Raw genomic sequence first — 56,562 nt, 5'->3', positions numbered from 1 at the left:
CCGCCGAGCCGCAGGTGCGCGACGAACCGTCGTTCAAGCGGCTGCTGCTGCTGTCGGCGATCTGTGTGCTCGTCGCCGGTGGACTGCTCTTCTGGCTGTCGCGGATGTGGGGCACGCCGGTGCTGTCGGCCGGATACATCGCCCTGATGTTCCTGGCTCCGGCCATCCGGATCCTGGATCTGCGCGGCATGCTGGCGGCGACCGGCTGGGCGATGGTCATTCTGGTGGCCGGCGTGCTCATCGGGCCGTACGGGCCGTGGGTGCAGCTCGGCGGCGTGGTGGTGACCGCGCTCGGGCAGGGGCTGTTCGTCGTCGCCGGGTCGGCGGGGCTCAACCGCTCACCCGCGAGCCTGGTCGGTTTCGCCAAGTTCGCCGAGACGGGATCGTTCGCCGAGGTGTGGCAGCCGTTGATCGGCCTGTCGATCGGTGCGGCCGCGATCATCGTGCTGGGGCTGATCGCCTTCGGCAGCGACAAGAAGAAGGTCAAGGCGGCGCCGCTGTCCGAGCGGCTCTTCTACGGCGGCGGCCTGGCGATCGGCTCGGCCGTGCTCACGGTGATCTGGACCGTCGCCGGGCTCGGCGGCCTCGGCTACGCGCTGCTGGTGTTCTGCCTGATCTACACCTACGACTCGGGCAAGGTGATCCACAATTCGACGATCCGGGTGTTCGGCGCGGTCCTCGGCGTGGTGACGTCGGTGCTGATCTCGTGGCTGTTGTCGTCGTGGCAGCCCGCGCTGATCGCGGTCTTCGTGATCTGCGGCATCCTGGCGCTGGCCAGCTTGCTGAACAAGCAGGAGTTCTGGTTCGTGGTCTTCCTCGTCGCCGCGGTGGTCCATCTCGCCGAGATCACCCCCGGCAAGTCGGCCTTCGACTCCGGCGTGGAGCACATCCTCGGCGTGGTCGGAGCCGCCGCGGTCGCCGTGCTTCTGCACTTCGCGGCCGTCCCGCTGCACGACAAGTTCCTGAAACCCGCTCTGGCCGTCGCTCGCTCCTGACCGGCAGAGCGGTGTGCTGACAGGGCTTCCGAGGATTTGACCCACGATATGGGCCGAATCCTCGAAAGCCTTCTCGGCCGCCCTGTGGAAAACCCGAGTTGTCCACAGGAAGCGCAGGTGGGGGATTGTTTTCGGACCCGTCGACGCAGCACGCTGAGCGGCATGGCGCTTTCCAAGGAATGGCCTGCGGAGGCACGGTCGCTCGACGAGGTCCTGGCCGCACAAGACGGGGTGATCTGCCGCAGACAGGCCCTCGCGGTGTGCGGACGCTCCGAACTACGTCGCCGCCTCCGGTCTGGGCTGTGGGTTGCGCAGTTTCCCGGCGTCTATCTCACGCACACCGGCGCGCCGACGTGGCGGCAACGCGCGTGGGCCGCGGTGCTCAGCGTGGAACCGGCTGCGCTCGGCGGCCGCTCGGCGATCTATGCCGCGGGCGGGCGGGTCGACGGGAAGCGCTTCGGCAGCGAGCCGATCCGCGTGGTGGTCAGCCATCGGCGGAGCATCGGCGAGCGGAAGGGTGTCGTTGTTCAATACTGCTCGCACTACGCTCGCCGGCTCGGTGGAGGAAGCCCGCCGCGGATCAAACTAGAGCACGCCGTCCTCGACCTGGCCGCGGCTGCGCCGACCACTCAGGACGCGGTGGCGCGGCTCGCCGAGGGTATCCAGAACAGACTGACGACGGCGACGCGCCTCACGGTCGCTCTCAAGACCAGGCCGAACACGGCGAAGTATCCGCTCCTCCTGGAAATCCTCGCCGACCTGGAGAAGGGCACCTGCTCGGTCTTAGAACGGGAATACCTGACCAAGGTCGAGCGATCGCATGGGCTACCGGCTCCGCAGCGGCAAGCTCCGACCACGGTGGGGCGCAAGGGATTCCGCGATGTCGACTACCCCGAGTGGGGCGTCGTCGTCGAACTGGATGGGCGGGCCGGTCACGACGACCCTGCCGCGCGCGACCGGGACATGGAACGCGACCTCGATGCCCTCGTTGGCGCTGCCCGGATCACCGCGCGTCTCGGCTGGGGCCAGGCATCGACGCGGCCGTGCCGGACCGCTGGCAAGATCGGCCGCCTCTTGAGACGGGGTGGCTGGCCGGGTGAGGTGACAGCATGCACTTCCCCCGACTGCACGGCGCTTGAGGACCTTCGAGAACTGTGACCACCAGATGGGCCAGAACCTCGAAAGCCCTCGCGGGCACTGAAGTCAGGGCGCGACGGATCCGAGGAAGCTCGAGACGGCGGCGACCATCTGGTCGAGGGCCGGCTGTTCCAGCGGGTAGTGGCCGCCGTTCTCCAGGTGCGTGACGGTCACCGGCACCGCGGTGATCCGGTCGAGGAACGGCGTCGAGAGCGCCAGCGGTGTCCACCGGTCGGCGTCGGGCTGGGTCAGCAGCACCGGGCACACGTCGAAGTCCTCGGGTGCCACGGCGGGGCGGTACTGGAGCCACGAATCGAGGAAGCCGACGGTCACGCTGTTCCCGGCCGAGGTGGTGTCCGCGTAGCACGCCTTCTTCGCCGCGCGATTGTTGACCAGGGCCCGCATCTTGCTGACGTAGCGCATCGGTACGCGCAGGTCGCGCAGCCGGGTCCGGGCGAGCCGGTGCATGAGCGGCTTGCCTACCAGCCCGCTGACCGGGTCGAACGCGGTGTCGCGGACGACGCGGGCCGAGGCGGTGTCGAGGAAGGTCATGCCCACGATCCCGGCGACCTTCCGGTTGAGCGCGGCGACGTGGTACGTCTCCATGCCGCCGGCGGAGAGGCCGTAGAGCACGACCGGGCGGTCGTCCTTCGCGAGCTCGGCGTCGACCAGATCGGAGCCGATCCGCACCCAGTCGTCGTAGGTGACCAGGGTGTTCGGCGCGACCGCGGTGATCCCGTAGGTCGGCATGTCGATGGCGATCGTCTCGTATCCGCGTGTGGCGAGCGGATGGCCGAGGATGGTGCTCATCTGCCGCCCGTTGGTGCCGACGCCGTGGAGCAGGATCACTTTCACCGGCGCATCGGGATTCCGGTAGGTGTCGAGATGGATCCGGTGACCCCGGTGCTCCCACCATTCCTCGGCCGGTTCGGAGTCGGGCGTGAGCCGGTAGTCGGCGGGCAGGAACTCCTGGATGGCGCGCCACTGCGGCTGCTGGCGGTAGGTGGTCATGTGCCCACTGTGCTCGCCTTTCCAGGCTAATGCAAGTATCGCTCGCATTAGGTCGCCTGGCAGACTCGAGGCCGTGACGTCCGAATCCGCGCCGACGACTCGCCCAGGAGGCCGCACCGAGCGCACGCGCCGCGCGGTCCTGGCCGCCGCCGCAACGCTGCTGGCCAAGTCGCCGCCGTCCGAGGTGACGGTCGCGCAGATCGCCGAGAAGGCCGGCGTGAACGAGGCCACCGTCTATCGCAAATGGGGCACCAAGGACGCGCTTTACGGCGACGTCCTGATGACCCTGTCGCGGGAACGGCTGGTGATGGACGACACCGGATCGCTGCGCGGCGATCTACTCGCCGTGATCGGCGGGGTGGCCGCCTTCCTGCGCACCCCGGCCGGTTTCTCGCTGGCGTATCTGGGCGCGACCGGTGACGACGCGACCACGGCCACCTTGCGGGACACCTTCTGGGCCGACCGCTTCGCCCGGGCCCGGGAGATCTTCGACCGCGCCGTCGCACGCGGTGAACTCCGCGACGCGGCACAGGCCGACCTCGCCTACGAGATGCTCATCGGCGTCATGCACTTCCGGATCCTGGCACTGCGCCGGCCCCTCGACGACGACATCGCCGACCGCATCGTCACCCTCGTCCTCGACGGCCTCCGCCCCCGCTGACCCGCCGCCCGCAGAACTCCCCTCCACCGAGAACAGTGGCTTCGACGCAGCTCAGCCGGCTAAGGGGTCGCCGAAGAACTTCCACGCCCAGTGAGCGCTCGCCCCATCCTGCGCGAGTCCGGGTCGGGCGGGTGTTTCCCGAGCCTGCCGACAGCTCTGAACTCCGTCAGTGCGAGGCCACGGAAGAACTTCCACGTCTAGTGAGCACTCGCCCCGTCACTCGAGAACTCGGCGCCGGTCGTTGTTTCTGAGCCCTCCGCAGTTCCGAATTCCGTCAGTGCGAGGCCGCGAAGAACTTCGACGTCTAGCGAGTACTCGCGCCATCCTGCGCGAGTCCGGGTCGGGCGGGTGTTTCCGAGCCCTCCGCAGCCCTGCCTAGAATTCCGTGCGGAATCTAGAAGGGAGCAGCGAGGACTGCCGACGAAACACCCGCCCGACCCGGGCGCTCAACAGAGTTGGACGAGCAGGCTAGGGAGCCCAGGTCCGCGCGCCCTCGGCCGCTTCCTCCGCCTCGTGCTCACCGGCGACGCGGTGCGCCCGGTTCACCGCCGAGACGACGGCCCGCAGGCTCGCGGTGGTGATCGACGACGCGACGCCGACTCCCCAGACGGTCTCGCCGTTGATCTCGGTCTCCACATAGCAGGCCGCGTTGGCGTCGCCGCCGGCGGTCAGCGCGTGCTCGGAGTAGTCGAGCACGCGGACGTCGAACCCGACGGTGCCCAGCGCGTCGACGAAGGCGGCCAGCGGGCCGTTGCCGCTGCCGGCGATCTCGCGCTCGACGCCGTCGACCTTGACGATCGCGGTGATCGAGTCCTCGCCGCCGTCTTCTTCGGCCGCGTCGACCTTCTGGCGCATCCGCTCCAGCGGGGTGATCGGCTCCAGGTACTCCTGCGCGAAGACGTCCCACATCTCCTTGGGGTTGACCTCGCCGCCCTCGCCGTCGGTGATCTTCTGGATCTCGCGGCTGAACTCGATCTGCAGGCGCCGCGGCAGGTCCATGCCGTGGTCGGCCTTCATGATGTACGCGACGCCGCCCTTGCCGGACTGGCTGTTGACGCGGATCACGGCCTCGTAGTTGCGGCCGACGTCCTTGGGGTCGATCGGCAGGTAGGGGACGGCCCAGATGATGTCCTCGACGTCCTTGTCCTGCGCGTCGGCGTCGTACTTCATCTGGTCCAGGCCCTTGTTGATCGCGTCCTGGTGACTGCCGGAGAAGGCGGTGAACACCAGGTCGCCGCCGTACGGGTGGCGCTCGGGGACGTTCAGCTGGTTGCAGTACTCCACCGTGCGGCGGATCTCGTCGATGTCGGAGAAGTTGATCTGCGGGTCGACGCCGCGGGAGAACAGGTTCATGCCCAGGGTCACCAGGTCGACGTTGCCGGTGCGCTCACCGTTGCCGAACAGGCAGCCCTCGATGCGGTCGGCGCCGGCCAGGTAGCCCAGTTCGGCGGCCGCGACGCCCTCGCCACGATCGTTGTGCGGGTGCAGGCTGAGGATGATCGACTCGCGGCGGGCCAGGTTACGGCTCATCCACTCGATCGAGTCGGCGTACACGTTGGGGGTGGTCATCTCGACCGTCGCCGGCAGGTTGATGATCAGCGGCTTGTCGGGGGTCGGCGCGATGATCTCGGAGACGGCGTCGCAGACCTCCTTGGCGTAGGTCAGCTCGGTGCCGGTGTAGCTCTCCGGGGAGTACTCGTAGCGCCAGTTGGTGTCGGGGTACTTCTTCTCGGTGGTCAGGCACAGTGTCGCGGCGTCGGTGGCGATCTTGGTGATCGCCGGCTTCTCGGCCCGGAAGACGACGCGCCGCTGCAGAATCGACGTCGAGTTGTAGAAGTGCACGATCACGTTCGGCGCGCCGTTGCACGCCTCGTAGGTGCGCTCGATCAGCTCCGGGCGGCACTGGGTCAGCACCTGGATGGTGACGTCCGCCGGGATGGCGTCGTCGTCGATGATCTCGCGGATGAAGTCGAAGTCGGTCTGGCTCGCCGAGGGGAAACCGACCTCGATCTCCTTGTAGCCCATGCGGACCAGCAGGTCGAACATGCGGCGCTTGCGGGCCGGGCTCATCGGGTCGATCAGCGCCTGGTTGCCGTCGCGCAGGTCAACGGCGCACCACAGCGGGGCGCGCTCGATCACCTTGTCGGGCCAGGTGCGGTCGGGCAGGGCGATCTTCTCGACCTCGTCGGCGAAGCTGCGGTAGCGGTGTACCGGCATCGCGGAGTTGCGCTGCGGGTTGTACGACGGCTGGCCGGCCGGAATCGGTCCGCTGGGGGCGACGATACGGCTGGGTCCGGAGGTGAAAGCGTCTGCGGGGGACATGGGTGGTCAAGCTCCTAGATCAAAGGAAGGGGTTTGACCGGCGCGTCGAACGGCCCGCGACGGAGGGCCGGTCGTGTCAGACCCCGCCGCGGCAACCGAGAAGAAGGGTGCGCTGCATATCTGCATGATACGACATCCCGTCGACACCGATCAAACACTCGGGACTGGACAAACTAAGGCTTACCTAATTACAGTGGGGAGGCCCCGTCCAACGGCGTGCGGGGAAGCGGCTGGGGAGAAGCGCCACGGACTTCGCCCACACCTGCCGGCACACACCGGCATGCGAAGGCAGGCCCCCGAGGGAAGACGTCTCGGGGGCCTGTCTGCATCGGCGTCGCCGCCGCGGATCCCGTAAGCGAGACACACTTCACTGTGTGATTAGCTTAGCCTAAGCTAATCTGACGGCAATGCCTGAGCAATGTGTCAGGCAGTCGACCGTTCATCCGCACAGGAGGAGTTCAACATGGGCAGCATCGATTGGGGTTCGATCCCGATCATCGGCGATCTCGGCCACGCTCTGGCCGGTACCGGGGCGTTTCAGGAAGTCTGGATCCCGGTCTGGAACACGATCGCGGTCGGCGTGAACTCGGTCTTCGGCCAGGACATCCTCTGGCATCAGTGAGTTCCGCGGCGCCCTGAGCGCGAAGACGCGGTCGCCGGCGCAGGGCGACAGGCCCCCGAGAGAAGACGTCTCGGGGGCCTGTCCGCATCCAGTATCGGCGACGATGCGCCGCTCACGCGAACGGCGTGCCCCAATGTGAGGAGAAAGCGATCTCGTTGAGCGGCAGGCGCTCTCGCGGCCAGGCATCACGCTCCCGGATCTCCGGTGTGAGTGTGTCCGGGTCGTCGGCCAGTCGTCCGATCGCGAGCAGCACCATCGGCCGGACTCCCTTCGGGATGCCGAAGGCCTCGATCGCGGCGGCCTTGCTGAATCCGGCCATCGGGTGCGCGTTGTAGCCGAGGGACACCGCCTGGGTGATCATCTGGCCCAGGGCGAGACCGGCGTCGACCGCGCCGTACTCGTGCTTGGCCGGGTCGTCGGGCTCGTCGGTGGTGCACACCAGGATGAAGGCGGCGGACGCCGGCGCCCAGCTCGCATTGCCGCGGTTGAGTGTCGCGGTCAGCGCGGCGAAGGTGTCGTCGCCGCGGCGGCCGACCACCAGGCGCACCGGCTGGATCCGGCCCCAGGTCGGCGCCCAGCGGCCGGCGTCCAGGATCGAGGTCAGCTCGGCGTCGTCGATGGTGGCGGTGGTGTCGTAGCCGCGCGCGCTCCAGCGGCCGGCGATCAAGGGATGCATGACGACCACCCTACGGCGCGGCATCCGCGCTCGCCGTGGCGCGAAACGCCCGTATCGGGCAGCGCCGGACATCACTGCAAAGAGCCAGGTAGAGGGGTAGATACACTCCCGGAGTCAGTTTCTCGGAAGAGAGGTCCCACCCGTGAATCCGATCCTCGGAACGCCGAACGGCGCCGACACGGCGTGGCTGCTGGCGGCCTTCGCGCTGGTGCTGTTGATGACGCCCGGCCTGGCCCTCTTCTACGGCGGCATGGTGCGCAGCAAGAGCGTGCTGAACATGATGATGATGTGCCTGGCGGCGATCCCGGTGGTCTGGGTGATCTGGTTGCTGTTCGGCTACTCGGCGGCGTTCGGGCCGGACAAGGCGGGCCTGATCGGCGACCCGACGGCGTTCGCGGGGTTGCAGCATCTGTTCGGCGGATTCGCCCCGGACGGCTCGGACACCGGCAAGATGCCGCTGGTCCAGCACATTCCGGCGATGCTGTTCGTCGCTTTCGAGGCCGGTTTCGCGATGGTCACCGTCGCGCTCATCGCGGGCGCCGTGGCCGACCGCATGCGATTCGGGGCGTGGCTGACGTTCTCCGCACTGTGGATCACGCTGGTCTACATCCCGGTGGCGCACTGGGTCTTCGCGGCGCCCGGACTGACCGGCGCGGCGCACGGCGGCTGGATCGTCTCCAAACTGCACGCCATCGACTTCGCCGGTGGCACGGCGGTCGAAATCAACTCCGGCGCTTCGGCTTTGGTGATGGCACTGCTGCTCGGCCGACGCGTCGGCTGGCCCCGCGATCCTATGCGTCCGCACAATCTGCCGTTCGTGATGCTCGGGGCCGGACTGCTCTGGTTCGGCTGGTTCGGCTTCAACGCCGGGTCGACGCTGGCCGCGAACGGCTCCGCGGCGCTGATCGCCGCCAACACGCTCGGTTCGGGCGCGGTGGCTATGGTGGCGTGGCTGGTCGTCGAGCGGGTGCGACACGGCAAGCCGACGTCGTTCGGTGCGGCATCGGGTGTGGTCGCGGGCCTGGTCGCGATCACCCCGGCCTGCGGGTCGGTCACGCCGATCGGTGCGATGGCGGTCGGCGCCGCGGCCGGGGTGGCGAGTTCGTTCGCCATCGAGCTCAAATACCGCTGGCGGTACGACGACTCGCTCGACGTGGTGGGCGTTCATCTGGTGTCCGGCGTGGTCGGCACCCTGATGATCGGCCTGGTGGCCAGCAAGTCGACCCCCACCGGCGTCGACGGCCTGCTGTACGGCGGCGGCTTCGACCAGCTGTGGCGGCAGGTGGTCGCGGTGCTGACCGTGCTGCTGTACGCGATGACCGTGACGGTCATCGTCGGATTCGTGCTCAACCGGTTGATCGGCCTGCGGGCGCACGCTCACCATGAGGCGGAAGGTCTCGACGACAGCCTGCACGCGGAATCCGCCTACGACTTCCACGTCGACCGCGGCCGCCGGATCCCGGGCCTCGGCGGCTGAGGCCGGTCTGGGCCACGTCTCCCGAATCTCTTTCCGGGCTACCGATGCCTTCGGAGAAGATTTGAGAGACACGGCCTACCGCACGGCGTCCTTCCCGCGCATCACGTAGGCGACGACGACGGACAGCACCAGCAGGGCGATGCCGCCGGCGAGTGCGGCGGCGTGCATGCCGTCGACGAAGGCCTGCTTGGCGGCCAGCGCCACCGGGCTGTCGGTGCCGACGTGGTCGAGCGTCTCGCCGAGCGAGTCGGCGAACCGGCCGTCGCTGTGGCCGAGGAAGACCGCGGTGGCGAGCGAGCCGAAGAGCGCCAGCCCCAGGGCGGTGCCGAGCTCGAAACTGGTCTCCGAGACGCCCGACGCGGCGCCGGACTGTTCCGGCGGCGCCGAACCGACGACGACGTCGGACACCAGCGCGAACTGGATGCCGTAGCCGATACCGCTGATCGCGGTGAGCACCAGGAAGATCCAGAGCGGGCTGTGCACGCCGAGGCTGAGGATCCCGAGGTTGCCGGCCGCGGCCAGCAGCAGGGAAAGGGTGAGGGCTCGCCGGACGCCCATGAACCGGGCGACACGCGCGGCGGCGACCGAGAACACGGCGATGGTGATCGCCATCGGAATGCCCGCGAGCGCGGCGGCGAGGACGTCGTATTCCTGTACCGACTGCAGGTAGACGTTGGTCAGGTAGGCCATGCCGCCCTGGGCCATCATGCCGAAGAGCGCGACCGCGATGCAGGCGCTGAAGGCGGCGCTGGAGAACAGCCGCAGGTTCACCAGCGGCGCCGGAGTGCGCTTCTGGTGCCGGAGGAAGAGCCAGATCATCGTCGCGCCGAAGAGGCCGATCACCAGGCTGCGGATCGAGATGCCCTCCGCGGCCGCGTCTTTCACGGCGTAGACGATCGGGAGGATGCCGAGCAACGACAGCACCACGCCGAGGATGTCGAAGGGGTGGGTGGAGCGGGCGCGGTACTCGGGCAGCAGGAACGGTGCGAACACGAAGAGCGCCGCGATCACCGGAACGTTGATCAGGAAGACCACGCCCCACCAGTAGTGGTGCAGCAGGAAGCCCCCGATCACCGGGCCGATGGCCGCGCCGCCGGCGAAGGCCGCGGTCCAGATGCCGATGGCGCGGGCGCGGTCGGCGGGGTGCGGGAACATGTTGGCGATCAGCGAGAGGCTGGCCGGCATCAGGGTGGCGCCGCCGATGCCCATCAGGGCGCGGGCGCCGATGAGGAACGCCGCGTTCGGGGCGAAGGCCGCGGCCACCGAGGCGATGCCGAAGACCGCCGCGCCGATCAGCAGGATGCGGCGGCGGCCGATCCGGTCGCCGAGGTTGCCCATGGTCATCAGCAGGCCGGCGATCAGGAAGCCGTAGACGTCGAGGATCCACAGCTCTTGCGTGGCCGACGGGTGCAGCGCTTGCGCGATGGTCGGCATCGCCAGGTAGAGGACCGAGAAGTCCATCGACACCAGGATCACCGGCAGCATCAGGACGACCAGGCCGAACCAGGCACGACGGCGCCCGAGAGCGCTCGGGCTCTCGTCGGCGGTGAGTGGTTGCGGCGTCATCTGGTCGTCGGCTCCGGGGGTCTGGTGTTCGGTGGTGAGGCTCATGGTTTCCGGGGGTCGTCGTTTCGGGGGAATGGGCGTGACTGCGCCGCGTCGGGTCGACGCGGCGCGTACGGTGTACGCTACTCCCGTGAGTACGCTGTACGCAAGATGATCCTTCGGGACCGTGGAAAGGGAGGTGCCGCGTGCCGCCGGCCAAGCTGACGATCGAGCAGATCGTCGACGCCGCGATCGACATCGCCGACCGCGACGGCCTCGACGCCGTCTCGATGCGGCGGATCGCCGACCGGCTCGGCGTCGGCGCGATGAGCCTGTACCGGCACGTCGCCGACAAGGATGCGCTGCTGTCGGCCATGTCCGCGGAGGTGGGACGACGCTTCCCGTACCCGGTGGGCGAGCCGGGGCCGTGGACGTGGCGCGAGCGGGTGGCGATCGCCGTCGACGTCGACTGGCGCCTCTACCAGCGGCACCCGTGGGTACTGCTGACCTACGCGGTGCCGCGCTACGGCCTCACGCCCGACTGCCTCGCGGGCCTGGAGTGGCTGGCCGAGGGCTTCGCCGAACTCGGCGTCGACGACGCGACCGCCGTCGAGATGGCGCTCACCCTGTGGAACCACGTCGACGGTGCGGCGCTGATCTCGGTCAGCGACCAGCTGCTGCGCTCGCCGGCCCCCGCCGAGGGGAGCGGCGGCCTCGCCGAGGTGCTGTCGGCGTCACCGACCGACGCCCGCCTCGCCGGTCTGCCGCTGCTGTCGCGGGTGGCGGGCGGTGAGGCGGTGTCCCGGCTGGTGGATCAGCGCGCCGTGCTCGACGCCGGCGTTGCGCGGCTCTGTGACGGTTTCGCGGCGGCCGCTCCCGATCCCCGCTGAGCGATCTGTCGCGGATCCTGTCGGCGGCGAAAAAGTGTCGCGGATCTTGCCGGATCCGTCGGCGAGTCCGCGACAGATTTCGGCCCCTCTCCCGTCGTGGCCTCTCGCGGTCAGATCGCGTACTGGAAGACCGTCAGCATGTACGCACCGAACCACGCGCTCAGCAGGACGATCGGGGCCAAGACCGCGGCGGCGGTGGTGCGGCGTTGCCGCGACAGCAGCACGGCCAGGGGGATCAGCAGTACGAAGGCCGGCAGGAGGAGCCGGGCGCGGCTCATCATCAGACCGCTCGACAGCAGGATCGACGCCGTGACCAGCGCGCCGTACGCGAGGACCGGCCAGGGGAGGCGGGCCGCGACCGACCACATGAGCAGGCAGAGCACCCCGAGCATGATCAGGGCGGTGGCGATGGCGGCGAAGTCTTGCGAGACCGTGAGCGAGTCGGCGATGAACTCGGTCGCCGCGGCGCCGAGGTCCATCCGGGTGTCCCAGCCCTGCGTCTGAATGGTGAACCAGCCGTCGAGAGAGCCGGTGCGCGCGGCCACATAGCCGAGATACCCGAGGTAGCCGAGCGGCGCGAGGACCACCGCGGCCCAGGCCCGCGGGCCGTCGCGCCGGGCGACCACGGCGGCCACCATCACCACGGCGATCACCGCCACCCCGGTCGGGCGGACCAGTCCGATCGCCAGGGCCGCCGCACCGGCGGCGAGCCAGCTGCGTTCCAGCACGAACACCAGCGCCCAGGCGGCCAGTGCACAGAACAGCGCCTCGGTGTACGCCATGTTCAGAACCACTGACATCGGGGTCGCCGCGAAGAGCACCACCAGGTACAGGCCGGCGCGGCCGGGGTCGTTGTCCGGCGTCATCCGTGCGGCACACAGGGCGCCCAATCGCGCCACCCCGACCGCGGCGACCAGGCCGAACAGCACGTTCAGGGTCAGCGCGGCGGCCGTGACGCTGACGCCGGGCACGTCGGCGAGCAGGCCGACCAGCATCGGATAGCCCGGGAAGAAGGCGTAGCCGGTGTCAGCGGTGTGGATGCCGTGCGCATCGGTCAGCGTCGCGGGTACATCGCGGTAGCCGTACTGCGCGATGGCGACCATCCACTGGCCGTCCCACTTGGTGAAGAGCGTCCCGAACGACACGTCGCGCTTGGCCGCCAGCAGCGCGAGGACGGCGATGCCGATCGCGCGGACGACGACGAAGATGCCCATCGCGGCGGCCCACGGGGGCAACGCGGACCGGCTCGGCGCCGAAACGGTTGCGGTCGTCATCGCCACGATCGTACGCAGCAGTCGTCGAATTCGGACTCGTCGAGGCGACCGGTACAGTATTCCCCGGAAAGCAGCACGCGAGAAGACCGAGTACAGGAAGGCCCCCGACGTGGCACTGGTGGTCCAGAAGTACGGTGGCTCGTCGGTGTCGGACGCCGAACGGATCCGGCGCGTGGCCGAGCGCATCGTCGAGACCAAACGACAGGGCAACGACGTGGTCGTCGTCGCTTCGGCGATGGGTGACACCACCGACGAACTGCTCGATCTGGCCGAGCAGGTGAACCCGAATCCGCCGCAACGCGAGATGGACATGCTGCTGACGTCCGGCGAGCGCATCTCCAACGCGCTGCTGGCCATGGCGATCGAGGCGCTCGGCGAGAGCGCGCAGAGCTTCACCGGCTCGCAGGCCGGAGTCATCACCACGTCGAGTCACGGCAAGGCCAAGATCATCGACGTGACCCCCGGCCGGGTCCGCAGTGCGCTCGACGACGGCAGGATCGTGCTCGTCGCGGGCTTCCAGGGCGTCGCCCAGGACACCAAGGACGTCACGACCCTGGGCCGCGGCGGGTCGGACACCACCGCGGTGGCGCTCGCCGCCGCGCTGGAGGCCGATGTCTGCGAGATCTACACCGACGTCGACGGCATCTACACCGCCGACCCGCGGATCGTGCCCGACGCCCGGCACCTCGAGAAGGTCTCCTTCGAGGAGATGCTCGAGATGGCCGCGTGCGGCGCCAAGGTCCTCATGCTCCGGTGCGTGGAATACGCGCGCCGCTACAACGTTCCCGTTCACGTGCGCTCGTCGTACTCGACCAAGCCCGGCACCCTGGTGTCCGGTTCGATGGAGGACATCCCCGTGGAAGAAGCGATCCTCACCGGCGTGGCTCACGACCGCAGCGAGGCTCAGGTGACCGTCTTCGGCATTCCGGACGAGCCCGGCTACGCCGGCAAGGTGTTCCGGGCCGTCGCCGACGCCGAGATCAACATCGACATGGTGCTGCAGAACATCTCCACCGTCGAGACCGGCAAGACCGACATCACCTTCACGCTGCCGAAGGAACTCGGGCCGGTGGCCATCGAGAAGCTGTCGGCGCTGCAGAGCGAGATCGGTTTCTCCGAGATCGCGCTCGACGAGAACGTCGGCAAGGTGTCGCTGGTCGGTGCGGGCATGAAGAGCCACCCGGGCGTCACCGCCACCTTCTGCGAGGCGCTCAGCGAGGCCGGCATCAACATCGAACTGATCTCCACCTCCGAGATCCGGATCTCCGTGCTGTGCCAGGAGGCCCAGCTCGACGACGCCGTGCGCGCGCTGCACAAGGCGTTCGATCTCGGTGGCGACGAGGAAGCCGTCGTGTACGGCGGAACGGGGCGCTAGTCATGGTCAACATCGGAGTCGTCGGCGCCACCGGTCAGGTCGGCGGCGTCATGCGCGCCCTGCTGGAGCAGCGGAACTTCCCCGCCGACCAGGTCCGGTTCTTCGCCTCCCCGCGGTCGGCGGGCAAGACGCTGCCCTTCCGCGGCGAGGAGATCGTCGTCGAGGACGCGACCACCGCCGATCCCAGCGGCCTGGACATCGCGCTGTTCTCGGCCGGCGGCACCATGTCGAAGGTGCAGGCCCCGCGCTTCGCCGCGGCCGGCGTCACCGTGATCGACAACTCCTCGGCCTGGCGCAAGGACGACGACGTCCCGCTGATCGTCGCCGAGGTCAACGGCGAACTCGCGAAGAACCCGCCGAAGGGCATCATCGCGAACCCGAACTGCACCACGATGGCCGCGATGCCGGTCCTCAAGCCGCTGCACGACGCCAAGGGGCTGCGCCGGCTGATCGTGTCGAGCTACCAGGCGGTCTCCGGCAGCGGTCTGGCCGGAGTGCGGGAACTGAAGGGACAGGTCGAGGCGGGCGTCGCCGGTGACCTCGGACAGCTCGTCTACGACGGCGGCTCGGTCGGCCTCGGCGAGCCCGGTGTCTACGTGAAGCCGATCGCGTTCAACGTGCTCCCGCTGGCCGGGTCGATCGTCGACGACGGCTCCGGGGAGACCGACGAGGACCAGAAGCTCCGCAACGAGTCGCGCAAGATCCTCGGTATCCCCGAGCTGCTGGTCAGCGGCACCTGCGTGCGCGTCCCGGTGTTCACCGGCCACTCGCTCTCGATCAACGCCGAGTTCGACGAGGCGATCACCCCCGACGAGGCGCGGGCCATCCTCGCCGAGGCCGCCGGGGTCAAGGTGGTCGACGTTCCCACGCCGCTCGACGCGGCCGGTGGCGACGTCTCCCTGGTCGGCCGGATCCGCCAGGATCCGGGTGCCCCGGACGGACGCGGGCTGGCCCTGTTCGTCTCGGGCGACAACCTCCGCAAGGGCGCCGCGCTGAACACCATCCAGATCGCCGAACTGCTCGTCTGACCCTTCGACCGCGTGTCGTCGCTTCGCTCCGCCACGCATGCTCAGGGCCAGGCCGTCGCGTGTCGTGCGCCGTGCTCCGCCACGCATGCTCAGGGCCAGGCCGTCGCGTGTCGTGCGCCGTGCTCCGCCACGCATGCTCAGGGCCAGGCCGTCGGCGGTCGCCATGTTGGTCGAGCGGTCTTCATGCTGGTCGAGCGGAGTCGAGACCTTCTGCTCGGTCGGGTGGGTGATCTCGACTCCGCTCGATCGTCATAGGCCCGGCTCGATCGTCACAGGCTCGGCTCGAGTGGTTTTCATGTTGGTCGAGCGGAGTCGAGACCACCGGTCGTCCTGAGTCGAACACGTGCCTGACCGAGGAGCGTGTGGTGGACTCTTCGACATGGGTACGAAACCGTATCGACTCCTCGCGGCGGTCGCCGCTCTGGCGCTGATTCTCGGGCAGGCTCCGGCCGCGTCCGCCGCGCCGAGCGGTGTCCCCGGCCTGGGCCCGAAGTGGACCTCGCTGATGCACGGCGACCTCGCCTCCACCGACAGCACCGCCTACCGAGGACCGGGACGTACCGGGCATCTGGCGGCGTGGAGCGTGCCGGGCGGGCCGTGCGCGGCCACCTTCATCGGGTCCGACTCGCTCCCGGTGTCGTTGTGCACCAACGTGATCGCCGGGCGTCCGCCGCAGTTCGCGACGCCGGTCGTGACGCTCTTCGATCCGGCCACCGCCCGGGTGCTGGCGACCCTGCCGCTCGCCAAGGGCGGCCTGCTCGGCGGCGTCTACGGCTACCTCGACGACAAGAACCGGGTGGTGGTGGCCGACGGCACCGGCGCGATCCTGAAGGTGGCGCATCGGCGTACCGCCCGGGGATGGCAGTTGTTCGTCGCCGACCGGATCGACCTCTCGCGGCACCTCGGCGCCGACTCCGTGACCGGGCTGGCGCCCGACGAGAGCGGGCGCATCTGGTGGGTCACCACCGCGGGCATCGTCGGGACGGTCACCGGCCGGAGGGTCGCCTCGATGCACCTGCCGCGCGGCGAAGAACTGGGCAACGGTCTGTCGGTGCGGTCCCGCGGTGTCTCGGTGCTCACGACGCACGCGTTGTACGAGATGTGGGCCGGCTCCGACGGTGTCCCGAAGGCGGTGTGGCGCAAGGCGTACGACCGCGGGCCGGCGCGCAAACCCGGCCAGCTCACCTGGGGCAGCGGGACCACGCCGACGTACTTCGGCCCGGGCGGAGACGAATGGGTCGCCATCGTCGACAACGCCGTCGTACCGCGGTTGCACGTCTATCGCTCGGACGACGGCTCCCCGGTCTGCTCGTTGCGGGCCTTCGCCCAGCCGGACCAGGGCACCGAGAACTCGCCGATGGCGTGGGGCGACAGCCTGGTGATCCCGAGCACCTACGGATTCCAGTACCCGCCGATGGCGGTGCGCGGACCGGCCGTGCCGCCCGACGCGCCGTTCGTCGGTGCGATGACGCGGATCGACGTCGCCCCGGGCCGCTGCACCCGGGTCTGGGAGAGCCGGGACCGGATGGCCACCCTCCCGCGGCTGTCCACCGCGGACGGTCTGATCCACGCGCTGGGTTACGGGCCGCTGACACCCGGCCCGCAGCAACTCGGCCCGGTGAACTATGTCGCCGTCGACTTCCACACCGGGCGCCGGGTGGTGACCCGGCAGGTCGGTGTCGCACCGCTCGACGAGCCGCTGCAGCTGACCGGGATGATCGCCCCCGACGGTGCACTCTGGCAGGGCACGTTCAGCCGGATGCTCAAGATCGCCCGGTGAGGCCGGTGGGGGGTGTGTCAGGATCGACGCATGACCTTCCCCGGGCCGCAGGGTGATGACGACGACGAGCGCATCCCGACTCAGGCCGAACTCGACGCCGAGGATCTGGCCGAGCTCGCCCGCACGTCGCGGGACGCCGACCTGGCCGCGCGCTATCCGCGGCGGCCGGCCGATCCGGGTCCGCCACCGGCGGCGCTGATCCGGGACGCCGTCTGGGCCTGGTATCTGTCGGCGGTCACCGCGCTCGTCTGCGTGATCTTCGGTTTCGCGACGCTGGGCGCGACCAGGGCACGCCTCCAGGCCCGGCTGGAACCGCAGATGGAGGGCGTGAAACAGATCGATGCGCACGCGCAGGCGTCGTCGATGGCCCATTTCTGGCCGCTCGCCCTGCTGATCGGCTGGCTGATCGCGATGGCGCTCAGCTACCCCCTGCTGGTCAACATCGCCAAGCACCACAGCCGGAACCTCCGCAGCATCTATGCCGCGCTCAGCGTGGTGATCATCTTGTTCGTTCCGCTGATCTCCGACCTGCTGTTCAAGTACCCGGAAGTGTCGCCGGTGATCCGGGTGCTCGCCTGGGTGTCGGTGGGCGCGCTGCTGCTCTCGGTGCTGATGACCTTCCGGCGCGCGGCCGGCGCGTGGCTGCCGTCGTCCACGCGCATCAAGCCGGGACGGGTCCGCCGCGGGTAGCGGACATAGCGCGTACGTTGGGTGGAGAACTGCTCGTTCAATCCCAAGCGAAGGTGGAATGCGATGACTGTGAATCCGGTGTACCGCGTGTGGTCGACCTCGACCGGTGGCGGACGCGACGGAGAGGTGGTCTCCGAGTCGGGGCGCATCGATCTGGAACTGCGGCCGCCGGTGGAGATGGGCGGCAGCGGCGACGGCTCCAACCCCGAGGAACTGTTCTCGGCCGGCTACGCGGCCTGCTTCAACGGCGCGCTGCACCACGTCGCCAAGGCGGCGGGTGTGGATCTGCCGGCGGGGACCGCCGTCAAGATCACCGTGGGCATCGGATCCGACGACGCCGACGGCGGCTTCGGTCTGGTCGCCGACATCCACACCACGATCCCCGGGCTCGACGCGGCGCAGGCGCAGGAACTCACCGACAAGGCGCACGCCTTCTGCCCCTACTCCAAGGCCACCCGCGGCAACATCGCGCACACGGTCACGTCGAGCGTCTGACCGACTCGCGCGCCCGCCGAGCGCGGGCGCCCGGTAGCGTGAGGACTCGTGAACAACTGGGGAATTCTGGCCGGGCTCGGACTGCTCGCCATGGCGTTCGTCGCGGTCGCCTACATCCGGTATCGGCAGCGCGAATCGTCGTCCCTGATGCGCGACGTCGAACTCGCCCGCGGACTGCGTGACCTCGCCGGAGACGACGCCGTGCGACTGGCCTGCGTCGACGAGTTCGAGGTCGGGCTGTATCAGCGTCTCTTCTACGCCTCCGCGGTCGGCCCCCGCCTGCGCAGTGCGGTCTGGTCGACGGTGGGGGCGGTGTTCGCGGTGACGGCGGCGCTGCTGCTGCGCGGCGTCGCCGGCGCGCTGGCCGACGTCTGCTTCATCGTGGCGCTGGTCGTCGCCTTCTTCTTCGGTCTCGCGGTGCTCTGTTTCCTGTCGATGGCCGCGTTCGCCGCCCTGACCACGCCCCGCGTGTCGTTCGCTGAGTCCTACGGCGCGACCGCAGATGACGCGACGGACTGACTCCGGGACCGGTGGCGGGGTCCGCGCCGCGCTGGCGGTGGTCGGACTGGTGGCGATCGGGATTCTGGTCACCGCCTCGGCGGTGATCGTCGCCGATCGCGGTGCCGGTCCGCGTCCCGGCCAGGCGGCAGGCACCGTCTCGGTGATCGCCGAGAACGGCGTGCCCGACGCGGTGCTGGTGACCCGCATGCTGCTCGCCTCGTCGTCGTCCGCGGTGGTGGTGCCTGCCGGCGCCGCGCCGGAGGAACGCGCGCGGGCCGTCGAGCTGAGCCGGAACCGCCGCGTGCCGGTGTACACGGTGCCGGCCGCCGGGACCGGCGCCGTGACCGCGGAACTGCGGCGACTCGGCGTATCGAGCGTGGTGAACGTCGGCGGCGAGGTCGCGGGTCTCGGGGTGACGCAGACGTCCGACACCAGCCGGATCGGGCGCGGCGTCGTGCCGTTCGCGGGGCATCCGGTGGTGCTGCTCGACGACTCCGGTGACGACGCCGCCGAGGCGGCCGCCGATGCCGGGCTCGCCGATGCCGAGGTGGTGCGCGTACCGGTCGCCGACCCGCGGGCCACCGGGGAGTCCGTGGCCGCGGTGAGTCGTGCCGGGGATCCGGCGATCCTCGCCTTCGGTGCGGCGTTCGGCGACGAGGAGACCTTCCGCGCGCGGGTACGGCAGGCCCGGACGGTGCCCCAGCTGCCGGGCGGCGGCCAGTTGATGTTCCCCTCGCGGCGAGTCGTCGCACTCTACGGTTCCCCGGGTTCCCGGGAATTGGGTCCGCTCGGCAGGCAGTCGTTGCCCGCATCGATCGACCGCGCGAAAGCTGTTGCCGCGCAGTACGACTCGCTCTCGCCGGTGCCGGTGGTTCCGGGCTTCGAGATCATCGTGACCGTGGCCTCGGCCGAGCCCGGATACCGCGGGGCGTACACCAACGTCATCGACCCGGCGGTGGTGGAGCCATGGATCGACGCGGCGGAGAAGGCCGGCATCTACGTGACCCTCGACCTTCAGCCCGGCCGGATGGACTTCCTGACCCAGGCGAAGATGTATCAGCGGTTGCTGGAACGACCGCATGTGGGTCTGGCACTCGATCCGGAATGGCGGCTCAAACCGGGCCAGGTGCACCTGACACAGATCGGCTCCGTCGACCCCGCCGAGGTCAATCGCACGTCGGCGTGGCTCGCCGATCTGGTGCGGACCAGGAACCTTCCGCAGAAGGCGTTCGTCCTGCACCAATTCGACGTGGACATGCTGGGCGACCGGTCCAGGATCGACACCTCGCACCCCGAACTCGCCGTCGTGCTGCACGCGGACGGGCACGGTGTGCCCGCGGTCAAGATGGGGACGTGGAACCGGATGATCTCCGGTATGCCGCCGAACGTGTGGATGGGCTGGAAGAATTTCTACACCGAGGACAAGCCGATGTTCGGCCCGGGGAGAACCATGACGGTGCGCCCCGTTCCGTACTTCATCTCGTATCAATAGGGAATCTCGCGAGGGAGTCGACATGACAAGCAACGCTGCGCCGATCGGTGCCGAGGAACTGGCGGCCGGGCCCGATCTCGCGAGCAGACGCGACCCGGTCGACATCCTGGCCGCGCAGGACGCGACCCGGATCAGGGCACTGGTCCCGGTCCGGCACGAGCGGATGGGTGCCACCCCGTTCACCTTCTACCGGGGCGCGGCGGCGGTGATGGCCGCCGATCTCGCCGCGACACCGGACACCGGCATTTACACGCAGCTGTGCGGCGACGCGCATCTGAGCAACTTCGGGCTGTTCCTGTCGCCAGCCCGGCGCATGGTCTTCGACCTCAACGACTTCGACGAGACGCATCCCGGCCCCTTCGAATGGGACGTGAAGCGACTCGCGGCGTCGATGGTGGTCGCCGCGCAGTCGAACGGCGCGACCGACAAGCAGGCGAAGCGTGCGGCGCGTCGTGCCGCCCGCGCGTACCGCCGCACGATGGCCGCGTCGTCGAACAAGAGCGCCATGGCGTGCTGGTACGACCACGTCGACGCCGACGAGGTGATCCGTGATCTGGGCGACCAGCTGGACACCGCGAGTAGCGACCGGATGCGGCGCCTGCTGAAGAAGTCCCGGCATCGCAACAGCGAGCAGGCGCTGTCGAAGCTGTGCGTGCAGGACGACACCGGTGTGCACATCAAGAGCGATCCGCCGCTGCTGGTCCCGGCGAGCGAGATCTTCGTCGATACCGATGCGGAGAATCTGAGCGCGATGTTCGTGAATCGGTTCGACGCCTACCGGAAGACCCTGCCGGGATACCTGGAGCGGCTCCTGGACCAGTACGCCTTCGTCGAGGCGGCGCGCAAGGTGGTCGGCGTCGGCAGTGTCGGCACCCGCTGCTGGATCGCGCTCTTCGCCGGCCGGGAGAACCAGGATCCGCTGTTCCTGCAGATGAAGGAAGCGCAGGAGTCGGTGCTCGCCCCGTACACGCCGGGCGTGCAGTTCCGGAATCAGGGGCACCGCGTCGTCTTCGGGCAGCAGCTGATGCAGGCGTCCAGTGACATCCTGCTCGGATGGCTCTCCGCACCCGTCTTCCAGGACGGGGCGGACGGTTCGGGGAGGGCCGGGGCCGGGATCTCCGACTTCTACGTTCGGCAGCTCCGCGACGGCAAGGGCTCGGTGGTGATCGAGGAGATGCCGATCGAGCGGCTGACCATGTACGGCGAGCTGTGCGGCGCGGTGCTGGCGCAGGCGCACGCCCGCACGTCGGCGCGTGGCGACATCGCCCGCTACCTCGACGGTCTGGGTAAGGACTTCGACAAGGCGATCGGCAAGTGGTCGCTCGCGTACTCGGCGATCAATGTCGCCGACCACACGCGGATGGTCGAGAGCGCCGGTGCGAACGGTGCAACGGCCGGAGACCCGAGCTGAGGGGCGGCCCAAAAAGGCCTTTTACCTGCCGATTTCATGTCCGGCGGGGTTGTCGGGTAAATTCGTTCACGTTGTAACACGGGGTATGGCGCAGCTTGGTAGCGCGCTTCGTTCGGGACGAAGAGGTCGCAGGTTCAAATCCTGTTACCCCGACGCTTTGGTTGAGAAGCAGTAGAGAGCCTGACCGGCAGAAATGCGGGTCAGGCTCTCCTCGTTTCACGAATGCTTCAGGGACGGTTCGGGTTTCGTCCGTGACTCGCCCGCAGCGATGCGAGAGGTCCCGGGGCATCGTGCCGCCGGGACCTCATCACAACCCCTCGAGCGCCGGACTCAGGCTCTCGCAAATGGACGCTCTGGTGCTGATTTCATCCTCAGACTAACAGTGCGGGGCTCCCACGGCCCGCTCCCGCGCCGATCCGGCCTGTCGTCCCCGTTCGGCGTCGGCGGTGTCATCGAACGCCTACGATCGAATCCACTCGACACCCCGGGAGGGCCGGATGCACTGGTTCGTCGACAGTCCGCTGCTTGCGATCTTCTTCTGTGTCGGCGTGGGGTGCGTCGTCGGGAAGATCCCTTTCGGTCCGGTCTCCTTCGGTCCCGCGGGAGCGCTCTTCGTGGCGCTGGCGCTGTCGGCGATCGACCCCGACGTCGCCGTGCCGCCCCTGGTCACCGCGCTGTCGCTGTGCGTGTTCTGCTACATGGTCGGCGTCTCGGCGGGACCGGCATTCGTGTCCGCCATCCGCCGCGGCTGGCGCCAGGTCCTGGTGTCGATCGTCGCGATCATCGGGATGGCGGCGGTCGCACTCGGAGTCGGTAAGGCCTTCGGTTTCGACATCGGCATGATCGCCGGCGCCTTCTCCGGATCCGGTACCGCGACCGCGGCGCTGGGCGCGGTGCAGGAACAGCTCACCGGTGCCGACGGTGAGACGCCGGCGTCGCCCGCGATCGGCTACGCGGTCGCCTATCCGATCGCGGTGTTCGCGACCATTCTGGCCTGCACCTATCTGATCCGGCGGGGTCAGCGGAAGCCGACCGGTGCGGATCTGGAGACGATCAGCCCGATCGTCGTGCGCACGCTCGAACTGGTCGGGGACCCCGGGCTCACCGTGCAGCAGTTCAACGACCGGTACGACGCGGTGATCTCGCGTCTCACCCGAGACTCGGTCACCGTCGTCGCGCACGACGCCGAGCCGCTCGCCGCAGGCGACCTGATCACCGTCACGGCGCGCGAGGACGAGGCCGAGCGGATCGTGGGCGAGCTGGGCCGGCCCGCCACGGTGGAACCCTGGCTCGACCGGTCGGCGATCGACTTCCGGCGCGTCACCCTCTCCACCCGCGGGCTGGTCGGCCGTCCGCTGCACGAGTTACGGATGGAAGAGCGGTACGACGCCGTGGTCAGTCGTGTGCGGCGCGGCGACGTCGACATCATCGCCACTCCGGACCTGATCCTGCAGAGCGGAGACCGACTGCGGGTGACCGCGCCGCGCGACCGGCTCGCCGAGATCGCCGCCGACCTCGGCGACTCCGATCGGGCTGCGGGGGACATCAATCCGATCGGTCTCGGCCTCGGGCTGACCATCGGCCTCGCGCTCGGCTTCCTGTCCATCCCGCTGCCCGGCGGCGGCGCGTTCGTGCTGGGTGCGGCGACCGCACCGCTCATCGTCGGCGTCGTTCTGGGGGCCGTCGGCCGCACCGGGCCGATCGTGTGGACGCTGCCCGGCGGCGTGTCGAACACGCTCAACCAGTTCTCGTTGCTGGTCTTCCTAGCCGCGGTCGGGCTCGGCGCGGGTGGGGGCCTGGTGACCGCGCTCAAGAGCGACGCGGTCGGGCTCATCACCCTCGGCATCGCCATCGCCGCCGCCCACACGCTGATCTGCGTGATCGGTCTCCGCACGGTGCTTCGTGACGGTACCGCGAGCGCCCTGGGCGGCCTCACCGGGTCGCAATTGAATCCGGCGCCGTACGCCTACGCCATGGGCAAGCTCGGCGACCAGCGGATCGCCGTCAGCTACGCGGTCCTCTTCCCGGTCGCCATGCTCGCCAAGGTGCTGATCGCGCAGCTGATGGTCGTGTACTTCTGACGTTCCCGGCCGGCCGGTCGTCGGCCGTCGATCGACAGATGTCGCGGATCCTGCCGGATTCGCCGTCATTCACGCGACCGATCTCGGTCCGGCAAGATCCGCGACGTATTGCGCCCGCGGTGCCTGATCGCCAGGCCATGTGGAGACGGATCGGTAGGAGGGGCGTTTCGACACGATCTCGGCTAGCGCCTCGATCGGCTCAACGGGCTGTGGGGGGCCGGATGGGCTCAACGGGTGGCGGGGGCCGGGTCGGTTTGACGGGTGGCGGGGGCCGGGTCGGTTTGACGGGTGGCGGAGCCTGATCGGCTCAGCGGGCCGCGGGGGCTCGGCTTGACGGGGCAGTGGGAGCGAGTCGGTTCGACGGGCGGTGGGGGCGTTTCGACACGATCTCGGCTAGCGCCTCGATCGGCTCAACGGGCTGTGGAGGGCCGGGTGGGCTCAACGGGCTGCAGGGAGGGGGTCGGTTTGACGGGCTGCCGGGCTCGTGGTCAGTGCAGCGTGCCGGCCAGCTGAGGCAGCGACTGGTCGACGATCTCGTCGTCCCCTCCGCCGTTCGACGACGCGGTCAGGGTGAGCAGGGTGGCCTCGGGGCGGCAGCAGAACCGGGCGGGCGCGTACGGCGAGGTGCCGAGGCCCGCGCTCACGTGCAGCATCATCGTCGACCCCCAGTGCGACACCCCCTTGACGCGGGAACGATCCAGGTGGCAGTTGGTCACCAGCGCGCCGTAGCCGGGCAGGCAGAGCTGGCCACCGTGGGTGTGGCCGGCCAGCACCAGGTCGTACCCGTCCGCCGCGAAGGCGTCGAGCACCCGCGGCTCGGGGGAGTGCGTCAGGCCCAGCCGCAGCTGCGCGAGCGGATTCGGCCGCCCGGCCACCGTCTCGTAGCGGTCCCGGCCGATGTGCGGGTCGTCGACACCCGCGGCCGCGACTCGCACGCCGCCCACCTCCAGTTCGCGGATCGCGTGGGTCGCGTCGAGCCAGCCGCGCTCGCTGAACGCGGCCCGCAAGTCCTGCCAGGGCAGCGGCTCGCCGTGCGTGCGCTTGTGGTCCTTGCGGAAGTACTTGAACGGATTCTTCGGCTTCGGGCCGAAGTAGTCGTTGGAACCGAACACGAACAGTCCGGGCCGCGTCAGCAACTCACCGAGTGCCTGCACGACGGCCGGGACGGCCGCCGGATGCGCCAGGTTGTCGCCGGTGTTGACCACCAGGTCCGGCTCCAGATTCGCGAGCTCGGAGATCCACGACTGCTTCAGGTACTGGCGCGGCATCATGTGGATGTCGCTCAGATGGAGCACGCGCAGCGACGGCGACCCGGGCTCCAGGACCGGCAGCGTCGCCTGGCGCAGCGCGAAGGCGTTCCGCTCGATCATCGTCGAGTACAGCAGACCCGCCGCCGCGGCACCCGCGGCACCGGCAGCGAGCCGCGCGGCGGGGGAGGAGAGCAGTTCGGAAGCGTCGCGAGCCGGCACACGGGGGACAGAAACCATGCCCACGAGGATACGCGTCGCGCCCCCGCGCGCCGGGGCGGTCAGCCGCCCGGCACCTCGATCGTTACCGGCCCCACGCCGGGCACGTCGACGGTCTTCGACGTCGGTGGACCGCCGCCCTCCTGCTCCTTGCCGTTGGAGACGTAGACGGCGATCGTCGACCCCGGCATGGCGCTGTCCGACGGCGCCGTGAACACCACGGTGCCCTTGGGCTTGCTGCTGTCCACCTCGAGCTCGTTGACCTTGAAGCCGGCCTCCTGCAATCGAGAGGTCGCCTGACTCACCGGGAGACCGGCGACGTTCGGGATGCGGCCGCGACTGCTGCCCGCGACGAAGGCCGGGTCACTCGGTGGCAATCGGACCGGACCGAACTTCTCGGCGATCGGCAGCATGGAGCGGAACCAGGTGCGGGCCGGCTCGTAGCCGCCGTAGATGTCGCCGTCGTAGCACTGGCGGACCGGCGAGGTGCAGATCCCGGCGGGATGCGAGCCGTCGTTGTAGACGTACGACGCCGCGGCGAGCTGGTTGGTGAAGCCGAGGAAGGCGGCCGAGCGGTGGGCCTCGGTGGTACCGGTCTTGGCGGAGAGCGGCAGGCGCCAGCCGATCGACGACGCGGCCGCCGCGGAGGTGCCGCCGGGCTGGTCGTCCTGGCTCATCGCGTTCGCGAGGGTGTTGGCGAGACCGCTCTCCACCACCTGTTCGCACTTCGGCGGGTTGAACGGGACGTTCACCATCACCGGCTTGCCGTCCGGGCCCATCACCGCGTTGCTGTACTGGTCGCGCTTCACCTGCTGGATCGAGACCACCGGACTCGGCGGGCACCACACGCCGCCGGACGCGAGGGTGGCGGCGACGTTGGAGAGTTCCAGGGCGTTGACCGCGAACGGGCCCAGCGTGAACGACCCGAAGTTGCCCTTCTTGACGTAGTCGGCCAGGCTCTGGTCGCCGTGGCCCGACGATCCCGGCGCGGCGTACGACCGCAGCCCCAGCCGCACGGCCATGTTGACCGCCGGGGTGACGCCGACCTGCTGCAGCATGTTCACGAACGTCGTGTTGGGGGACTGGGCGAGCGCCTGAGTCAGGGTGAGCGCAGGCGGGTAGGCGCCGGCGTTCTTGACGCAGTAGTAGTCCTGCGGGCAGCCGAACGCCCCGTTGCTGTTACCCATGCCCTTGACGGCGATGTTCGCGGGCACACCGAGCACCGTGTTGGTGCCCAGGCCCTTCTCCATCGCCGCGGCGACGGTGAAGATCTTGAACACCGAGCCGGCGCCGTCACCCACCATCGAGAACGGCTGCGGCTGCACGGTCTGATTGCGTTTCTGGTCGAGTCCGTAGTCGCGGCTGGAGACCATCGACAGGACGTCGTGCGACTGGCTCCCGGGTTTGATGATGCTGATGACGTTCGCGATGCCGTCGACGTCCGGGGACACCTGGCTCTGCGCGGCGCGCAGAGCGTTGTCCTGCACCTCCGGATTCAGCGTGGTGCGGATCGTGTAACCGCCGCGGGCTACGGCGCTGCGGGACAGACCGTTCTCGGCCAGGTATTGCAGCAGGTAGTCGCAGAAGAAGCCGTCGTCGCCCGCCGAGATACACCCCTGCACCGGCGTCTTCGGCTCCGGCAGCACGCCGAGCGGCTCGTTCTTCGCCGCCCGCAGCTCCGCGGCGCGAGCCGGGAAGTTCTCGATCATGGTGTCCAGCACCGTGTTTCGGCGATTGAGCGTCGCCTCGGGATCGGTGTACGGATTCAGCGCCGAACTGGACTGGACCATGCCGGCGAGCATCGCAGACTCGGCGACGGTCAGGTCCTTGGCGGACTTGCCGAAGTAGGTCTGCGCCGCCGCCTCGATGCCGTAGGCGTTGTTGCCGAACGGAACCATGTTGAGGTAGCGGGTGACGATCTGCTTCTTGGCGTCCTGCTTGGCGGCGGCCTCGTCGAGGCCCTTCTCGCGCATGGCCTGCTCGGTGAGGCTGCGTTCCAGCGTCATCGCCATCCGGGCCTCGCGCAGCTTGCGGGCCGGCGTCGACTCGACGGCCGCCTCGCGCTCGGCCTCGGTGCGGGCCAGGACCAGCAGCTGATAGTTCTTGATGTACTGCTGATCGAGGGTGGACGCACCCTGCTGGACCTCGCCCGACGACGAGTTCTTCAGCGCGGCGCGGATGGTTCCGCGCCAGTCGACGCCGTCGTGCTCGAGGAAGCGGCGGTCCTCCACCGAGATGATCGCGCGGATCATGTTCTCGGAGATGTCGTTGTAGCCCACCTGCATCCGGTACTGGTCGAAGAGCAGCGCGATGGGCTTGCCGTTGACGTCGGTCACCGTGGTCACCTCGGGAACGGTGCCGTTCAGGAGTTCCGACGAGGTGTTCTCCATCGTGGCGGCCGCCCGGTTCGACAGCATCGCCACGCCGGACGCGAACGGGAACATCAGCCCGGCGACCAGGACACCGGCCATCAGTAGCGCGAGCGCTGCGCCCGGGAGTTTGAAGGAGTTCCGCACCCGGCCAGGATACGTGCCGAGACCCAGGTGGCGGGGCATCGGTCGCTGTCCGTGTGCTGCCCGCGTGTCGGCGACGGGTCGCGGATGCCGGAATTCCGAACTGTGACTTGCGTTCGGCGGGCCACCCTCAATAGGCTCGGAAAAGTGATCCGGCTTACACTTCTTCAAGAGTGAGAGACAGATTGCATTGTGGATCTTATGCACCCCCGAGCAGCGGGCGTGTCGATGGATTGTGAAAGGCGGAGTACCGCTATGACTTTGGCCCCTCTGTCCGGTGGAGATACCGAAGCCCGCCTCGCGTGGGTCGCCCAGGCTCGCTGCCGCGGTGGAAACCCCGATGACCTCTTTGTCCGCGGTGCCGCGCAGCGAAAGGCGGCGACCATCTGCCGCCACTGCCCGGTGCAGCTCGAGTGCGGCGCCGATGCGCTGGACAACCGCGTGGAGTTCGGCGTCTGGGGAGGGATGACCGAACGTCAGCGTCGTGCCCTGCTGCGCCAGCACCCCGAGGTGACCTCGTGGTCGGCGTTCTTCGAAGCGCAGCGCCGCCGCCAGCACCTCGCCGCGGTACCGCAGCAGTAGCTTTGCGTCCCGGCGCCGTCGTCACCTAGCGTCGGCGCCATGACCGACTCGCCCCAGTCCGCTGCGAATCCGGGGCCGCCCGCCACCATGCGGTGGGTCGTCCGCCTGCTCTGTCTGGGGGCAGCGCTGCAAGCGCTGTTCGGCGGAATCATGATCTACCTCGTCGGAGGGCTGCGCGACGACCGCGCCGTGCACGACGAGTTCGCCAGGGCGGCAAGGGATGCCGGCAAGCCCGCGAGCGACGTTCCCGGTCTGATCGACGACGCGATCGACCGGTGGCGCCTCGCCTGGATCGTCGCGACCGTGCTCGCGGTCGCCCTCTGGCTGTTCCTCGCCTGGATCAACCGCCGCGGCTTCGCCTGGGCACGCACCGCCACCGCCACCGTCGTGGTGCTCGCGCTCGTCTTCTTCGTCTACGTCCTGCTGGGCGGCCTCAACGTCGTGGCGATCGCCGCGATCGTGCTGCTGGCGGCGATCCTCTACCTGCTCTACCGCCCGGTGCCGGGGTGACCGGCTGATGTCTCGTACATCGGTCGGGGTGCGACGGCCGCATGACCACGGCGCTGTGGCGGGTCACGTGTGCATATCCGGATCGTGAGCAGTCACAGCGCCGTTGTGATGTCGGCGGCGCCTCGACACCGAGCCGCGAGAGGAGTGGCTTCGACACACCTCGGCCCGCGCCGCGGTGGACACGAAGCGTGTCCAGTACGACTCGCTAGCCCGGAGCGGTGATCTGCTCCGACACCGCGCGCAGGGCGTCGGCGTCGGCCACCTCGAAGGGCAGCGCCGGCACCCCGACCCACGGCACGCTCGGATTGGCCGACGTGAAGCGGCCCAGCATGTGCAGCTCGCGCTGCGCGGTGGTCGCGCGGTCGATGTGCAGCCGCAGCACCCCGCGGGTGAGATCGTCGGACACGCGTTCCTCGGCCGCCTGCGCGGTCGGCGTGGAGATCGACGTCAGGTTCGGGTGCGTGCGGTTGACGATCAGACCGCTCAGCGGCATCGAGTCGTGCGCCAGCCGATTGACGAAGAAGCTCGCCTCGCGCAGCGCATCCGCCTCCGGGGACGCGACGACGACGAAGTTGGTGCCCGGCCGGGTCAGCAGTTCGTAGGTGCGGGCGGCGCGCTCCTGGAAACCGCCGAACATCGAATCGAGCGACTGCACGAAGGTAGCGACGTCGCGCAGGATGTCGGCGCCGATGATGGTCGCGATGCCGCGCATCGCCAGGCTCATGGCACCGGTCACCACGCGGCTCACCCCGCGGCCGCCGCCGATCAGCATCCGCATCAGCCGCCCGGACAGGAACGAGCCGAGCCGCTGCGGCGCATCGAGGAAGTCCAGCGCGTTCCGCGACGGCGGTGTGTCGACGACGATGAGATCCCACCGGTTCTCTTCCAGGAGCCGGCCGAGCTTCTCCATCGCCATGTACTCCTGCGTGCCGGAGAACGACGACGCCACCGTCTGGTAGAAGGCGTTGTTCATGATCGCCTCGGCGCGCTCGGGCGTCGAATGCTCGATCACCATGTCGTCGAAGGTGCGGCGCATGTCGAGCATCATCGCGTCGAGCGAGCCGGTGGATGTGCCGTCGACCAGCGAGATCGGCACCGGCTGCGGCTCGTTGGTCAGCTCGCTCATCCCGAGCGACTGGGCCAGGCGCCGGGCCGGATCGATGGTGAGCACGGCGACGGTCCGGCCGCGCTCGGCCGCGTAGAGGGCCATCGCGGCGGCGGTGGTGGTCTTGCCGACCCCGCCGGACCCGCAGCAGATCACCACGCGCGTCGCCGGATCGAGCAGGACGCCGCCCATCTTCAGCTCGGTCATCAGACGCCGGCCTCCTTCATCACCCGGGCGAGTTGATACAGCGCACCGAGGTCGACGTGCTCGTCGATCAGCGGCAGATCGATCTTCGGGGCCGGGACCTCGTCGAGTTCGGCCTGCGCCACCTGCTGAGCCTGCAGCCGCACCGCGTAGTCGATGGTCTCGGTGAGCAGTCCGGCCAGATCCTCGTCGCTCAGCGACAGTCCGGCGGTGGCCAGGTCGTCGCGGATCGTCACCGCATCGACCTCGCCCTCGGCGATCGCATCGAGCTGGTCGGCCGGCAGATAGTGCGGGCTCACCCGGTTGACGAAGATCGCGCCGATGTTGAGGTCCTTGCCGCTCAGCTCGTCGACCGCCTCGATGGTCTCCTGGATGGGCATCGCCTCCAGGAGCGTGCACAGGTGAACATAGGTCTGTCGCGAGTGCAGCAGGCGCACCACGCCCTCGCTCTGTCCGGCGATCGGGCCGGTCTTGGCCAGGTCGCGCATCGCCGAGGTCACGTCCAGGAAGTTGCCGATCCGGCCGGTCGGCGGGGAGTCGACGACGACGACGTCGTACAGTAGCGCGCCCTTCTCATCGGTGGCGATCACGCGCTCCTTGATCTTGCCGGTGATGACGACGTCCCGCAGGCCCGGCGCGACGGTGGTCACGAAGTCGATCGCGCCCACCTTCTTGATCGCGCGCCCGGCGAAACCGAGGTTGTAGAACATGTCGAGGTATTCCAGCAGCGCGTGCTCGATGTCGATCGACAGCGCCCAGACACCCCCGTCGCCCTCGGCCGAGGCCACCTTCTGGTCGGTCGGCGGCAGCGGCGGGACATCGAAGAGCTGCGCGATGCCCTGGCGGCCCTCGACCTCCACCAACAGGACCTTCTTGCCCTCGCTGGCCAGTGCGATGGCGAGGGCCGCGGCGACGGTGGTCTTACCGGTTCCGCCCTTGCCGGACACGAAGTGCAACCGGGCATCGCGGGCCTCGGCAGGCCAGCGATCGTGGCCTGCGGTCAAGGGGTCAGTCGTCACGAACCTCACCTTAACGACCGCACTGTCCCGCATGAGAATCAACCGATAAGGTTGGGCTATGAGCGATCTGACGACCTGGGAATATGCCACCATTCCGCTGCTGACGCACGCGACGAAGGACATCCTCGACACCTGGGGTTCCGACGGCTGGGAGCTGGTGAGCGTCCTCCCCGGCCCGACCGGCGAGCAGCACGTCGCCTACCTCAAGCGACCCACCAACTGATCATGAGCGCCTCGAATGCATGGAGCGGTCGGCTCGCCGAACTCGGCCTGACGCTGCCCGCGGTGGTCACCCCGGTCGGCAGCTACACCCCGGCGCTGCGCGTCGGCGATCTGGTCTACACGTCGGGCCAGCTCCCGGTGGTCGACGGTGAACTGAGCGTGCGCGGCAAGGTGTCGGAAGGCGCTGAGGGCATCGTCACGCCCGCGCAAGCCAACGCGGCGGCCCGGCAGTGCGCGCTCAACGCGCTCGCCGCGGTCGACGCCGTCGCCGGTGTCGACGCCATCGTCCGGATCGTCAAGGTGGTCGGCTTCGTCGCCTCCGCCCCCGGATTCACCGGCCAGCCGGGCGTGCTGAACGGCGCGTCCGACCTGCTGGGTGAGATCTTCGGCGATGCCGGAGTCCACGCCCGCTCGGCCGTCGGCGTCGCCGAACTGCCGCTCGGCGCGCCGGTGGAAGTGGAACTGATCGTTCAGGTGGCCTGAGATGACCGCCCCCGCCCATCCGGCCTACGGGCAGGTGCGGCCGGTCACCGAGTTCGCCTCCGTCGTGCTGCGGGACAACCCGGGTCTGATGGAGCTCGACGGCACCAACACCTGGATTCTGCGCGCCCCCGGGAGCCCCACGTCGGTGGTGGTCGATCCGGGGCCCAGGCGGTCCAAGAAGCACGTGCGGACCGTCGCCGAGGCGGCCGGCGAGGTGGAACTGACGCTGATCACGCACCGCCACTTCGACCACACCGGCGCCATCGAGCGGATGCGCAAGGAGACCGGCTCGATCCACCGGGCGCATTCGATCGACTTCAGCCACGGCGCCCCGCGGCTCACCGATCGCGAAGTGATCGAGGCGGCCGGACTGCGGATCACCGTGCTGCACACGCCCGGTCACACCGCCGACTCGACGAGCTTTCTGGTCGAGTGGGACGGGCAACGGGCGATCCTCACCGGTGACACCATCCTCGGCCGGGGGACCACCGTGCTCGACCCGCGTGACGGCGGGCTCGGCGATTACTTCCACTCGCTGAACCGGCTGATCGTGGAGGCGTCCGACGCGACGCTGCTGCCCGGACACGGCCCCGATCATCCGGAACTCGGGCCGATCGCGCGCTTCTACAAGGCGCACCGCGAGGAGCGGCTGGGCCAAATCCGGCAGGCGCTCGACGACCTGAAGCTGACACCGCAGCAAGCCAAGCCGATGAAGGTGGTCCGCAAGGTCTACGCCGACGTCGACGAGAAGCTGTGGCCGGCGGCCAAGATGAGCGTCAAAACGCAACTGGAGTACCTGCGCACCCTGTGAGGGGTGGCGGGTACTCCAGTCGAGTGGGGTCTGCGCTCAGCGAGCGCGGCGGGCCAGTCGTTCGGAATCGGCGATCAGCACGCTCTTGCCCTCGAGGCGGAGCCAGCCGCGCTGTGCGAAATCGGCGAGGGCCTTGTTCACGGTCTCGCGCGAGGCGCCCACCAGCTGCGCGATCTCTTCCTGCGTCAGGTCGTGGGTGACGCGCAGTGCGCCGCCCTCCTGGGTTCCGAAGCGCTGAGCCAGCTGCAACAGCTGCTTGGCGACGCGGCCCGGGACATCGGTGAAGATCAGGTCCGCGAGGTTGTTGTTGGTGCGGCGCAGACGCCGGGCGAGGACGCGGAGCAGCTGCTCGGCGATCTCCGGGCGGTCCTTGATCCACTTCTTGAGGGCGTCGCGGTCCATGGTGGCGGCGCGCACCTCGGTGACCGTCGTCGCCGACGACGTGCGCGGGCCCGGATCGAAGATGGACAGCTCGCCGAACATGTCCGACGGTCCCATGATGGTCAGCAGGTTCTCGCGGCCGTCCGGGGAGCGTCGTCCGAGCTTCACCTTGCCGGACAGGATGATGTAGAGCCGGTCGCCGGGTTCGCCCTCGTGGAAGATCACGTGTCCGCGGGGAAACTCGACCTCCGTGAGCTCGGAAGAGAGCGCTGCCACGGCGGTAGGCTCAACCCCCTGGAAAATACCCGCCCGGGCAAGAATCTCGTCCACGTACGAACCTCTCTCGTTCGAATCACAGCATTGGCAACCTGCAGTGATTCAGGCTACTCGATCGTCCAGTGTAATTGTTGCGAGAGTCACTGAAACGCGCGACTGGCCGACTGGGCGGTCAATCTTCGTCACCATGATCGGTGCCGCGCCGCCGGTTGCGGAGCTCGTCCAGCGCGGCCGGAAGCCCGGTCTTGGCCAGATTCGAGACGTCGGTGTCGTCGGCGCTCTCCAGGAACTCGTCCACCTGGCCGCCGCCGACGGTCAACCGGTCGAGATTGTGCTGCACCTTCTCCATCGCCAGGGCGAACAGCATCAGCAGGAAGGGGAAGACGATCACTGCCAGACCTTGCATGTGCTCCACGAAAACACAGTGCCGGCCGCGGCCGGAAACCGGGAGACCGCTCGTCACCGAGTTGTGACCTGACCGGCGAATGTGCTGCCGCACCCGCGCGGTCGGTAGCCTGGACTGTTGTGAGCGCGCGGAAAACGGAGACCCGTCTGGGCCTGGTTCGTCGTGCCCGCCGGATGTACCGGGTCCTGGAACGGGAATTCCCGGAAGTGTGGTGTGAACTCGACTTCACCACGCCGCTGGAACTGTCGGTGGCGACCATCCTCTCGGCGCAGTGCACCGATGTGCGCGTCAACTCCGTCACCCCCGCGCTCTTCGCCCGCTACCCGGACGCCTGGGCCTACGCCGGTGCCGACCGCACCGAACTGGAGGAGATGATCCGCCCGACCGGTTTCTACCGGAACAAGGCGAACTCGATCATCGGGCTCGGTCAGGCGCTGGTGGAGCACTACGACGGCGTGGTGCCGAACAGACTCGATCAACTGGTGAAGCTCCCCGGCTTCGGCCGCAAGACCGCGAACGTGGTGCTGGGCAACGCCTTCGGCGTTCCCGGGCTCACCGTCGACACCCACTTCGGCCGCCTGGTGAACCGCTGGGGCTGGACCACCGAGACCGATCCGGTGAAGGTGGAACGCGCGATCGCCGAGCTGTTCCCGCGCCGCGAGTACACCGACCTCTCGCACCGGATCATCTTTCACGGGCGACGGATCTGCCACGCGCGCAAACCGGCGTGCGGGGTGTGCCTGCTGGCGCGCGACTGCCCGTCGTACGGTCTCGGTCCCACCGACCCGGAACAGGCCGCCGCACTGGTCAAGGGCCCGGAGACCGAACATCTCCTCGCGCTCGCGGGGCTCGGCGCCGAGGCTTCCGGGGAGAGCGCATGAGCGTGCTCAAGTCGCCGGGCGCCAAGGCGATGCTCGCTTTCGTCATCGTGATGGCGGCCCTGATCTTCGCGCTCTGGCCCCGCGGGCACGGCGACTCGGCGACATCCGGACCGGACCCGGTGTCGTCGACCGGCGGGGTGACCGATGAGGCCGTCTCGGCAGGCATGCTCAATCAGGCACGCACCGATGCCGCGCTCGCACCGTGCCCGCAGAGCGGGGCGCCGGTCCCCGGGGACGCCGCGCTGAAGGGCGTGTCGGGGATCTGTCTCGCCGACGGGAAGCCGATCGATCTGGGCCAGGCCACGGCCGGGCGGCCGACGGTGATCAACCTGTGGGCGGTCTGGTGCCTGCCGTGCCGCCGTGAACTCCCCCTGTTCGACGAGCTCTACCGGCGCGCGGGCGACCGGCTCGACGTGCTCGCCGTGCACTCGCGGGACGGCGGCGACAAGCCCTACGCGATCCTGAGCTTCCTGAAGGAACTCGGCGTGCACCTGCCGACCGTCGCCGATCCGCGCGGCGACATCGCCGGTGCGCTCCGCGCGCCGCGCGTCTACCCGTCGACGGTGCTGATCCGCGCCGACGGCACGGTGGCCGCGGTGCTGCCGCGGGTCTTCGGCTCCTACGACGACCTCGCCGCCGTGGTTCGCACCGATCTGGGCGTGGACGTGTCCGGGGGCGGCTCGTGACGCGGCGGCCGGCGGAGCCGGCGGGCGCGCTGGTGGACCGGTCGGAGATCCCGCCGTGGCTGCGCGCGGTGACCGACGATCCGCGAGTGGTGAACGAGGCCGTACTGCGGCGCGGCGGCGACCGTGCGCGCTGGGCGTCGGCGTTCCGGGCGCAGCGCGCCGCGGCGGTGCTGGTCCTGTTCAGCGGGGCGTTCGAGGCGGCACACGATCATCCCGGCGGGCTGCCCGCCGACGCCGGAATCCTGCTGACCGAACGAGCGGCGACCATGCGCACGCACAGCGGCCAGATCGCCTTCCCGGGCGGTAGCCGCGACCCCGGCGACGACTACCCGGTCGGCACCGCCCTGCGCGAAGCGCGCGAGGAGACGGGCCTGCTTCCCGACGGCGTCCGGGTGCTCGCGCAGCTGCCGACCTTCCCGGTGCCGTCCGGATTCGAGGTGATGCCGGTGATCGGGCACGAGGCGGTGCCCAGCGAGGTCGGCGTCGTGAACGAGGAGACCGCACGCGTGGTGCGGGTGAATCTGCGCGAGATCCTCGATCCGGCCAACCGCTTCCAGGTGAGCCGGACCATCGTCGGTGCCACGGCGTACAAGGGTCCGGCGTTCCTGTACGACGGCATGCTGGTCTGGGGCTTCACCGGCGGACTGCTGGCGGCCATCAGCGCGTGCGCCGGCTGGGACGTCCCGTGGGACACCCACGACGTGCGCCCGCTGGAACAGATGATCGCCGAGACCGGCGGCCGCCAGGTGTCCGGCTTCGGTCCGCAGCCCGGCGACGATCAGCGGGCGCGCCGGTGAGCGGCTCGGTGTGGGTCGACGTCCTGGTCCTGGCGATCGCGCTCCTCGCGGCGATCGGCGGCTACCGGGCCGGCGCCGCGGCGTCGGCGCTGGCCTTCCTCGGCGTGGTGGTCGGCGTGATCGCGGGCATCCTGGTGGTTCCGCACGTGGTGACCCGCATCGACGACCCGCGGCTCCGTCTGCTGGTGGCGTTGCTCCTGCTGGTCGGGTTGGTGATCGTCGGCGAGGTCTCCGGAATGGTGATCGGCCGCGCGGCCCGCAGCGGCCTGCACTCGCTGCGGCTGCGCCGGGTCGACAGCTGTATCGGGTCGGTGCTGCAATTCGTGGCGATCCTGATCGTCGCGTGGCTGGTGGCCATCCCGATCCGGGAATCGAGTCAGACCCGGCTGGCCGAGGCCGTCGACGGCTCCCGGGTGATCGGCGCGGTCGACAAGGTGGCGCCGAACTGGATGCGCGGCCTGCCCGGCGACTTCACCGCGCTCATCGACAGCTCCGGTCTCAAGCAGGTGATCAGCCCCTTCGGCGAGACCGAGGTGGCGGCCGTCGACCCGCCGGACCAGACCCTGGACACCGCCGCCGTGGTCACCCGGGTCCGGCCCAGCGTCGTGAAGATCCTCGGGGTCGCGCACGGCTGCGGGCAGGCGCTGGAGGGCTCCGGTTTCGTCATCTCGCCGGAGCGGGTGATGACCAACGCCCACGTCGTCGCCGGTACCGACCAGGTCGCGATCCGCACCCCGAACGGCCGGGAGTACGAGGCGAAGGTGGTCTGGTTCAACTCCCGCAACGACGTCGCCGTGCTCGACGTCCCCGGCCTCACCGCGCCGGCCCTGAAGTTCTCGCAGCGCTCCGCGGTCACCGGCGACGACGCGATCGTGCTCGGCTACCCGGAGAACGGCCCCTTCACCGTCACCCCGGTCCGCGTCCGCAACACGGTGAACCTGGTGGGGCCGGACATCTATCAGAGCCCGGAGAAGGTCAAGCGCAAGGTGTACACCGTGCGCGGCACCATCCGGTCGGGCAACTCCGGCGGGCCGATGATCGCCCCCGACGGCACGGTTCTCGGGGTGGTGTTCGGGGCGTCGGAGAACGTCGCCGACGACACCGGGTTCGTGCTCACCGCGAGCCAAGTGGAGGCCGACGTGGCGGCCTCGGAGAAGCGGCAGGCCCAGGTCGGCACCGCCGAGTGCCTCGCGCGCTGACGCTCCCGCAGCGGTGCCCGCGCGCGCTGCCGCCGGGGATGGTGGACGTGGCAGCGTCCGCGCGCAGAAGCAGCGCTCGCGGGCGCTGCTTCTGTACCGACCCGCTGCTACGCGCGCAGGGCTCAGCGCTCCAGCAGTCCCAGCAGGGCGGCGTTGACCGCGTCCGGGTTCTCCTCGTGGACGAAGTGCCCGGCCGCCGGGATGATCCGGTAGTCGAACTGCGACGCCCAGTGACCGCTGCCGGCCATCACCGAGTCGAGGATGTAGTCGTCCTCGCGGCCGCGCAGGGCCAGCACCGGGATGTGCAGCCGCTTGTTCATCAGTTCCATGAAGCGCCGGCCGTCGCCGCGGAACTGCGAGCGGAACGCCCAGCGCCGGTATTCCAGGCTGCAGTGCGCGACGCCCGGGATCTGGATGGCCAGCCGATTGCGGGCGATCGCATCGGCGAAGTCCGGGGTGTGCCGCCAGGTCTCGCCCGCGCGCTCCCGGAAATACTCCTCGATGAAGGCACCGTTCCCACGGGTCAGGCGCTTCTCGCCGAGCCGGGGCAGCTGGTTGTGCAGGAACGGCGCCAGGAAGGCCGACCGCTCCGCGGAGTTCATCAGGACCGATTGGCGCAGCGCCCGCGGGTGCGGGGAGGCGAGGACCGCGATCCCGGCCACCGAACGGGGATGCAGGGTGGCCGTCGCCCAGCAGACCAGACCGCCGTCGGCGTGCCCGATGAGCGTCGCCTGGGTGTGGCCGAGCGCCCGGATCAGGGCGTGGGTGTCGCCGGCCAGCGTCCAGCCGTCGTAGCCGCGCGGAGGTTTGTCGGAGTCCCCGTAACCGCGCAGGTCGACGGCGACCACGCGGTAGCCGGCGGCGCTGAGGGCGTCGAACTGGTGCCGCCAGCTCCACCAGAACTCACCGAACCCGTGCAGCAGCAGCGCGAGCGGCCGGTCGGCGATCGACCCGGCCACCGCCTCGACCGCATGGAACCGCAGCCCGTTGGCGCGGACGTCGAAGTGATGCCACGGGCCGTCGTACCGCACCTGCGTGGCATCGGGCGGGCCGGACAGCGTGGCCAGAGTCAGCTCCGGCCGGTGCCCCGCGCGGGCGGGATCTGCGGGTGCGCGTAGCCGGCGCCCGAGGCGCCGGGCTCGCCGCGGCCCGGTATCACCGTCGCGAGTTCCTGGACGGACTCGATGGTCTTCTCCGGCTTGCGCAGCCGGCGGAACAGCACGTAGCCGACGGCGATCAGACCGATCGAGACCAGCAGCAGGATCAGGAAGACGACGAGGAAAGCGGCCCAGGTCGGCATCCACAGATCCAGCAGGAAACCGAGGAACACGAAGAAGAACAGGCTCGCGTAGAGGAGAAGGGTGGCGGCGACGACCATCAGGCCGGTGCCCGCGCCCGCCTTCTTGGCCTCCCCGATCAGCTCGGTCTTGGCGAGCTGGATCTCGGCGCGGACCAGGGTCGACGCGCTTGCGGTGGCCTCTTTGACGAGATTGCCGATGGTCGGCTGTCCGTCACGCCCGAGGTTCGCATCGGTCATCGGGATCGACGGCACCGGCGGAGCTTTCTTCGGCTCGGTGGGCCAGGTGTCCTGATTGCCGCTCACGAATTCTCCTTGAGTAGGGTTCGGGCTCTCATGTTGCCATGAGAGCCCCACGATGATCGACCCACATCACGATCGAGCCTCGATGATGGTGGAGTCCCCCGTGATGGCCGGGCGGAGTCGAGACCAGAGAAGTCCCGACTCCGCCCGCCGGGAGGGTTCAGCTCCGCTTGGCGCGGATCGCCTCGAAGACCGACGGATCCACCAGCGTCGAGGTGTCGCCGAGTTCGCGGCCCTCGGCGACGTCCTTCAGCAGCCGGCGCATGATCTTGCCCGAGCGGGTCTTGGGCAGCTCGGGCACGATGTTGATCTCGCGCGGCTTGGCGATCGGCGAGATGTCGATCGACACCTGGTTGCGCATCTCGGCGATCAGCGTCTCGCCGTCGTTCGCCACGCCCTCCATCAGGATGACGAAGGCGACGATGCCCTGGCCGGTGGTCTCGTCGGCGGCACCGATCACGGCGGCCTCGGCGACGGCCGGGTGCGCCACCAGCGCCGATTCCACCTCGGCGGTGGAGATGCGGTGTCCGGAGACGTTCATGACGTCGTCCACGCGGCCGAGTACCCAGAGGGCGTGGTCGTCGTCGTACCGGGCGCCGTCGCCGGCGAAGTACCAGCCCTCATCGGCGAAACGCGACCAGTAGGTGTCCTTGAAACGCTCCGGGTCGCCCCAGATGGTGCGCAGCATGCCCGGCCACGGACGGTCGAGCACCAGGTACCCCTGCTCGCCGGCGCCGACCGGGTTGGCGTTGTCGTCGACGATGTTCGCGCTGATACCCGGCAGCGGCCGCATCGCCGAGCCCGGCTTGCACGCGGTGACGCCGGGCAGCGGGGCGATCATGATGCCGCCGGTCTCGGTCTGCCACCAGGTGTCGACGATCGGGCAGCGGCCCGCGCCGATCACCTCGTGGTACCAGCGCCACGCCTCCGGGTTGATCGGCTCGCCGACACTGCCCAGCAGGCGCAGCGAGGTCAGGTCGTGGGCGTCCGGGATCGCGCGGCCCCACTTCATGAAGGTGCGGATCAGCGTGGGCGCCGTGTAGTAGATGGTGACGCCGTACTTCTCGATGATGTTGAAGTGGCGGTGCTCGTCCGGCGAATTCGGGGTGCCCTCGTAGATCACCTCGGTCGCGCCGTTGGAGAGCGGTCCGTACACGATGTACGAGTGCCCGGTGACCCAGCCGATGTCGGCGGTGCACCAGAAGACGTCGCGCCCCTCCTTGTGGTCGAACACGTTGTGGAAGGTGTAGTTGGCCTGCGTCAGGTAGCCGCCGGAGGTGTGGACGATGCCCTTCGGCTTGCCGGTGGTGCCCGAGGTGTAGAGCAGGAAGAGCGGGTGCTCGGCGTCGAACGCCTCCGGCTCGTGGTGCGGCGATGCCTCGCCGACGGTGTCCTCCCACCAGACGTCGCGACCGTCGACCCACGGCAGGTTCGGGTCGTGGTTGGTACGACGGACCACGATCACCTTCTCCACCGAGGGCGCGGCGTCGTCGCCGGTGCCCAGGGCCTCGTCGACGTGCGTCTTGAGCTCGGCGGGCTGGCCGCGGCGGAACTGACCGTCGGTGGTGATGACCACCTTGGCCTCGGCGTCGTCGACGCGCGAGCGCAGGGCGGCGGCGGAGAAGCCGGCGAAGACCACCGAGTGGGTCAGGCCGATGCGCGCGCAGGCGAGCATCGCGATGATCGCCTCGGGGACCATCGGCATGTAGATGGCGACGCGGTCACCGGCCTGCAGACCGATCGCGGCGAAGTAGTTCGCGGCCCGGGACACCTCGTCCTTGAGCTGGCTGTAGGTGATGTCGCGGCTGTCGCCGGGCTCGCCCACCCAGTGGATCGCGACGCGGTCGCCCTTACCGGCGGCGACATGGCGGTCGACGCAGTTGACGGCCACGTTCAGCTTGCCGTCCGAGTACCACTTGGCGAACGGCGCATCCGACCAGTCCAGGACGGTGCTGAACGGCGTCGCCCAGTCCAGGTTCCGCGCCTGCTCAGCCCAGAATTCGTCCGGATCGGCTTCGGCGCGGGCGTACATCGCCTCGGTGGCGTTGGCCTGCGCGGCGAATTCCGGGGACGGGGGATAGACCTGCTCGGTGGTGGACATCGGCTGCCTTTCGGTGGAGCGTGCTGAAGGTGAGGCTATGCACGGGGCATGGTGCAGAGCACCGGAGCCCGACATCTGTGAGGGTAGTCACTGGCGTCGCTGAGGGTAGTCGTGCATAGGTTGCGGGTGGGTTGCGCGCGGTGAGCGGTCGGTTCCGGGCGGTCGGTGGCCGACTACCCTGAACCGGGTGACCGCCGATCCGCTCGCCCCCCTGCTCGATCTCCCCGGTGTGGCCGAGGCCGCCGCCGAAGCGGGTGAGGCGTTGGCCGCCGTGCACCGTCATCCGGTGAATCTGCGGGGGTGGGACAAGACCTCGCGCGAGTCGTCGTGGCGCGGCGGCCGCAGTTCGGCCGCGATGGAGGGCGCGACCACCGAACTGAACCGTGAGCACGACTTCGACGATCCGGTGATGGCCGGCGCGATCCGCGTGGCGCAGGCCCTCGACCCGGACTCCCTCGATCGGGAGGTGGCGGTGTTCCGGCGCGCACCGATGCAGTCGCTCGCCCGGCTGCACTCGCTGGCCGCCGCCGAACTGGTCGACGACGACACCGAGCTGGGCCGCCCGCGGGCCGAGCCGCACATCGCGCAGCGGCTCGATCTGCTCGGCCAGCTGGTCACCGGCGCGACGCAGGTGCCCGCCGCCGTACTGGCGGCGGTCGTGCACGGCGAACTGCTGGCGCTGGCCCCGTTCGAGAAGGGGAACGCGGTTGTCGCGCGTGGGGCGTCGCGGCTGGTAACGGCGTCGACCGGGCTCGATCCGCATCTGCTCGGTGTGCCCGAGGTGTCGTGGCTGCGTCATCTCGGCGACTACCGGGAACTCTCCGCGCTGTTCGCCACCGGGGATCCGCAGGCGCTCACCGACTGGATCGTGCTGAGTTGCCGGGCGATGACGGCCGGGGCGGCGGAAGCCCGGACCATCGCCGACGCCGCGCGTTCCTGACTTCCGCGCGGATCCGTATGCCGGTCGAGCGGATCCGCATGATGGTCGCCCCCCACACGTATTGCGGGCGGCCCCCGCGCCGGTGAACCGGTCTCGGGTGCCGCCCGCGAGCACGGACGCAAGTTACCAAGCGTGCAAGGTGGGTTGTGGTCTCGCCTCGGCGAGGGAGGGAAACTCCGGCCGGGCCGGGAGCCTCGATGTCGCAGGCGCACAACACTTCTGCCAATGCGGCGCGCACCGCGTGGGTGCTTACCGTCCGTGCTGGGAACCATCGGATCAGGGGATCCGGATCTTCTCTTCCGATCCGGACTTTGCCTTCCCGGGGTTCCGTACCTACTTTCTACATGGTGATCCGCATCACATCAAGCCTTTGAGAAAACTTCACGCGGCGTGGTGTCGCCGATGGGAGATTCCGTAGGCCACCGCCGCCGCGGCGATCACGCCCACGCCGGCGGCCGCCGCTGCCGTCCAGCCACGAGTCGCCGGGCTCGACCAGTCGACCAGCGGTGCCGGATTCGGAAAGTCGAGGATCTCCCAGTCGTGGGCGAGCGCGTGCGCGCGCAGCGCCTTGTCCGGATTGACGACGGCGCGGTGTCCCGCGGTCTCCAGCATCGGGATGTCGGTGCTCGAATCGGAGTAGGCGTAGCACTCCGCGAGGTCGTAGCCGCGTTCCTCGGCGAGCTCGCGCATCGCGCGCGCCTTCTCCTCGCCGTAGCAGTAGAACTCGATCCGGCCCGAGTAGTGGCCGTCGACCACCTCCATCCGGGTGGCGCGGACGGTGTCGACGCCCAGCATGACGCCGATCGGTTCCACCATCTCCATGCCGGAGGCGGAGATCAGGATGATGTCGCGCCCGGCCGCACGGTGCTCGGCGATCAGTTCGGCGGCCTCGGTGAAGATCACCGGACGCACCACGTCGTCGAGCGTCTCGGTGACGATCGACGAGACGGTGGCCGCTTCCCAGCCGGTGCACATGTCGGTGACATGCTGGCGCATCTTCTCGACCTGGTCGGTGTGATCGGAGGTCAGGACGAATTGGAGCTGAGCGATCGCCGACCGCAGCATGCCGCGTTTGCTGAGCAGCCCGCCGTCGTAGAAGTGCCTGGTGAAGGCCAGTGCGCTCGACCGGGCGATGACCGTCTTGTCCAGGTCGAAGAAAGCCGCGGACCGGCCGGGCGACGTCGATGTCACAAATGGAGAGAATACGTACATTCCTTGACCGCTGAGTCAGGAACGAGCGAATTTCAAATTGCGGATAGTTGGAGTTGCAAAGGTTGCCGACGCGCGTGTACCTTCGCAAGTGTCCGGCTTCGGCCGGCGCTTTCAGCCCGACCCCCCGGGGCTGAAAGCAGATGACCCCGGGCCTCCTCCCCCCTGGCCGGGGTCGTCCCTATTCCGGGGTATTTCTCGCCCTCGGAGCGCTACCCTCCTCGCATGCGGAAGACTCTCGGCGCGCTCTGCGCCGCGCTGCTGGCGACGGTGTTCGGGCTGATGACGGCCGGTCCGGCGGGTGCCGCGCCGTCGTCGAAACTCCCGGAGAACTACAACTTCTTCGGCGGGATCCCGTACGAGCTGGCGCACCCCGGCGGTGATCTGCCCGGTGCCAACGACTGGTCGTGCAAGCCCAGCCCCGAACACCCGAGGCCGGTGATCCTGGTGCACGGCACCGGGGGAGCCAAGACCACCAACTGGGGGTCGTACGTGCCGATGCTCCGCAACCGCGGGTACTGCGTGTACGCGCTCACCTACGGGGCGCTGCCCGGGCTGCCGTGGCCGTTCACCGCGATCGGCGGCATGGACCGGATCGACATCAGCGCGCACCAGCTCGACGCCTTCGTCGAGAAGGTGCGCAAGTCCACCGGCGCGCCGACGGTCGACCTGGTCGGCCACTCGCAGGGTACCTACATGCCGACTTATTACCTGAAGTACCTCGGCGGGGCGGACAAGGTGACCGACTACGTCTCGCTGGCGCCGCTGTGGCGCGGGACCGGTTCGGTGGATCCAGTGATGACGCAGCTCGGCGAGGCGATCGGTGCGGTGCCGCTGCCGTTCTGCGTGGGTTGCGGCGGGATGCTGCCCGGCTCGCCGATGAACAAGAAGATCTGGCGCGGCGGCAGCCCGTATGTGAAGGGCGTCCATTACACCAACATCAGCACCCGGTACGACGAGATGGTGGTGCCCTACACCGCCGGGCAGGTCCCCGGCCGTCCCGGCGAGGACGTCACGAACATCGTCGTGCAGGACACCTGCGCGCAGGACTACAGCGATCACATGGCGATCGCGGGGTCCCGCCGCGCGGCGTACATGGTGCTGAACGCCCTCGACCCGCAGCACCCGGTGACGGTGCCGTGCGAGGTGGTCCCGCCCTTCACCGGCTGAGCCGCGCCGGCCGCGGCGGGAGACTCGTCGCCGGACATCCGGCGGCCTGTGGACAACTCTCACCTTACTCGAACGGCCTGTGGACAACGTGCTGGCGTGATTCGCCGTGTGCGCTCACGCTGGGCACATGAGCGAGACGCTGCTGGTCCTGACCGGCGAGGTGCTGCAGGGTGACGTCGCCCGTTGCGGGGCGGCCGCCGGGTACCGGATCGTGGTCGGCGACCCGGCGCGCTGCCGGCACGACTGGCTGCGGGCCGGTGCGGTGGTGGTCGACGGCGACGCCCTCGGGCGGCTCACCGAATCCCGGTTGCCCGCGCGGCCCGGGGTACTGGTGGTGTCCGGGTCGGGAACCGACGCGCGCACCTGGCGCACCGGACTGGCGGCGGGTGCGCAGGGCGGATACGTGCTGCCCGACGACGAGGCCGCGCTCGTCGCGGCGCTCTCGGCGGTCCGGCAGCCGCGGCGCGGTGCGGCACCGTCGGTCGCGCTGGTCGGCGGTCACGGCGGGGCAGGGGTGAGCACGATGGCGGTGGTGCTGGCGCAGTGCGCCAGCCGGTCGGGAAGTCCGGTCCTTCTGCTCGACGCCGAGCCCGGCGGCGCGGGCCTGGACCTGCTGCTCGGCGCCGAAGACACCCCGGGGCTGCGCTGGGGTGACATCACCGGGGAGACCGGCAGCATCGCCGGACAGGCGCTGTCGGCGGCGCTCCCGCGATGCGGCGCACGTCTGAGATTCTTGACGTCCCGGCGTGACGACGGCACACCGTTATCCGCGGAGACGGTGCTGACGGTCGTCGACGCCGCGCGCGCCCACGGCGACACGGTGATCGCCGACGCGGGCCGCGCCGTCGACGCGGCCGCGCTCGGTGTGCTCGACTCGGCCGACCTGGCGGTGGTGATGACCACCGCTTCGGTCCCCGCCGTGGCGGCCACCCGTAAGCTCGTCGCCCGCGCTCGACTCGGCGGCCAGGCGAGGCTGCTCGTCCGAGGCCCCGCGCCCGGTGGACTGTCCGCCGGGCAGGTGGCCGAGGCCGTCGGACTGCCGCTGCTCGCCGCGCTGCGGAGCCGCCGGGCACTGGCGCGATCCGGTGAGGAGGGCGGACTCCGGCCCGGCCGGCGGGGCCCGGAGACGGTGGCCGCCCGCGCCGTACTGGACGCCCTCGCCGGCCCACGGGGAGGACGACGATGACCGCCACCCGTCAACGGCATGCCGATCTGCTCGCCCGGGTCCGTGAACGGCTCGCCGCGCACGCCGCCGAACCGGACGCCGAGACCATCGCCGACGCCGTGCGCGCCGAATCGGGTGGCCTGCTCTCGGACACCGATCTCCTCGCGGCTCTGCGGTATCTGCAGACCGAGCTGGTCGGCGCCGGGCCGCTGGAGACGCTGCTGGCCGACCCGGCGGTCACCGACATCCTGGTCACCGCGCCGGACCGGGTCTGGGTGGAGCGGGGCCGTGGACTGGAACCGGCTGCGGTCGCCTTCGACGACGAGGCCGGTGTCCGGCGCCTGGCGGTGCGGCTCGCCCTCGGCGCCGGGCGCCGCCTGGACGACGCGCAGCCGTGGGTCGACGGTCGCCTCTCCGGGGTGGGCAGGCACGGCTACGCGGTGCGGCTGCACGCGATGATCCCGCCCCTGGCCGTCGACGGGACGTGTATCTCGCTCCGCGTGCTGCGCAGCGTCACCAAGGATTTCGCCGCCATGACCGGTGACGGATCGATCCCGCGACAAGCGCGGGATCTGCTGCTCTCGGTGGTCGCGCGGCGTCGCAGCTTCCTGGTGATCGGCGGCACCGGGGCAGGCAAGACCACGCTGCTGAACGCCCTTCTGGGACAAGTGGATCCGGGTGAACGGATGATCCTGGTCGAGGATGCGCCGGAACTGGATCCGCAGCATCCGCACGTGGTGCGACTGGTGGCCCGGGCGCCCAACGTAGAGGGCATCGGCGAGGTCTCGGTGCGGGCGCTGGTCCGCCAGGCGCTGCGGATGCGGCCCGACCGGATCGTCGTCGGAGAGGTGCGCGGTGCCGAGGTGATCGATCTCCTGACGGCGCTGAACACCGGCCACGAGGGCTGTGCCGGAACCTTGCACGCCAACTCGATCGCCGAGGTGCCCGCGCGGATGGAAGCCCTGGCTGCGCTCGGCGGCATCGGCCGGAGCGCGTTGCAGAGTCAGTTGGCGGCGGCCCTCGACGTGGTGATCGGTGTCGAACGACGTCCCGGTGGCGACCGGCGGCTCGTAGAGATCGGTGCGGTGGAGCGTGCCGGTGGCGGCGAGGTGTCGATCCGGCCGCTGTGGACCAGGGGTGACCGGTGACCGCGCCGGGACTCGCCGTGGCGGTGCTGCTGTGCGCTGCCGCCCTCCTGGCGTGGCCGTCGGGCCGGCCGGTTCACCGGTTGCATGCTCTGAGCGGGGGCCCGGGGAGCCGGCGCTGGACGGTGCCGCGCCGGCCGCTCGTGTTCGCGGCCGTGCCGGTGGCCGGCGCCCTCGCCGGGATCGGTCCGGCGATCGCGTCGGGAATCGTGGTGGCCCTGTGGTTCTCGCGGAGTCGCCGGGCGGCGTCGGCCGCCGCGCGGGCGGTGCGGGACGACGACCTCATGCGCGCGCTCACGGTGGTGTCCGCCGAACTCTCGGTCGGCGCGCCGATGGTGCGGGCGTGCCGGGCCGCGGCAGCGGAGGTGGCGAGCGCCGACAGCGGCGTCGCCGCGGAGCTGGCGCGAGTCGCCGGACACGTCGAACTCGGCGGAGAACCCGATGCCGTCGCCGGAGCAGACGATGCCGAATTGCGGAGGCTCGGGGAGGCGTGGGCGACGTCGGTGCGCCACGGCGTACCGATGGCGGCGCTCACCGACGCGATGCGCCGGGATCTGTCGGAACGCAAGGACTTCGGTGCGCGAACGCAGGCGTCGCTGGCCGGCCCGCGGGCGACGGCGACGGTGCTCGCCGTGCTGCCGGTGCTCGGCTTGGGTCTCGGTGAGCTGATGGGTGCGCATCCGGTCGGGGTTCTTCTCGGTACGCCGCTGGGCTCGATCCTGCTGGTGGTCGGCGTCGGGCTCGCGGCTGCCGGGCTGCTGTGGGTCGACGGGATCGTGGCGAAGGTGCTCCGGTGAGTGCGGCGCTGGTGCTGGTGGCGATCGCCGCGCTGCTGTGGCCGGGTCCGGAGCGGGCACTCGCCCGGATCGGGGCGGGACGTCGTCCTTCTCGGGCCGCGTCCGGCGTCGTTCCGCGGGTTCGGGGCGGGACGCGGCCGCCGGAGCCGGATCCGTTCGAGGTGGCCGCCGGGTACGACCTGCTCGCCGTCTGCCTGCGCGCCGGCCTTCCGGTGGCGACCGCGGTGGCCGTGGCCGCGGCTCACGCGCCGCCGCCGCTGGCGTCCGATCTCGCCCAGGCTGCCGAGTTGCTGGCGCTGGGTGCCGACCCGGAGACCGCCTGGGCGACACCGGAGCGCGAGGGTGCCCGGCCTCGCGCTCCGGACGAGCACTTCCGCGAACTGGCCACGCTGGCGCGCCGCGCCTCCCGCGCGGGATCGTCGATGGCCGACGGGGTCGCGGCCCTCGCCGAGGCCACCCGCGAGCAGGCCCGGACCCGGGCGCTGGCCCGCGCCGAACGCGCGGGGGTGGCCATCAGCGGGCCGCTCGGGCTCTGCTTTCTTCCGGCTTTCGTCTGTCTGGGGATCGTGCCGGTGGTGGTCGGTCTGGCGTCGGGCATGTTCGGCGGGTCGTAGTGGGGTTAGGGCTGCAACGATCGCAGTCGGCCGACATCGAGGGTGTGGTCGACGGCGACGAGGTCCACCTGGCGCTCGGTGAGGCCGGCCGGCCCGGCGGTCCGCTGCGCTTCGGCGAGGGTGAGCGTGCGCGTCGGAACGGTCAGCAGGCCCGCCGCCTCGGCGTCCGACACCAGCTCGCGGATCGGCCGGGGCTTGTCGTCGGCGACGTTGAGCACGCTCGTTCGCAGGCGGGCGGGGAAGGGCTCGGTGAGGAGTCCGGCGACGAGGGCCGCGAGTGCGGTCACCGAGACGGTCGACTGGAGGGCGGCTCCGTCGTCGACCAGCGCGTCGAGGGCAGCGGTGATGCGGGCCAGCCCGGTCAGGAAGCTCTTCGGTCCGGGGCCGTGGATGAACCCGGGCCGCAGCACCAGGCCGCCGGCGTCGATCACGAGGTCCTCGGCGGCGACCCGGCTGCGGCTGAGTTCGGTGACCGGTGCGACGGGCGCGGTCTCCGGCCGGTCGCGGAACGGTCCGGGGCCGTAGACGCCGATGGTGCTGAGATAGAGCAGCGAATCGATGCCGAGGTCATGCGCGACGGCGGTGAGACTCGCGGTGCCGTCGCGGTTGGTGCTCCATGCGAGGACCGGGTCGGAACCGGTGTACGACGCCGCATGGACGATCCCGTCGACGCCGGTCAGTGCGGCCGTGAGAGCGGAGCGGTCGCCGACGTCCACGGCGAGCGAACGCAGATGGGGTGCGTGGCGCGAAGCGGGTGTCCGGGAGAGTGCGCGGACCGCGAACCCGCGCCGGAGGCACTGGTCGACGATGTGCGCACCGCAGAATCCGGTGGCGCCGAGCACGGCGATCGTGCGGGTCGGCGCGCCGTCTGCGGTCCACTTATGCTGATGCCCGGCCGGTTTGACTACCGTGGTGTTCAACTGGACTTGATCCTTACATGGGAGCGGAGGGAGAGCTGGTGGCCGAGCTGAAGCAGGCACGGGCGATCGCGACACACGAGCGCATCCTGCGGGGTGCGGCGTCGGCGTTCGCCGTCGGCGGGTACGACCGGGCGAATCTGAACGACATCATCGCCGCGACGGGCATGACCCGCGGTGCGCTGTATTTCCACTTCAAATCGAAGGAAGAGCTCGCAGCGGAGGTGATGGCCCGTCAGCACCAGGCGTCGATCGGTGCCGTCGAGTCGATCGCGGCGACGGGGGCGCCCGCGCTGGCGCAGATCGTGATGCTGTGCCATGAGATGGGCAGGCAGATCGTGGAGGACCCGATCGTCGAGGGTGGTATCCGGCTGACGCTGGAGCTGAGTTCCGGTCCGGGACCGGACGGCCCGTACAAGGACTGGATCGAGGCTTGCCGGGTCCTGACCGTACAGGCGATCAACGAGGGCGACATGCTGTCGACGATCGTGCCGGCGGACTTCGCCGAGTACGTGATCTCGTCGTTCACCGGTGTGCAGATGGTCGCCAACGTGCTGACGCGGCGGACCGACCTGCAACGGCGCATCGACCAGATGTGGGGGATTCTGCTTCCCGGAATCATGCGCCCGGACAGCACCAATCCGCGCAGCGAGATCCAGGATGCCCGCTGGACGCCCCCGGGGGAGCCGGTCAGCGAGCACTGACCCGGACGTCGGCGTCCGCGACGTGGCGATCGCGCTGACGGCACGTCACCGTCGCTCGGGTGGGGCTCCCGTTCGGGGTGACCGCGACGGCGACCGGTTCGTCGAGTTCGGCGAACCGCTGGAATCGGGCGTCGAACGACTCGAGGGACGCGGACGGATCGTCCGACGCCAGGCGCACGGCCTGGCGGATGCCTTCCAGTAAGAGCATGCCCGGGACGTGGTCGCAGCCGTGGTCGAACAGCACCGGATGGGACGGGTCGACGCGCAGCCTCCACGAGTCGGCGCCGGGCGCGTCACCGAGCACCACGTCCGCCGGATCGAGTACGCCGACGCTGCCCGGCGCCACCGGAGTGACACTGGGCGGCGTACCGACGGTACGCGGCACCGCGCCGCGCCAGCGGAGCCGTTCGTAGCCGGTGGCGTCGAAGATCTTCGTGTCGCCCGACCCGGTGGCGATCACCTGGCCGTCGCGCACGAACGTGAGCTGCGCGGTGAGACCCGCGACCTCCGGCCCGCGGTACTCGACCTGCCGGGCGTCGAACCGTACGTGCAGTTCAGCGGGTGATTCCCCGACATTCAGGCCGTGCGGCCACCGCGGAACGCGTAGTCCGAGGGCCTGCATGGTGAACTTCGAGGCCGGCGGCACGTCGTAGAAGGAGTGCGCGACGGCGATCACCGACTGGCGGAGGACCTCGGCCAGCAGCAAGGTGTCGTACCGGCCGCCGATCGGGCGGTAGAACGCGTGTCGGCGAGGCAGCTGAGCGGCGAGTTCGAAGGTGTCGTCGCCGGTCGTGACGAGGTCGGTCAGAAACACCTCGGCGACCGACGCCCGGTGCACGAGCGCGCGGTCGACGGTCTGATCGAACCGGAGCGCCCTTCCGGGGCCGCAGCTACCGGAAATTCTGTTTCTCACGGTGCTCACCGGGTACGTGTAGCACAGACGGCGCTCGGACTTGCACTGGATTCGCGGCTGCGGTCGAAAGGTCCCGTTCGGACAGTGACGATCTGTCCTGTCCCGAGGGAATCGGAGTACCGAGATGCGAGAAACACGTACTTTCAGACAAACCAATAGATGTGTTTTTAAATCTCTAGGTGCACGTGGCATCGTTCGCGAAAGTGCTGTCGATGGTGCCGCCAGCGATCGGTCCGGCGGCCAGCTCGGGACACGAGGTGGGCTACGGTCGGCTGTCGGACGGGCCGATCATGTGGCGCGCGGCGTCCCCGGTGCCCGGCCGCGTGCCGTCCGACTCGCATTGCCGACGACTCCGGCGCCGGCTCTTGTCGCGATTCCGGCTCACGAGTAATAGTCGACATATGAGGCGAATCGCAGCGGTACTCATGGTGGTCCTGGTCGCGGCGTTCCTGGCTGGGTGTTCGGGCTCCGGCAAGGACAGCGGTGGCGATCGGACCGGCGCGGTCTCGACGGTCACCGAGATCGTGACGGCAGGTCCGTCGTCGGACACCGCGGCACCGACCGAGACCACGACCGTCACCGGGCAGAATCCGGCGACGACGGTTCCGACGCAGGCCACGCCGACGGCGCAGCCGATGCAGCCCACCAAGTACCTCGGGAGGTGGGCCGGGCACACCCGAAGTGTCGAACTGCGCGCGGACGGCACGGGTGAGGTCTCGCTGTTCAGCGGCGCGGCGGACGGCACCGTCTGGAACGTCACCTGGTCAGGGAACGACTCGCAGATCCAGGTCACCATGGTCAGCAAGAAGAGTGTCTACGGCGACGGTGCCCCGCTCTATACGGAGGGGCAGACCGTCGAGGGGCACCTCGAATCGCAGGCCGGCGGGCAGGTGCTGATGCTCGGCGGCAACTCATATTGTGACTCAGTCTCCGGCCAGGCCGGCTACTGCGGGGCCTGACCTCGTCGTACTCGCGCGTAGCCGACGCCGCTGAGGCACCATGCACTCATGGACCCATCGGCAACCCTCTCCGACGACGCCGCAGGCACTCCTCCCGATCGTGAAGTGCATCCTCGATTCCCGAGTGGCGCAACGGCATTCCGGACGTATGAGAGCGGGATCGAGCAGCGGGCCGTCGACGAGATGTTCCGGCCCGACGGCACCGTGCGCCCGCCGTACCGCGGGATCGCCGCCGCCATCAAGACACTCGACCCGGCGGATCTGAAGATCCGGCTCGACGCGCTCGACCGGGCGTTCATCGACCAGGGCGTCACCTTCTCCCTCTCCGGACAGGAGCGGCCGTTCCCGCTCGACCCGGTACCGCGCGTGATCAGCGCCGCCGAGTGGGCACGGCTGGAAGCCGGTATCGCGCAACGGGTCCGGGCGCTGGAGATGTTCCTCGACGACGTCTACGGCGAGCAGCGGATCCTCGACGACGAGATCGTGCCGCGCCGCCTCATCTATTCGTGTGAGCACTTCCACCGGCAGGCCGCAGGGATCCGCCCGCCGAACGGGGTGCGCATCCATGTCGCCGGGATCGACCTGATCCGCGACGAGAACGGCGAGTTCCGGGTCCTGGAAGACAATGTGCGCTCGCCGTCCGGGGTGTCGTATGTGATCGAGAACCGGCGGACCATGGCCCGGGTCTTCCCCGACCTCTTCGCGAGCCACCGGGTGCGCGCCGTCCGCGACTATCCGAGCCAACTGCTGAGCGCGCTCCGCGCGTCTGCGCCCGGCAACGTCGGCGACCCGACCGTCGTCGTCCTCACCCCGGGCGTCGCGAACTCCGCGTACTTCGAACACTCCTTGCTCGCCCGCCAGATGGGTGTTGAGCTGGTCGAGGGCCGCGACCTGTTCTGCCGCGACAACGTGGTCTACATGCGCACGACCGACGGCGAGGCGCGGGTCGACGTGATCTACCGCCGCATCGACGACGCCTTCCTGGACCCGATGCAGTTCCGCCCGGACTCCATGCTCGGCGTCGCCGGCCTGGTCAACGCCGCCCGGGCGGGCAACGTGGTGATCTCCAGCGCGGTCGGCAACGGCGTCGCCGACGACAAACTCGTCTACACCTACGTGCCGGAGATCATCCGCTACTACCTGGATGAGGAGCCGCTGATCGGCAACGTCGAGACGCTGCGCTGCTGGCTGGCCGATGAGCGGGAAGAGGCCATCCGGCGGATCGACGAGCTGGTGGTGAAGCCGGTCGAGGGCAGCGGCGGCTACGGCATCGTCTTCGGCCCGAGCGCCACCAAGGCCGAGCTCCGGACCCTCAAGGCGCAGATCCGGGAGAATCCGCGCGGCTGGATCGCCCAGCCGCTGATCAATCTCTCCACCAATCCGACCGTCGCGGGCTCGCAGTTGAAACCCCGCCACGTCGACCTGCGGCCGTTCGCTGTGAACGACGGCGAATCGATCTGGGTGCTCCCGGGCGGGCTCACCCGCGTCGCGCTGACCGAGGGCTCGCTGGTGGTGAACTCGTCGCAGGGCGGCGGATCCAAGGACACCTGGGTGCTGGCGGCACGCAGTTCCAGCGACCCGGCCGAAGTGGCGGAGTCGCGGGTCGTCGCCGATCTGCCGCAGTCGCCGCGGCCGACGATGGCGCCGAGCACGGCGTCGACCACCGATCAGCAACAACAGCAGCAACAGGGCCGGACGACGGCCCCGGCGACGGGGAGGTGACGGTCCGATGATGCTCGCACGCAACGCGGATTCGCTGTTCTGGGTGGGGCGGTACGTGGAACGCGCGGACGACATGGCGCGAATCCTCGACGTCGCCGTCCAGCAGCTCCTCGAGGACCCGACGGTCGACACCGACCACACCGTCCGCCAGGTGATGGCCGTCCTCGGCTTCGCACCGCCGGACACCGGCGAACCCATGACGGTGTGGACGCTCGCGGAGGCCGTCGCCTACGACCGCGGAGCCGAATGCTCGATCGTCGGCCTGGTGAAGGCCGCCCGCGAGAACGCGCGCGGGGCGCGCGAGGTGACGTCGAGCGAGATGTGGGAATGCCTCAACGCCACCTACAACGAGGTGCCGTCGGTGATCCGGCGGGCGCGCAAACTCGGCCCGCACCACTTCCTGTCGTACATCAAGGCGCGGGCCGCCATGTTCGCCGGGCTCACCGATGCGACGCTGAGCCACGACGACGGCTACAGCTATCTGCTGCTCGGCCGGTCGATCGAGCGCATCGACATGATCGTCCGGATGCTGCACTCGCGGTCCGGAGACCTCGCCGCGTCGCCGTCGTGGATCGGCGTGCTGATCGCCGCCGGCGCGCAGGACACCTACGTGCGCGCCTATCGCGGGGCCGTCGACGCCGACAGCGTCGTCCGGTTCATGCTGCTCGACCGGCTCTTCCCGCGGTCGGTGTTCTACACGCTGCTCGTCGCCGAATCGCATCTCGCCGCGCTCGACCACCGGCCCAACCGCGTCGGCCAGCAGTCGCGGGCGCTGACGCTCCTCGGGCGGGCGCGGAGCCGACTCGAATTCATCGACCCGGATTCGATGGTCGAGGACCTCACCGACCACCTGCGCGAGCTGCAGGTCATGTGCCAGGCCGTCACCGACTCGATCGCCGAGGAGCACTTCCACATCGAGCCGTACGTATCGTGGACCGGTGCGAGTCTGACCGAACTGGCCGATCGAAAGGAAGCCCAGTGAGCGCCCGGTTGCGAGTGGTCCACACGACCGGATTCACCTACGCGGGCCCGGCGACGTCGTCGTTCAACGAGGCCCGCATCACGCCGCGCTCGGACAGCCGGCAGACGGTGATTCTGGATCACGTCGACACCTCGCCGTCGGCGCGGCTGTACCGCTACACCGACTACTGGGGGTCGTTGGTGACGGCGTTCGATCTGCACGCCCCGCACGACAGCCTGGAAGTGACCGGAACCGCCGTGGTGGAAGTGGACGACGAAGCGCGTTCCGCCGACGCCGCCGCGGCCACGTGGGAACTCCTCGCCAGCGACGACGTACTCGACGAACACGACGAATGGCTCGGTGCCAGCGACTACGCGCCGATCCGGCCCAAGCTGTCGGAGTTCGCACGCGAGGCCGCCGCCGGACTCTCGCCGGTGCTGGCCGCGGAGGCGGTGGTGGCCGGTGTTCACGGCGCCATGCAGTACGAGCCCGGCACGACGGAGGTGCATTCGACGGCCCGCGACGCCTGGCGGCAGCGGCGCGGCGTCTGCCAGGACTACGCGCACATCACCCTGTCGATGCTGCGGAGCCTGGGGATTCCCGCGCGGTACGTGTCGGGCTACCTGCATCCCAAGGCGTCGGCGGCGATCGGTGAGACCGTCGAGGGCGAGTCGCACGCCTGGGTCGAGGTGTGGACCGGCGGATGGTGGGGCATCGACCCGACCAACAACACGGCGATCACCGACCGGCACGTGACCGTCGGAATCGGTCGTGACTACGCCGACGTTACGCCGATCAAGGGGATCTACGCCGGTGGCGGCGGCGAGTCGGACCTGGAAGTGAGTGTCCGGATCACCCGGCTCGCGTGAGGTCGGTCCCGGTGGCGGAGAGTCGTGGGCGGAGTGTCGTGGGCCGAGTGTCGTGGAACCGGATCGACGCTCCCGCGGCCGGCTCGCGCGCAGCCGCTCGCGGAATGGACGGCGAGCCACTGTGAATGTGGAGCAATTCCCATTTCGATCGTCTCCCGATATCCTGCCGTTCGCTACGCGTCTGGACGCGAAACGTCGCCCTAACCACACGGTCCCGGAAAAGGGGATGAGCAGAAGTGCCGCCAGCCACAACATAATGCTCAGTGTCCGACGCTCGGTGATCACCACTCCGATGGCCGCGGCGATCGCGAGAACGATCGACATGCCGCCAAGCACCCAGGCAAGATCCGCCCGGTCTGGTACCACTTCTTTCTTTCTGTGGTCACGCGACAGCGATAGAGACGCCGCGTTACTTGCGGAATACGCGGACTGTCACGTAAATGATCGAAGCCAGGATGCCCAGAAACACGATCAAGCCGATGACATCCGCCGTCGTCGGTATCAAGGGGTTCATGTGGTCTCCTCACGCCATCGCTCGCTGACGACGGCTCGCCTCGGTGCGCCCGGATCGGTGCCCGGAGCAACGGTAGGGCAGCGCGGCGAGCGATGATGCGACGAGCTGGCATAGCCGCAGGTCAGAGGCCATCGATGGCTTTCTGGTCCAGAATTCCGTGAGCGAGAAGTACCTGAACCTGCCGGGTGCTCATCGGTCCGCGGCATCAGTATCCCCGCTGACGTTGTTGGACGGCCGTCCCCGGAGACTTCGCTTCTGCAACTGTCCAGACAACGGTTAGCACGGTTGCGGGAATCCAAATCAAGAGTATGTCCGCAGCGTAGGCGATCGCCAGATCCAGATTGTAGTGGTTGAAGTCATCGGGGTGCCCTCGGTAGGCGAGTGCGATCTTCAGGATCTGTAGGGGAACCGCGGCCGTGAGGAGAATTGCGGTCGCCCACTTCTTCGATGAGGCCGACACTGCACAGGCGACTATGGCAAGGAGAATCATCACGCTTATCGCGCTGGTGTGCAGTGTGAGAGACTCGCGGGCGGGGAAGCTCCACAACCTTGATGTGACGTCGATAGCCAGGCCCGCAGAGGTTGCTCCGACGGCGATGAAGGCTCGCGAACGCCGGCTCATGAGTGCATCCCGCAGATCTTCCACGATCCATCCACCGTTTGGAGCGTGGCAGACATGAAGACACGATGCCTTGCGTCGAGGCCGGCGGCTCCCTTTTCGTACTGGAGTTGAATGCTTGCGGTCGCGAATTCCTTGAGCGTCTTAATGTGATCGACGGCTATTACCTGGCCGCTCCCGCGCTCGCGGCGGTCTGCCGCTGATTCCACGGCGAATGCTTTGGCGTCCGCCTCGGCCAACTCAGACCCGAGCTGACCGCATGATATTGATTCCAAATGCGTCAGGTCGCCGGTGTTGTAGTCCTCGATGGCGGCCCGGGTCACCTGCTCGATGCCGGCCCGTGCCGAATCGGGCGAGGCGGATGCGCTCTGCGCAACCTCGTTCGAGGACTGGTCGGGACCCGAGCATCCAGGGAAGTAGTGCCCCATAAGGTGGTGTAACTCGGTGGCCGAGATCGTCTCCGACTTCGTGTCGGGACGGACGTAGAGCGGCCACCGTGTGATCCTTCGAGTCAACCGTCTAAAGAATCCTCGAACGGAGTCATCACGATGACCGCACCTCATATTGTCGACCCTGCAGGCCTGCTTGGCCAAGCCCTCGCCGACGCGTCACCGGATCTGATGCGCGAGCTGCTGCAAA

Annotated in this window: 54 protein-coding genes and 1 tRNA gene (1 of these 55 only partly in view); 36 read left to right on the top strand and 19 right to left on the bottom strand. The window is 69.4% G+C overall.

The window, feature by feature from the left end; genetic code table 11:
• On the top strand, window positions 1-995 hold the 3' portion of the coding sequence (locus ACSEEN_RS08280) for a hypothetical protein (protein WP_440712898.1). It extends 52 nt beyond the left edge of the window; only the last 995 of its 1,047 coding nucleotides appear in the window; the start codon falls outside the window, past its left edge; the stop codon is at window positions 993-995.
• 162 nt (window positions 996-1,157) lie between these two features.
• Window positions 1,158-2,153, top strand: a complete 996-nt coding sequence (locus ACSEEN_RS08275; protein WP_440712897.1) for a putative endonuclease domain-containing protein — start codon at window positions 1,158-1,160, stop codon at window positions 2,151-2,153.
• A gap of 45 nt (window positions 2,154-2,198) precedes the next feature.
• Here the strand turns inward: ACSEEN_RS08275 and ACSEEN_RS08270 are convergent, their stop codons facing one another.
• Window positions 2,199-3,143 (bottom strand): alpha/beta hydrolase, encoded by a 945-nt coding sequence (locus ACSEEN_RS08270; protein WP_298446086.1) that lies wholly within the window; start codon window positions 3,141-3,143, stop codon window positions 2,199-2,201.
• 73 nt (window positions 3,144-3,216) lie between these two features.
• On the opposite strand from ACSEEN_RS08270, the gene ACSEEN_RS08265 reads away from it, so the two are divergent.
• Window positions 3,217-3,804, top strand: coding sequence for a TetR/AcrR family transcriptional regulator (locus tag ACSEEN_RS08265; protein ID WP_298446084.1), 588 nt, complete (start codon window positions 3,217-3,219; stop codon window positions 3,802-3,804).
• 468 nt (window positions 3,805-4,272) lie between these two features.
• On the opposite strand, the gene leuA is transcribed toward ACSEEN_RS08265, so the two are convergent.
• On the bottom strand, window positions 4,273-6,126 hold the full coding sequence (leuA, locus tag ACSEEN_RS08260; RefSeq protein WP_298442769.1) for a 2-isopropylmalate synthase: 1,854 nt from the start codon (window positions 6,124-6,126) through the stop codon (window positions 4,273-4,275).
• Between the two features lie 463 nt (window positions 6,127-6,589).
• Here leuA and ACSEEN_RS08255 point away from each other — a divergent pair, with 463 nt between their 5' ends.
• Entirely contained in the window at window positions 6,590-6,748 is a 159-nt protein-coding gene (locus tag ACSEEN_RS08255) for a hypothetical protein (RefSeq protein WP_247865909.1), read from the top strand.
• A 112-nt stretch (window positions 6,749-6,860) separates the two neighbouring features.
• On the opposite strand, the gene ACSEEN_RS08250 is transcribed toward ACSEEN_RS08255, so the two are convergent.
• Window positions 6,861-7,424, bottom strand: a complete 564-nt coding sequence (locus ACSEEN_RS08250; RefSeq protein WP_298442765.1) for a nitroreductase family protein — start codon at window positions 7,422-7,424, stop codon at window positions 6,861-6,863.
• A 142-nt stretch (window positions 7,425-7,566) separates the two neighbouring features.
• Here ACSEEN_RS08250 and ACSEEN_RS08245 point away from each other — a divergent pair, with 142 nt between their 5' ends.
• The gene (locus tag ACSEEN_RS08245) at window positions 7,567-8,901 is read left to right on the top strand and encodes an ammonium transporter (protein ID WP_371308243.1); all 1,335 of its coding nucleotides are present in this window, start codon (window positions 7,567-7,569) and stop codon (window positions 8,899-8,901) included.
• Between the two features lie 75 nt (window positions 8,902-8,976).
• Here the strand turns inward: ACSEEN_RS08245 and ACSEEN_RS08240 are convergent, their stop codons facing one another.
• Entirely contained in the window at window positions 8,977-10,467 is a 1,491-nt protein-coding gene (locus ACSEEN_RS08240) for an MFS transporter (RefSeq protein ID WP_440712967.1), read from the bottom strand.
• Between the two features lie 185 nt (window positions 10,468-10,652).
• On the opposite strand from ACSEEN_RS08240, the gene ACSEEN_RS08235 reads away from it, so the two are divergent.
• Complete coding sequence (locus ACSEEN_RS08235) at window positions 10,653-11,336, top strand: TetR/AcrR family transcriptional regulator (RefSeq protein ID WP_247865914.1); 684 nt, start codon at window positions 10,653-10,655, stop codon at window positions 11,334-11,336.
• 110 nt (window positions 11,337-11,446) lie between these two features.
• Here ACSEEN_RS08235 and ACSEEN_RS08230 read toward each other — a convergent pair whose 3' ends face one another.
• The gene (locus ACSEEN_RS08230; protein WP_440712896.1) at window positions 11,447-12,610 is read right to left on the bottom strand and encodes a hypothetical protein; all 1,164 of its coding nucleotides are present in this window, start codon (window positions 12,608-12,610) and stop codon (window positions 11,447-11,449) included.
• A gap of 109 nt (window positions 12,611-12,719) precedes the next feature.
• On the opposite strand from ACSEEN_RS08230, the gene ACSEEN_RS08225 reads away from it, so the two are divergent.
• From ACSEEN_RS08225 to ACSEEN_RS08180, 10 genes are all read left to right on the top strand, one after another.
• On the top strand, window positions 12,720-13,985 hold the full coding sequence (locus ACSEEN_RS08225) for an aspartate kinase (protein ID WP_247865918.1): 1,266 nt from the start codon (window positions 12,720-12,722) through the stop codon (window positions 13,983-13,985).
• A gap of 2 nt (window positions 13,986-13,987) precedes the next feature.
• Window positions 13,988-15,013, top strand: coding sequence for an aspartate-semialdehyde dehydrogenase (locus ACSEEN_RS08220; RefSeq protein ID WP_247865919.1), 1,026 nt, complete (start codon window positions 13,988-13,990; stop codon window positions 15,011-15,013).
• A 379-nt stretch (window positions 15,014-15,392) separates the two neighbouring features.
• Window positions 15,393-16,793, top strand: a complete 1,401-nt coding sequence (locus ACSEEN_RS08215) for a hypothetical protein (protein ID WP_440712895.1) — start codon at window positions 15,393-15,395, stop codon at window positions 16,791-16,793.
• Between the two features lie 30 nt (window positions 16,794-16,823).
• Window positions 16,824-17,483, top strand: a complete 660-nt coding sequence (locus tag ACSEEN_RS08210) for a hypothetical protein (protein ID WP_440712894.1) — start codon at window positions 16,824-16,826, stop codon at window positions 17,481-17,483.
• 63 nt (window positions 17,484-17,546) lie between these two features.
• Window positions 17,547-17,978: an organic hydroperoxide resistance protein gene (locus ACSEEN_RS08205; RefSeq protein WP_440712893.1), complete on the top strand. Its 432-nt coding sequence runs from the start codon at window positions 17,547-17,549 to the stop codon at window positions 17,976-17,978.
• Window positions 17,979-18,026: 48 nt separating this feature from the next.
• Window positions 18,027-18,497 carry a hypothetical protein gene (locus ACSEEN_RS08200; RefSeq protein WP_440712892.1) on the top strand — a complete coding sequence of 157 codons (471 nt, stop codon included), beginning with the start codon at window positions 18,027-18,029 and terminating at the stop codon, window positions 18,495-18,497.
• Window positions 18,481-19,971 (top strand): hypothetical protein, encoded by a 1,491-nt coding sequence (locus ACSEEN_RS08195; protein ID WP_440712891.1) that lies wholly within the window; start codon window positions 18,481-18,483, stop codon window positions 19,969-19,971. The genes ACSEEN_RS08200 and ACSEEN_RS08195 overlap by 17 nt, the downstream gene beginning before the upstream one ends.
• A 22-nt stretch (window positions 19,972-19,993) precedes the next feature.
• A complete protein-coding gene (locus tag ACSEEN_RS08190; RefSeq protein ID WP_371308237.1) occupies window positions 19,994-21,382 on the top strand; it encodes a DUF2252 domain-containing protein in 1,389 nt (462 codons plus the stop codon).
• A 79-nt stretch (window positions 21,383-21,461) separates the two neighbouring features.
• Window positions 21,462-21,535: transfer RNA gene (locus ACSEEN_RS08185), tRNA-Pro, on the top strand.
• A 344-nt stretch (window positions 21,536-21,879) separates the two neighbouring features.
• Window positions 21,880-23,463 carry an aspartate:alanine exchanger family transporter gene (locus ACSEEN_RS08180; RefSeq protein ID WP_440712890.1) on the top strand — a complete coding sequence of 528 codons (1,584 nt, stop codon included), beginning with the start codon at window positions 21,880-21,882 and terminating at the stop codon, window positions 23,461-23,463.
• Between the two features lie 488 nt (window positions 23,464-23,951).
• Here ACSEEN_RS08180 and ACSEEN_RS08175 read toward each other — a convergent pair whose 3' ends face one another.
• Window positions 23,952-24,950, bottom strand: coding sequence for a metallophosphoesterase (locus ACSEEN_RS08175; protein ID WP_247865931.1), 999 nt, complete (start codon window positions 24,948-24,950; stop codon window positions 23,952-23,954).
• 41 nt (window positions 24,951-24,991) lie between these two features.
• On the bottom strand, window positions 24,992-27,400 hold the full coding sequence (locus ACSEEN_RS08170; RefSeq protein WP_247867889.1) for a penicillin-binding protein: 2,409 nt from the start codon (window positions 27,398-27,400) through the stop codon (window positions 24,992-24,994).
• A gap of 297 nt (window positions 27,401-27,697) precedes the next feature.
• Between ACSEEN_RS08170 and ACSEEN_RS08165 the strand changes: the two genes are divergently transcribed.
• Window positions 27,698-28,024 (top strand): WhiB family transcriptional regulator, encoded by a 327-nt coding sequence (locus ACSEEN_RS08165; RefSeq protein ID WP_247865932.1) that lies wholly within the window; start codon window positions 27,698-27,700, stop codon window positions 28,022-28,024.
• Window positions 28,025-28,063: 39 nt separating this feature from the next.
• The gene (locus ACSEEN_RS08160) at window positions 28,064-28,534 is read left to right on the top strand and encodes a hypothetical protein (RefSeq protein ID WP_440712889.1); all 471 of its coding nucleotides are present in this window, start codon (window positions 28,064-28,066) and stop codon (window positions 28,532-28,534) included.
• A 205-nt stretch (window positions 28,535-28,739) separates the two neighbouring features.
• On the opposite strand, the gene bagB is transcribed toward ACSEEN_RS08160, so the two are convergent.
• Window positions 28,740-29,849, bottom strand: a complete 1,110-nt coding sequence (gene bagB / locus ACSEEN_RS08155; RefSeq protein WP_247867890.1) for an ArsA family ATPase — start codon at window positions 29,847-29,849, stop codon at window positions 28,740-28,742.
• Complete coding sequence (bagA, locus tag ACSEEN_RS08150; RefSeq protein WP_440712888.1) at window positions 29,846-30,895, bottom strand: ATPase BagA; 1,050 nt, start codon at window positions 30,893-30,895, stop codon at window positions 29,846-29,848. The genes bagB and bagA overlap by 4 nt, the downstream gene beginning before the upstream one ends.
• Before the next feature lie 25 nt (window positions 30,896-30,920).
• On the opposite strand from bagA, the gene sp36 reads away from it, so the two are divergent.
• From sp36 to ACSEEN_RS08135, 3 genes are read left to right on the top strand one after another with little or no spacing between them, the layout of a single operon-like run.
• A complete protein-coding gene (gene sp36, locus ACSEEN_RS08145) occupies window positions 30,921-31,085 on the top strand; it encodes a Sp36 family protein (RefSeq protein WP_246993578.1) in 165 nt (54 codons plus the stop codon).
• A gap of 2 nt (window positions 31,086-31,087) precedes the next feature.
• Entirely contained in the window at window positions 31,088-31,567 is a 480-nt protein-coding gene (locus ACSEEN_RS08140) for a RidA family protein (protein ID WP_247865938.1), read from the top strand.
• Window position 31,568: 1 nt separating this feature from the next.
• Window positions 31,569-32,378 carry an MBL fold metallo-hydrolase gene (locus ACSEEN_RS08135; RefSeq protein ID WP_440712887.1) on the top strand — a complete coding sequence of 270 codons (810 nt, stop codon included), beginning with the start codon at window positions 31,569-31,571 and terminating at the stop codon, window positions 32,376-32,378.
• Window positions 32,379-32,414: 36 nt separating this feature from the next.
• Here ACSEEN_RS08135 and glxR read toward each other — a convergent pair whose 3' ends face one another.
• Window positions 32,415-33,089 (bottom strand): CRP-like cAMP-activated global transcriptional regulator GlxR, encoded by a 675-nt coding sequence (gene glxR, locus ACSEEN_RS08130; protein WP_247865941.1) that lies wholly within the window; start codon window positions 33,087-33,089, stop codon window positions 32,415-32,417.
• 118 nt (window positions 33,090-33,207) lie between these two features.
• A complete protein-coding gene (locus tag ACSEEN_RS08125; protein ID WP_247865943.1) occupies window positions 33,208-33,441 on the bottom strand; it encodes a hypothetical protein in 234 nt (77 codons plus the stop codon).
• Window positions 33,442-33,614: 173 nt separating this feature from the next.
• Here ACSEEN_RS08125 and nth point away from each other — a divergent pair, with 173 nt between their 5' ends.
• Genes nth through ACSEEN_RS08105 form a run of 4 tightly spaced genes read left to right on the top strand, consistent with a single transcriptional unit; the run spans window position 33,615 to window position 37,004 of the window.
• Window positions 33,615-34,322, top strand: coding sequence for an endonuclease III (nth, locus tag ACSEEN_RS08120; RefSeq protein WP_440712966.1), 708 nt, complete (start codon window positions 33,615-33,617; stop codon window positions 34,320-34,322).
• Window positions 34,319-35,008, top strand: a complete 690-nt coding sequence (locus ACSEEN_RS08115) for a TlpA disulfide reductase family protein (RefSeq protein ID WP_440712886.1) — start codon at window positions 34,319-34,321, stop codon at window positions 35,006-35,008. Before nth ends, ACSEEN_RS08115 begins: the two co-directional genes overlap by 4 nt.
• A complete protein-coding gene (locus tag ACSEEN_RS08110) occupies window positions 35,005-35,805 on the top strand; it encodes an NUDIX hydrolase (protein ID WP_247865947.1) in 801 nt (266 codons plus the stop codon). Before ACSEEN_RS08115 ends, ACSEEN_RS08110 begins: the two co-directional genes overlap by 4 nt.
• Window positions 35,802-37,004, top strand: coding sequence for a MarP family serine protease (locus ACSEEN_RS08105; protein WP_247865949.1), 1,203 nt, complete (start codon window positions 35,802-35,804; stop codon window positions 37,002-37,004). Before ACSEEN_RS08110 ends, ACSEEN_RS08105 begins: the two co-directional genes overlap by 4 nt.
• A 122-nt stretch (window positions 37,005-37,126) precedes the next feature.
• Here the strand turns inward: ACSEEN_RS08105 and ACSEEN_RS08100 are convergent, their stop codons facing one another.
• From ACSEEN_RS08100 to acs, 3 genes are all read right to left on the bottom strand, one after another.
• Window positions 37,127-38,062 (bottom strand): alpha/beta fold hydrolase, encoded by a 936-nt coding sequence (locus tag ACSEEN_RS08100; RefSeq protein WP_440712965.1) that lies wholly within the window; start codon window positions 38,060-38,062, stop codon window positions 37,127-37,129.
• A gap of 11 nt (window positions 38,063-38,073) precedes the next feature.
• Window positions 38,074-38,607, bottom strand: a complete 534-nt coding sequence (locus ACSEEN_RS08095) for a phage holin family protein (RefSeq protein ID WP_440712885.1) — start codon at window positions 38,605-38,607, stop codon at window positions 38,074-38,076.
• Window positions 38,608-38,764: 157 nt separating this feature from the next.
• Window positions 38,765-40,705 carry an acetate--CoA ligase gene (gene acs, locus ACSEEN_RS08090; RefSeq protein ID WP_298441080.1) on the bottom strand — a complete coding sequence of 647 codons (1,941 nt, stop codon included), beginning with the start codon at window positions 40,703-40,705 and terminating at the stop codon, window positions 38,765-38,767.
• A gap of 187 nt (window positions 40,706-40,892) precedes the next feature.
• On the opposite strand from acs, the gene ACSEEN_RS08085 reads away from it, so the two are divergent.
• Complete coding sequence (locus tag ACSEEN_RS08085) at window positions 40,893-41,645, top strand: oxidoreductase (protein ID WP_298441078.1); 753 nt, start codon at window positions 40,893-40,895, stop codon at window positions 41,643-41,645.
• A 381-nt stretch (window positions 41,646-42,026) separates the two neighbouring features.
• On the opposite strand, the gene ACSEEN_RS08080 is transcribed toward ACSEEN_RS08085, so the two are convergent.
• Window positions 42,027-42,836, bottom strand: coding sequence for an HAD family hydrolase (locus ACSEEN_RS08080; protein ID WP_247865956.1), 810 nt, complete (start codon window positions 42,834-42,836; stop codon window positions 42,027-42,029).
• A gap of 243 nt (window positions 42,837-43,079) precedes the next feature.
• On the opposite strand from ACSEEN_RS08080, the gene ACSEEN_RS08075 reads away from it, so the two are divergent.
• The 5 genes from ACSEEN_RS08075 to ACSEEN_RS08055 all read left to right on the top strand — a co-directional run bounded on the left by ACSEEN_RS08075 (window position 43,080) and on the right by ACSEEN_RS08055 (window position 47,745).
• On the top strand, window positions 43,080-44,024 hold the full coding sequence (locus ACSEEN_RS08075; protein ID WP_440712884.1) for an esterase/lipase family protein: 945 nt from the start codon (window positions 43,080-43,082) through the stop codon (window positions 44,022-44,024).
• 127 nt (window positions 44,025-44,151) lie between these two features.
• A complete protein-coding gene (gene ssd / locus ACSEEN_RS08070) occupies window positions 44,152-45,210 on the top strand; it encodes a septum site-determining protein Ssd (RefSeq protein WP_440712883.1) in 1,059 nt (352 codons plus the stop codon).
• On the top strand, window positions 45,207-46,337 hold the full coding sequence (locus tag ACSEEN_RS08065; RefSeq protein ID WP_247865960.1) for a TadA family conjugal transfer-associated ATPase: 1,131 nt from the start codon (window positions 45,207-45,209) through the stop codon (window positions 46,335-46,337). Before ssd ends, ACSEEN_RS08065 begins: the two co-directional genes overlap by 4 nt.
• A complete protein-coding gene (locus ACSEEN_RS08060) occupies window positions 46,334-47,131 on the top strand; it encodes a type II secretion system F family protein (RefSeq protein WP_440712882.1) in 798 nt (265 codons plus the stop codon). The genes ACSEEN_RS08065 and ACSEEN_RS08060 overlap by 4 nt, the downstream gene beginning before the upstream one ends.
• On the top strand, window positions 47,128-47,745 hold the full coding sequence (locus tag ACSEEN_RS08055) for a type II secretion system F family protein (RefSeq protein WP_440712881.1): 618 nt from the start codon (window positions 47,128-47,130) through the stop codon (window positions 47,743-47,745). Before ACSEEN_RS08060 ends, ACSEEN_RS08055 begins: the two co-directional genes overlap by 4 nt.
• 5 nt (window positions 47,746-47,750) lie before the next feature.
• On the opposite strand, the gene ACSEEN_RS08050 is transcribed toward ACSEEN_RS08055, so the two are convergent.
• Window positions 47,751-48,665, bottom strand: coding sequence for an NAD-dependent epimerase/dehydratase family protein (locus ACSEEN_RS08050; RefSeq protein WP_440712880.1), 915 nt, complete (start codon window positions 48,663-48,665; stop codon window positions 47,751-47,753).
• 38 nt (window positions 48,666-48,703) lie between these two features.
• On the opposite strand from ACSEEN_RS08050, the gene ACSEEN_RS08045 reads away from it, so the two are divergent.
• Window positions 48,704-49,366 (top strand): ScbR family autoregulator-binding transcription factor, encoded by a 663-nt coding sequence (locus tag ACSEEN_RS08045; RefSeq protein ID WP_440712879.1) that lies wholly within the window; start codon window positions 48,704-48,706, stop codon window positions 49,364-49,366.
• Here ACSEEN_RS08045 and ACSEEN_RS08040 read toward each other — a convergent pair.
• On the bottom strand, window positions 49,353-50,288 hold the full coding sequence (locus ACSEEN_RS08040; protein WP_440712878.1) for a ScbA/BarX family gamma-butyrolactone biosynthesis protein: 936 nt from the start codon (window positions 50,286-50,288) through the stop codon (window positions 49,353-49,355). The genes ACSEEN_RS08045 and ACSEEN_RS08040 overlap by 14 nt on opposite strands.
• A 392-nt stretch (window positions 50,289-50,680) precedes the next feature.
• Here ACSEEN_RS08040 and ACSEEN_RS08035 point away from each other — a divergent pair, with 392 nt between their 5' ends.
• From ACSEEN_RS08035 to ACSEEN_RS08020, 4 genes are read left to right on the top strand one after another with little or no spacing between them, the layout of a single operon-like run.
• Window positions 50,681-51,238: a hypothetical protein gene (locus tag ACSEEN_RS08035; protein ID WP_440712877.1), complete on the top strand. Its 558-nt coding sequence runs from the start codon at window positions 50,681-50,683 to the stop codon at window positions 51,236-51,238.
• A 48-nt stretch (window positions 51,239-51,286) separates the two neighbouring features.
• Window positions 51,287-52,960: a circularly permuted type 2 ATP-grasp protein gene (locus ACSEEN_RS08030; protein ID WP_247865973.1), complete on the top strand. Its 1,674-nt coding sequence runs from the start codon at window positions 51,287-51,289 to the stop codon at window positions 52,958-52,960.
• 7 nt (window positions 52,961-52,967) lie between these two features.
• Window positions 52,968-53,942 (top strand): alpha-E domain-containing protein, encoded by a 975-nt coding sequence (locus tag ACSEEN_RS08025; RefSeq protein ID WP_298446490.1) that lies wholly within the window; start codon window positions 52,968-52,970, stop codon window positions 53,940-53,942.
• Entirely contained in the window at window positions 53,939-54,790 is an 852-nt protein-coding gene (locus ACSEEN_RS08020; RefSeq protein WP_247865976.1) for a transglutaminase family protein, read from the top strand. Before ACSEEN_RS08025 ends, ACSEEN_RS08020 begins: the two co-directional genes overlap by 4 nt.
• 719 nt (window positions 54,791-55,509) lie before the next feature.
• Here ACSEEN_RS08020 and ACSEEN_RS08015 read toward each other — a convergent pair.
• Window positions 55,510-55,950, bottom strand: a complete 441-nt coding sequence (locus tag ACSEEN_RS08015) for a hypothetical protein (RefSeq protein WP_440712876.1) — start codon at window positions 55,948-55,950, stop codon at window positions 55,510-55,512.
• On the bottom strand, window positions 55,923-56,351 hold the full coding sequence (locus ACSEEN_RS08010; RefSeq protein WP_440712875.1) for an Rv0361 family membrane protein: 429 nt from the start codon (window positions 56,349-56,351) through the stop codon (window positions 55,923-55,925). Before ACSEEN_RS08010 ends, ACSEEN_RS08015 begins: the two co-directional genes overlap by 28 nt.
• Between the last annotated feature and the right edge of the window lie 211 nt (window positions 56,352-56,562).

Origin of the sequence: Gordonia marina (genome assembly GCF_052036135.1) — a bacterium.
Classification (GTDB): Bacteria; Actinomycetota; Actinomycetes; order Mycobacteriales; family Mycobacteriaceae; genus Gordonia.
Note: the sequence above shows the minus strand (reverse complement) of the source record. Positions and strands in the feature narration are given on the sequence as shown.

Excerpts from the sequence above, each read along its gene's own strand:
- ACSEEN_RS08025 (WP_298446490.1), top strand. The coding sequence starts at position 52,968 with ATGATGCTCGCACGCAACGCGGATTCGCTGTTCTGGGTGGGGCGGTAC.
- ACSEEN_RS08075 (WP_440712884.1), top strand. The coding sequence starts at position 43,080 with ATGCGGAAGACTCTCGGCGCGCTCTGCGCCGCGCTGCTGGCGACGGTG.
- ACSEEN_RS08180 (WP_440712890.1), top strand. The coding sequence starts at position 21,880 with ATGCACTGGTTCGTCGACAGTCCGCTGCTTGCGATCTTCTTCTGTGTC.
- ACSEEN_RS08255 (WP_247865909.1), top strand. The coding sequence starts at position 6,590 with ATGGGCAGCATCGATTGGGGTTCGATCCCGATCATCGGCGATCTCGGC.
- leuA (WP_298442769.1), bottom strand. The coding sequence starts at position 6,126 with ATGTCCCCCGCAGACGCTTTCACCTCCGGACCCAGCCGTATCGTCGCC.
- ACSEEN_RS08270 (WP_298446086.1), bottom strand. The coding sequence starts at position 3,143 with ATGACCACCTACCGCCAGCAGCCGCAGTGGCGCGCCATCCAGGAGTTC.
- ACSEEN_RS08220 (WP_247865919.1), top strand. The coding sequence starts at position 13,988 with ATGGTCAACATCGGAGTCGTCGGCGCCACCGGTCAGGTCGGCGGCGTC.
- ACSEEN_RS08275 (WP_440712897.1), top strand. The coding sequence starts at position 1,158 with ATGGCGCTTTCCAAGGAATGGCCTGCGGAGGCACGGTCGCTCGACGAG.
- nth (WP_440712966.1), top strand. The coding sequence starts at position 33,615 with ATGTACCGGGTCCTGGAACGGGAATTCCCGGAAGTGTGGTGTGAACTC.
- ACSEEN_RS08115 (WP_440712886.1), top strand. The coding sequence starts at position 34,319 with ATGAGCGTGCTCAAGTCGCCGGGCGCCAAGGCGATGCTCGCTTTCGTC.
- ACSEEN_RS08125 (WP_247865943.1), bottom strand. The coding sequence starts at position 33,441 with ATGCAAGGTCTGGCAGTGATCGTCTTCCCCTTCCTGCTGATGCTGTTC.
- ACSEEN_RS08160 (WP_440712889.1), top strand. The coding sequence starts at position 28,064 with ATGACCGACTCGCCCCAGTCCGCTGCGAATCCGGGGCCGCCCGCCACC.
- ACSEEN_RS08135 (WP_440712887.1), top strand. The coding sequence starts at position 31,569 with ATGACCGCCCCCGCCCATCCGGCCTACGGGCAGGTGCGGCCGGTCACC.
- ACSEEN_RS08065 (WP_247865960.1), top strand. The coding sequence starts at position 45,207 with ATGACCGCCACCCGTCAACGGCATGCCGATCTGCTCGCCCGGGTCCGT.
- acs (WP_298441080.1), bottom strand. The coding sequence starts at position 40,705 with ATGTCCACCACCGAGCAGGTCTATCCCCCGTCCCCGGAATTCGCCGCG.
- ACSEEN_RS08210 (WP_440712894.1), top strand. The coding sequence starts at position 16,824 with ATGACCTTCCCCGGGCCGCAGGGTGATGACGACGACGAGCGCATCCCG.
- ACSEEN_RS08010 (WP_440712875.1), bottom strand. The coding sequence starts at position 56,351 with ATGGGGCACTACTTCCCTGGATGCTCGGGTCCCGACCAGTCCTCGAAC.
- ACSEEN_RS08190 (WP_371308237.1), top strand. The coding sequence starts at position 19,994 with ATGACAAGCAACGCTGCGCCGATCGGTGCCGAGGAACTGGCGGCCGGG.
- ACSEEN_RS08175 (WP_247865931.1), bottom strand. The coding sequence starts at position 24,950 with ATGGTTTCTGTCCCCCGTGTGCCGGCTCGCGACGCTTCCGAACTGCTC.
- ACSEEN_RS08205 (WP_440712893.1), top strand. The coding sequence starts at position 17,547 with ATGACTGTGAATCCGGTGTACCGCGTGTGGTCGACCTCGACCGGTGGC.
- sp36 (WP_246993578.1), top strand. The coding sequence starts at position 30,921 with ATGAGCGATCTGACGACCTGGGAATATGCCACCATTCCGCTGCTGACG.
- bagA (WP_440712888.1), bottom strand. The coding sequence starts at position 30,895 with ATGCGGGACAGTGCGGTCGTTAAGGTGAGGTTCGTGACGACTGACCCC.
- ACSEEN_RS08165 (WP_247865932.1), top strand. The coding sequence starts at position 27,698 with ATGACTTTGGCCCCTCTGTCCGGTGGAGATACCGAAGCCCGCCTCGCG.
- ACSEEN_RS08240 (WP_440712967.1), bottom strand. The coding sequence starts at position 10,467 with ATGACGCCGCAACCACTCACCGCCGACGAGAGCCCGAGCGCTCTCGGG.
- ACSEEN_RS08230 (WP_440712896.1), bottom strand. The coding sequence starts at position 12,610 with ATGACGACCGCAACCGTTTCGGCGCCGAGCCGGTCCGCGTTGCCCCCG.
- ACSEEN_RS08035 (WP_440712877.1), top strand. The coding sequence starts at position 50,681 with ATGAGGCGAATCGCAGCGGTACTCATGGTGGTCCTGGTCGCGGCGTTC.
- ACSEEN_RS08030 (WP_247865973.1), top strand. The coding sequence starts at position 51,287 with ATGGACCCATCGGCAACCCTCTCCGACGACGCCGCAGGCACTCCTCCC.
- ACSEEN_RS08250 (WP_298442765.1), bottom strand. The coding sequence starts at position 7,424 with ATGCATCCCTTGATCGCCGGCCGCTGGAGCGCGCGCGGCTACGACACC.
- ACSEEN_RS08170 (WP_247867889.1), bottom strand. The coding sequence starts at position 27,400 with ATGGCCGGTGTCCTGGTCGCCGGGCTGATGTTCCCGTTCGCGTCCGGC.
- ACSEEN_RS08215 (WP_440712895.1), top strand. The coding sequence starts at position 15,393 with ATGGGTACGAAACCGTATCGACTCCTCGCGGCGGTCGCCGCTCTGGCG.
- ACSEEN_RS08140 (WP_247865938.1), top strand. The coding sequence starts at position 31,088 with ATGAGCGCCTCGAATGCATGGAGCGGTCGGCTCGCCGAACTCGGCCTG.
- ACSEEN_RS08195 (WP_440712891.1), top strand. The coding sequence starts at position 18,481 with ATGACGCGACGGACTGACTCCGGGACCGGTGGCGGGGTCCGCGCCGCG.
- ssd (WP_440712883.1), top strand. The coding sequence starts at position 44,152 with ATGAGCGAGACGCTGCTGGTCCTGACCGGCGAGGTGCTGCAGGGTGAC.